This window comes from Rhodobacteraceae bacterium Araon29, assembly GCA_039640505.1.
Taxonomy (GTDB): domain Bacteria; phylum Pseudomonadota; class Alphaproteobacteria; order Rhodobacterales; family Rhodobacteraceae; genus CABZJG01.
Genome location: CP046865.1, coordinates 689,396 through 747,066 on the forward strand (window position 1 = coordinate 689,396; position 57,671 = coordinate 747,066).

General features: G+C 47.8%; 50 protein-coding genes, 2 tRNA genes and 3 pseudogenes (1 of these 55 cut by a window edge). 39 read left to right on the forward strand and 16 right to left on the reverse strand.

Annotated elements, in window-relative coordinates; translation table 11 throughout:
- Positions 1-43: 43 nt before the first annotated feature.
- The 10 genes from GN278_03210 to GN278_03255 all read left to right on the forward strand — a co-directional run bounded on the left by GN278_03210 (position 44) and on the right by GN278_03255 (position 10,318).
- Complete coding sequence (locus GN278_03210; protein ID XAT62518.1) at positions 44-1,432, forward strand: trypsin-like serine protease; 1,389 nt, start codon at positions 44-46, stop codon at positions 1,430-1,432.
- The gene (locus GN278_03215; protein ID XAT59919.1) at positions 1,429-2,739 is read left to right on the forward strand and encodes an AAA family ATPase; all 1,311 of its coding nucleotides are present in this window, start codon (positions 1,429-1,431) and stop codon (positions 2,737-2,739) included. The genes GN278_03210 and GN278_03215 overlap by 4 nt, the downstream gene beginning before the upstream one ends.
- Positions 2,740-2,803: 64 nt before the next feature.
- Positions 2,804-3,136 (forward strand): fluoride efflux transporter CrcB, encoded by a 333-nt coding sequence (gene crcB / locus GN278_03220; GenBank protein XAT62519.1) that lies wholly within the window; start codon positions 2,804-2,806, stop codon positions 3,134-3,136.
- Positions 3,133-4,176 carry an RluA family pseudouridine synthase gene (locus GN278_03225; GenBank protein XAT59920.1) on the forward strand — a complete coding sequence of 348 codons (1,044 nt, stop codon included), beginning with the start codon at positions 3,133-3,135 and terminating at the stop codon, positions 4,174-4,176. Before crcB ends, GN278_03225 begins: the two co-directional genes overlap by 4 nt.
- Positions 4,177-4,179: 3 nt before the next feature.
- A complete protein-coding gene (locus GN278_03230; protein ID XAT59921.1) occupies positions 4,180-4,848 on the forward strand; it encodes an HAD-IA family hydrolase in 669 nt (222 codons plus the stop codon).
- A 3-nt stretch (positions 4,849-4,851) separates the two neighbouring features.
- Positions 4,852-5,559 carry an ATPase gene (locus GN278_03235; GenBank protein ID XAT59922.1) on the forward strand — a complete coding sequence of 236 codons (708 nt, stop codon included), beginning with the start codon at positions 4,852-4,854 and terminating at the stop codon, positions 5,557-5,559.
- Positions 5,560-5,820: 261 nt separating this feature from the next.
- On the forward strand, positions 5,821-6,837 hold the full coding sequence (locus tag GN278_03240; GenBank protein ID XAT59923.1) for a transporter substrate-binding domain-containing protein: 1,017 nt from the start codon (positions 5,821-5,823) through the stop codon (positions 6,835-6,837).
- Between the two features lie 102 nt (positions 6,838-6,939).
- On the forward strand, positions 6,940-8,208 hold the full coding sequence (locus GN278_03245) for an ABC transporter permease subunit (protein XAT59924.1): 1,269 nt from the start codon (positions 6,940-6,942) through the stop codon (positions 8,206-8,208).
- A gap of 1 nt (position 8,209) precedes the next feature.
- On the forward strand, positions 8,210-9,514 hold the full coding sequence (locus GN278_03250) for an ABC transporter permease subunit (protein XAT59925.1): 1,305 nt from the start codon (positions 8,210-8,212) through the stop codon (positions 9,512-9,514).
- A 12-nt stretch (positions 9,515-9,526) separates the two neighbouring features.
- Positions 9,527-10,318 carry an ATP-binding cassette domain-containing protein gene (locus tag GN278_03255; GenBank protein XAT59926.1) on the forward strand — a complete coding sequence of 264 codons (792 nt, stop codon included), beginning with the start codon at positions 9,527-9,529 and terminating at the stop codon, positions 10,316-10,318.
- A gap of 108 nt (positions 10,319-10,426) precedes the next feature.
- Here GN278_03255 and amrB read toward each other — a convergent pair whose 3' ends face one another.
- Positions 10,427-11,800, reverse strand: coding sequence for an AmmeMemoRadiSam system protein B (amrB, locus tag GN278_03260; GenBank protein XAT59927.1), 1,374 nt, complete (start codon positions 11,798-11,800; stop codon positions 10,427-10,429).
- Positions 11,801-11,863: 63 nt separating this feature from the next.
- Here amrB and amrS point away from each other — a divergent pair, with 63 nt between their 5' ends.
- Complete coding sequence (amrS, locus tag GN278_03265; protein XAT59928.1) at positions 11,864-12,928, forward strand: AmmeMemoRadiSam system radical SAM enzyme; 1,065 nt, start codon at positions 11,864-11,866, stop codon at positions 12,926-12,928.
- A gap of 662 nt (positions 12,929-13,590) precedes the next feature.
- On the opposite strand, the gene GN278_03270 is transcribed toward amrS, so the two are convergent.
- From GN278_03270 to rpmH, 9 genes are all read right to left on the reverse strand, one after another.
- Positions 13,591-14,385 carry a sterol desaturase family protein gene (locus GN278_03270; protein ID XAT59929.1) on the reverse strand — a complete coding sequence of 265 codons (795 nt, stop codon included), beginning with the start codon at positions 14,383-14,385 and terminating at the stop codon, positions 13,591-13,593.
- A 52-nt stretch (positions 14,386-14,437) separates the two neighbouring features.
- Positions 14,438-15,286, reverse strand: a complete 849-nt coding sequence (argB, locus tag GN278_03275; GenBank protein XAT59930.1) for an acetylglutamate kinase — start codon at positions 15,284-15,286, stop codon at positions 14,438-14,440.
- Between the two features lie 84 nt (positions 15,287-15,370).
- Positions 15,371-16,021 carry a YihA family ribosome biogenesis GTP-binding protein gene (locus GN278_03280; protein XAT59931.1) on the reverse strand — a complete coding sequence of 217 codons (651 nt, stop codon included), beginning with the start codon at positions 16,019-16,021 and terminating at the stop codon, positions 15,371-15,373.
- A complete protein-coding gene (locus tag GN278_03285; GenBank protein XAT59932.1) occupies positions 16,021-16,764 on the reverse strand; it encodes an MOSC domain-containing protein in 744 nt (247 codons plus the stop codon). The genes GN278_03280 and GN278_03285 overlap by 1 nt, the downstream gene beginning before the upstream one ends.
- Complete coding sequence (yidC, locus tag GN278_03290) at positions 16,761-18,566, reverse strand: membrane protein insertase YidC (protein XAT59933.1); 1,806 nt, start codon at positions 18,564-18,566, stop codon at positions 16,761-16,763. The genes GN278_03285 and yidC overlap by 4 nt, the downstream gene beginning before the upstream one ends.
- Before the next feature lie 168 nt (positions 18,567-18,734).
- On the reverse strand, positions 18,735-19,565 hold the full coding sequence (gene ttcA, locus GN278_03295) for a tRNA 2-thiocytidine(32) synthetase TtcA (protein XAT59934.1): 831 nt from the start codon (positions 19,563-19,565) through the stop codon (positions 18,735-18,737).
- Between the two features lie 44 nt (positions 19,566-19,609).
- Positions 19,610-19,810, reverse strand: coding sequence for a membrane protein insertion efficiency factor YidD (gene yidD / locus GN278_03300; protein XAT62520.1), 201 nt, complete (start codon positions 19,808-19,810; stop codon positions 19,610-19,612).
- A gap of 16 nt (positions 19,811-19,826) precedes the next feature.
- Entirely contained in the window at positions 19,827-20,222 is a 396-nt protein-coding gene (rnpA, locus tag GN278_03305) for a ribonuclease P protein component (protein XAT62521.1), read from the reverse strand.
- Positions 20,223-20,292: 70 nt separating this feature from the next.
- The gene (gene rpmH, locus GN278_03310) at positions 20,293-20,427 is read right to left on the reverse strand and encodes a 50S ribosomal protein L34 (GenBank protein ID XAT59935.1); all 135 of its coding nucleotides are present in this window, start codon (positions 20,425-20,427) and stop codon (positions 20,293-20,295) included.
- Positions 20,428-20,688: 261 nt separating this feature from the next.
- Here rpmH and GN278_03315 point away from each other — a divergent pair, with 261 nt between their 5' ends.
- The 5 genes from GN278_03315 (at position 20,689) to GN278_03335 (ending at position 25,558) form a co-directional block, all read left to right on the forward strand.
- Positions 20,689-21,408 carry a TVP38/TMEM64 family protein gene (locus GN278_03315; GenBank protein ID XAT59936.1) on the forward strand — a complete coding sequence of 240 codons (720 nt, stop codon included), beginning with the start codon at positions 20,689-20,691 and terminating at the stop codon, positions 21,406-21,408.
- Entirely contained in the window at positions 21,408-22,829 is a 1,422-nt protein-coding gene (locus GN278_03320) for a dihydrolipoamide dehydrogenase (protein ID XAT59937.1), read from the forward strand. Before GN278_03315 ends, GN278_03320 begins: the two co-directional genes overlap by 1 nt.
- Positions 22,830-22,832: 3 nt before the next feature.
- Positions 22,833-24,203, forward strand: coding sequence for a sensor histidine kinase (locus tag GN278_03325; GenBank protein ID XAT59938.1), 1,371 nt, complete (start codon positions 22,833-22,835; stop codon positions 24,201-24,203).
- A 96-nt stretch (positions 24,204-24,299) separates the two neighbouring features.
- Positions 24,300-24,376: transfer RNA gene (locus tag GN278_03330), tRNA-Arg, on the forward strand.
- Positions 24,377-24,490: 114 nt separating this feature from the next.
- Complete coding sequence (locus GN278_03335; GenBank protein ID XAT62522.1) at positions 24,491-25,558, forward strand: tyrosine-type recombinase/integrase; 1,068 nt, start codon at positions 24,491-24,493, stop codon at positions 25,556-25,558.
- Here the strand turns inward: GN278_03335 and GN278_03340 are convergent.
- On the reverse strand, positions 25,533-26,333 hold the full coding sequence (locus tag GN278_03340) for a hypothetical protein (protein XAT59939.1): 801 nt from the start codon (positions 26,331-26,333) through the stop codon (positions 25,533-25,535). The genes GN278_03335 and GN278_03340 overlap by 26 nt on opposite strands.
- A gap of 132 nt (positions 26,334-26,465) precedes the next feature.
- Here GN278_03340 and GN278_03345 point away from each other — a divergent pair, with 132 nt between their 5' ends.
- The 3 genes from GN278_03345 (at position 26,466) to GN278_03355 (ending at position 29,082) form a co-directional block, all read left to right on the forward strand.
- Complete coding sequence (locus GN278_03345; GenBank protein ID XAT59940.1) at positions 26,466-26,696, forward strand: helix-turn-helix domain-containing protein; 231 nt, start codon at positions 26,466-26,468, stop codon at positions 26,694-26,696.
- 437 nt (positions 26,697-27,133) lie between these two features.
- Positions 27,134-27,751 (forward strand): hypothetical protein, encoded by a 618-nt coding sequence (locus GN278_03350; GenBank protein ID XAT59941.1) that lies wholly within the window; start codon positions 27,134-27,136, stop codon positions 27,749-27,751.
- Positions 27,751-29,082 carry an AAA family ATPase gene (locus tag GN278_03355; GenBank protein XAT59942.1) on the forward strand — a complete coding sequence of 444 codons (1,332 nt, stop codon included), beginning with the start codon at positions 27,751-27,753 and terminating at the stop codon, positions 29,080-29,082. The genes GN278_03350 and GN278_03355 overlap by 1 nt, the downstream gene beginning before the upstream one ends.
- A gap of 170 nt (positions 29,083-29,252) precedes the next feature.
- On the opposite strand, the gene GN278_03360 is transcribed toward GN278_03355, so the two are convergent.
- Positions 29,253-29,681: a hypothetical protein gene (locus GN278_03360; GenBank protein ID XAT59943.1), complete on the reverse strand. Its 429-nt coding sequence runs from the start codon at positions 29,679-29,681 to the stop codon at positions 29,253-29,255.
- A 350-nt stretch (positions 29,682-30,031) separates the two neighbouring features.
- On the opposite strand from GN278_03360, the gene brxF reads away from it, so the two are divergent.
- From brxF to GN278_03410, 10 genes and pseudogenes are all read left to right on the forward strand, one after another.
- A complete protein-coding gene (brxF, locus tag GN278_03365; protein XAT59944.1) occupies positions 30,032-30,493 on the forward strand; it encodes a BREX-3 system P-loop-containing protein BrxF in 462 nt (153 codons plus the stop codon).
- Positions 30,494-30,513: 20 nt separating this feature from the next.
- Positions 30,514-34,238 (forward strand): annotated as a pseudogene (locus GN278_03370) (ATP-binding protein).
- 158 nt (positions 34,239-34,396) lie between these two features.
- Positions 34,397-37,162, forward strand: a complete 2,766-nt coding sequence (locus GN278_03375; protein ID XAT59945.1) for a DNA methylase — start codon at positions 34,397-34,399, stop codon at positions 37,160-37,162.
- Positions 37,159-39,969 (forward strand): helicase, encoded by a 2,811-nt coding sequence (locus tag GN278_03380; GenBank protein ID XAT59946.1) that lies wholly within the window; start codon positions 37,159-37,161, stop codon positions 39,967-39,969. The genes GN278_03375 and GN278_03380 overlap by 4 nt, the downstream gene beginning before the upstream one ends.
- Positions 39,969-41,960 carry a BREX-3 system phosphatase PglZ gene (gene pglZ / locus GN278_03385; GenBank protein XAT62523.1) on the forward strand — a complete coding sequence of 664 codons (1,992 nt, stop codon included), beginning with the start codon at positions 39,969-39,971 and terminating at the stop codon, positions 41,958-41,960. Before GN278_03380 ends, pglZ begins: the two co-directional genes overlap by 1 nt.
- Before the next feature lies 1 nt (position 41,961).
- Positions 41,962-42,678, forward strand: a complete 717-nt coding sequence (locus tag GN278_03390) for a hypothetical protein (protein XAT59947.1) — start codon at positions 41,962-41,964, stop codon at positions 42,676-42,678.
- A gap of 487 nt (positions 42,679-43,165) precedes the next feature.
- A tRNA-Arg gene (locus GN278_03395) sits at positions 43,166-43,242 on the forward strand.
- A 91-nt stretch (positions 43,243-43,333) separates the two neighbouring features.
- Positions 43,334-44,008 (forward strand): hypothetical protein, encoded by a 675-nt coding sequence (locus GN278_03400; GenBank protein XAT59948.1) that lies wholly within the window; start codon positions 43,334-43,336, stop codon positions 44,006-44,008.
- Positions 43,980-44,255, forward strand: coding sequence for a transposase (locus GN278_03405; GenBank protein XAT59949.1), 276 nt, complete (start codon positions 43,980-43,982; stop codon positions 44,253-44,255). The genes GN278_03400 and GN278_03405 overlap by 29 nt, the downstream gene beginning before the upstream one ends.
- On the forward strand, positions 44,213-44,854 hold the full coding sequence (locus GN278_03410) for an IS3 family transposase (GenBank protein XAT62524.1): 642 nt from the start codon (positions 44,213-44,215) through the stop codon (positions 44,852-44,854). Before GN278_03405 ends, GN278_03410 begins: the two co-directional genes overlap by 43 nt.
- On the opposite strand, the pseudogene GN278_03415 reads toward GN278_03410, so the two are convergent.
- Positions 44,794-45,000: pseudogene (locus GN278_03415) on the reverse strand (IS6 family transposase). The gene GN278_03410 and the pseudogene GN278_03415 sit on opposite strands and share 61 nt — an antisense overlap.
- Before the next feature lie 42 nt (positions 45,001-45,042).
- Between GN278_03415 and GN278_03420 the strand changes: the two are divergent.
- The 5 genes and pseudogenes from GN278_03420 (at position 45,043) to GN278_03440 (ending at position 49,954) form a co-directional block, all read left to right on the forward strand.
- Positions 45,043-45,240: a DDE-type integrase/transposase/recombinase gene (locus GN278_03420; protein ID XAT59950.1), complete on the forward strand. Its 198-nt coding sequence runs from the start codon at positions 45,043-45,045 to the stop codon at positions 45,238-45,240.
- A gap of 18 nt (positions 45,241-45,258) precedes the next feature.
- Positions 45,259-45,420: pseudogene (locus GN278_03425) on the forward strand (IS3 family transposase).
- Positions 45,421-45,789: 369 nt separating this feature from the next.
- On the forward strand, positions 45,790-46,731 hold the full coding sequence (locus GN278_03430; GenBank protein XAT59951.1) for an SMP-30/gluconolactonase/LRE family protein: 942 nt from the start codon (positions 45,790-45,792) through the stop codon (positions 46,729-46,731).
- Positions 46,732-46,964: 233 nt separating this feature from the next.
- Positions 46,965-47,897, forward strand: coding sequence for a 3-keto-5-aminohexanoate cleavage protein (locus tag GN278_03435; protein ID XAT59952.1), 933 nt, complete (start codon positions 46,965-46,967; stop codon positions 47,895-47,897).
- A 98-nt stretch (positions 47,898-47,995) separates the two neighbouring features.
- On the forward strand, positions 47,996-49,954 hold the full coding sequence (locus GN278_03440; protein XAT62525.1) for a transketolase: 1,959 nt from the start codon (positions 47,996-47,998) through the stop codon (positions 49,952-49,954).
- A gap of 102 nt (positions 49,955-50,056) precedes the next feature.
- Here GN278_03440 and GN278_03445 read toward each other — a convergent pair whose 3' ends face one another.
- Positions 50,057-50,332, reverse strand: a complete 276-nt coding sequence (locus tag GN278_03445) for a transposase (protein XAT59953.1) — start codon at positions 50,330-50,332, stop codon at positions 50,057-50,059.
- 253 nt (positions 50,333-50,585) lie between these two features.
- Positions 50,586-51,653 carry a tartrate dehydrogenase gene (locus tag GN278_03450; protein ID XAT59954.1) on the reverse strand — a complete coding sequence of 356 codons (1,068 nt, stop codon included), beginning with the start codon at positions 51,651-51,653 and terminating at the stop codon, positions 50,586-50,588.
- A 264-nt stretch (positions 51,654-51,917) separates the two neighbouring features.
- Between GN278_03450 and GN278_03455 the strand changes: the two genes are divergently transcribed.
- The 5 genes from GN278_03455 to GN278_03475 all read left to right on the forward strand — a co-directional run bounded on the left by GN278_03455 (position 51,918) and on the right by GN278_03475 (position 57,371).
- A complete protein-coding gene (locus GN278_03455; GenBank protein XAT62526.1) occupies positions 51,918-52,736 on the forward strand; it encodes an MBL fold metallo-hydrolase in 819 nt (272 codons plus the stop codon).
- A gap of 24 nt (positions 52,737-52,760) precedes the next feature.
- The gene (locus tag GN278_03460; protein ID XAT59955.1) at positions 52,761-53,540 is read left to right on the forward strand and encodes an SDR family oxidoreductase; all 780 of its coding nucleotides are present in this window, start codon (positions 52,761-52,763) and stop codon (positions 53,538-53,540) included.
- Positions 53,541-53,655: 115 nt separating this feature from the next.
- The gene (locus tag GN278_03465) at positions 53,656-54,537 is read left to right on the forward strand and encodes a xanthine dehydrogenase family protein subunit M (GenBank protein ID XAT59956.1); all 882 of its coding nucleotides are present in this window, start codon (positions 53,656-53,658) and stop codon (positions 54,535-54,537) included.
- Between the two features lie 23 nt (positions 54,538-54,560).
- Positions 54,561-55,043 carry a 2Fe-2S iron-sulfur cluster binding domain-containing protein gene (locus tag GN278_03470; GenBank protein XAT62527.1) on the forward strand — a complete coding sequence of 161 codons (483 nt, stop codon included), beginning with the start codon at positions 54,561-54,563 and terminating at the stop codon, positions 55,041-55,043.
- 3 nt (positions 55,044-55,046) lie between these two features.
- Complete coding sequence (locus GN278_03475) at positions 55,047-57,371, forward strand: molybdopterin-dependent oxidoreductase (GenBank protein ID XAT59957.1); 2,325 nt, start codon at positions 55,047-55,049, stop codon at positions 57,369-57,371.
- 75 nt (positions 57,372-57,446) lie between these two features.
- Here GN278_03475 and GN278_03480 read toward each other — a convergent pair whose 3' ends face one another.
- Positions 57,447-57,671 carry the 3' portion of a GTP-binding protein gene (locus tag GN278_03480; protein XAT59958.1) on the reverse strand. It continues 843 nt past the right edge of the window, so 225 of the gene's 1,068 nt are visible here — the last part of the coding sequence; the start codon falls outside the window, past its right edge — the gene reads right to left on this strand; it ends in the stop codon at positions 57,447-57,449.

The following is a 57,671-nucleotide window of genomic DNA, read 5'->3' on the forward strand; positions in this document are numbered from 1 at the left end:
CCAAACCTCCATATCTGAAACAGTATAATAGGAGGTGGCGGTGATCCAGCGTTGTATTAGTTTAATTTTGATTGTGGTTTTGGGCGGGCCTTTTGCAGCAAATGCTGATACTCAAGTGCCGTCTTCAAAGTCTGAAATTACTTTAAGTTTTGCGCCACTGGTGAAAAAATCTGCGCCGGCGGTGGTAAATATCTATGCACAACGCGTAATCGAAGCCCGTATCAGTCCTTTTCAAAATGATCCCTTTTTTGGCAATTTTTTCAAAGATTTTGGGAACAGACGCCCACAGGTGCAAAACTCACTAGGATCAGGTGTTATTCTGAGTAAAGACGGCATTGTGGTTTCAAATTATCATGTTGTTGCCGGTGCTACCGACATTCGGGTTGTGTTAAACGATGGACAGGAGTTTTCTGCCAAACCGCTTTTGAGTGATGAGCAAAGCGATTTAGCGGTTCTTAGAATCGACACACCAGCACATCTTCCGTTTTTGAATTTAAGGGATAGTGAAACAGTCGAAGTTGGTGAGTTGGTGCTGGCGATTGGCAACCCGTTTGGAGTTGGCCAAACCGTCAGCAGTGGTATCGTTTCAGGCCTTGCACGTTCTGGGGCTGCTCAGGGCAGTGGTCGGGGTTACTTTATTCAAACCGATGCTCCGATAAACCCAGGCAATTCTGGCGGCGCATTGGTTGATACCTCAGGGCTGTTGATAGGGATAAATACCTCTATTTTAACGCGTTCAGGAGGATCAAACGGAATTGGATTTGCCATTCCAGCCAGCTTAGTGCGCCAGTTTGTGCTGCAAGCCAAGGCCGGATTTAGCGGGTTTCAAAGACCTTGGGCAGGTATGTCTGGGCAACCCTTAACTCCAGACCTCGCAAAGGGGCTGGGTCTTGATCTGGCGGCTGGCATGGTCATTATAGCCTTGCACGAGCTTAGCCCCTTTCGCGTTGCCGGTTTTAAAGTTGGGGATGTGGTGGCTGCAATTCAGGGTCAAGCTGTCACAACGCCGGCTGAAATGATGTATCGCTTATCGGTTGCAGGCATTGGGACGCATGCGGATGTCACACGAGTGAACTCCGAAGGGCGCACTGATATTTTGGTTGAGCTTGCCACTGCCCCTGAATATCCACCGAGGGAAATCATTGAATTTGATCGCCGTAGTTTCTTTCCGGGGCTCATTATCAGTTCGATTAATCCTGCTGTTCAGGCAGAATTGCAATTGCCGTGGGATAGCAAAGGGTTCATTGTTATTGAACCGGGTCCATTAGCGGTGCGCATTGGGTTGAAAACAGGTGACATCATCCGTGAAGTAAATGGACGAAAGGTACAAACGGGCAATGATATTGATGATTTTCTTGGGGAAAATAACCGCCGTGGAGAAATCTTAATTCAACGTGGATCCCGCCAAATTAAGTTAAGGTTTCGACTGTGAATGATCTATTCGAAACCTCTGATCAAGCCGATATTAAACTTCAGCCGCTAGCAGAGCGGTTGCGGCCAAAATTAGTTGATCAAGTTATTGGCCAGTCCCAAATTCTTGACGCTGATGCACCACTAGGCGCGATGTTGGGATCGGGCAAACTTGGTTCGATCATCTTCTGGGGCCCGCCAGGGGTTGGCAAAACGACTTTGGCGCGACTATTGGCAGATCAAACAAACCTGCATTTTGAACAGATTAGTGCTATATTTACGGGTGTTTCGGACCTGAAACGTTGTTTTGAAGCAGCTAAAATTCGGGCTAATAATGGGCGTGGGACCTTGTTGTTTGTGGACGAAATCCACAGGTTCAACAAAGCCCAGCAAGACGGATTTTTGCCCTATATGGAAGATGGTACTATTCTGTTGGTTGGTGCAACCACCGAAAATCCATCATTTGAATTAAACGCTGCGCTCTTGTCCAGAGCGCAAGTGATGGTGCTTTCACGGCTATCAGAGGCAGAGCTTGGTGATCTTCTGAAAAGGGCGGAAAAGGAATTGGGTGTCAGTCTTCCGATCAGTGATAAAGCGCGCCCGATGTTAATTTCCATGGCGGATGGTGATGGCAGAGCCTTGATCAATTTAGTCGAACAAATTGCTAGTTGGCAGTTAGACGGCGAATTAACTTTGGATGATCTACAAAAGCGGTTGACGCGAAGAGCATCCAAGTACGACAAATCTGGAGAAGAACACTATAATCTGATTTCGGCACTTCATAAATCTGTCAGGGGATCTGACCCTGATGCTGCAATTTATTGGCTTGCCCGCATGTTTGAGGGTGGCGAGGATCCACGCTATTTGGCGAGAAGAATTCTGCGAATGGCTGTAGAGGACATAGGGCTTGCAGACCTAGAGGCGCAAAATATTTGCATACAGGCTTGGGAAACATATGAGCGCCTTGGTAGCCCCGAGGGTGAGCTGGCGATCGCTCAGGCTGTTATATATTTGGCTTTGGCGCCTAAATCCAATGCTGGTTATGTTGCTTATAAAGCCGCTCGCTCATTGGCCAAGACATATGGATCAGAGCCGCCACCCTTGCATATTCGAAATGCCCCCACCGCGCTGATGAAACAGCAAGGATATGGGGAAGGGTATGCCTATGATCACGATGCAGAGGACGGGTTTTCGGGGCAGAATTATTTTCCGGATCAACTGGACCGTCCGTCTATTTACCAACCAGTTGAACGAGGGTTTGAACGTGAATTGCAAAAACGGGTTCAATATTTCAACAAGCTGCGTGAAAAGCGTAACCCAAAGCCCTAAGCCTTAGCTTGACAAATTCGCGGCAAAGATTGATGGACTGCCCATGAGTTATTTAATAGTTTCTATGGGCGGTGCTATTGGGGCTTTGCTACGTTTTGTAGTGGGGCAGCATGTGGCATTTCCTTTTGGCACTTTATCGGTCAATATTACTGGCTCATTTTTAATGGGATTGGGCTTTGTCTGTCTGGCGTCGCGGTTTGACGACCGTTTGACCTTATTGCTCATGACTGGTGTGCTCGGTGGTTTCACCACATTCTCGGCATTCTCGCTTGACGCTTTCCGCCTTTATGAGGCAGGGCGCGGTCTGTTTGCTTTGGGCTATGTCGGTGTAAGCGTTATTGGGTCTTTGGCCGCAGTTATGTTGGGAGTACAAATAATGCGGGTGGTAACGTCATGAGCGGAGTTGAGCATATTGTCGTTTCCCCAGAGGATGGGGGCCAAAGACTGGACCGCTGGCTCAAGCGTAGGTATGAGTTTGTTGGCCAAGCGCGCATCGAAAAAATGTGCCGCAAGGGTGAGCTGCGTATTGATCGCTCACGTTGTAAAGCCGCAAGTCGCATAGAAGTGGGTCAAGTGATACGTATACCCCCGATGCCTCAGGAAAGTGGCTCGGATCGGCCGATCGAACCGCGGGTAATTTCATCAGAGGATACCAAGCTCATACAGGCAGCAGTGATCTATAAAGATGATTATCTGATTGTTTTAAATAAACCGGCTGGTTTGCCAACGCAGGGCGGCAGTAAACAAAAGCGCCATGTGGATGGCATGTCCGAGGCATTGCGTTTTGGCAATGAGGAAAAGCCAAGATTGGTGCACCGGCTGGATAAGGATACCTCTGGGGTTTTAGTAATGGCGCGGACGCGCAAAGTTGCGCAAGCTCTTACCGAAGCCTTCCGCCATCGCGAAACGCGCAAAATTTACTGGGCGGCTGTGGCGGGTGCACCAAGCCCTAAAATGGGCACTATCAAATATGCCTTGAGAAAAGCACCCGGGCGAAGCAGTAGGGGAGAGGGTGAAAAGATGCAGTGCATTCATCCTCGAGATTTGGCGCAATTCGACGATGCAAAGCGGGCAACAACTGACTATGCCGTCGTAAATGAGCTGGCAAAACGGGCAGCATGGGTAGCTTTATCACCGATCACAGGCCGAACCCATCAATTGCGGGTGCATATGGCAGAAATTGGGCATCCCATTATTGGCGATGGAAAGTACGGTGGTTCAGGGCAAGAAAACCTTGGTGATGGCTGGGGTGCACAGTTAGGCGGAGACATAAGCCGCAAGCTCCATCTTCATGCCCGATTTATTTCTTTTCAACATCCTGCAACACGCAAGATTGTAAGTTTTACTGCCACGTTGCCCCGCCATATGTCAGAAACTTGGTCTACTTTTCAGTGGGTTTTGAATGACGTACCTAATGATCCATTTGAGGTAGTATAGTCATTGGACGCAGAACAATACCTAGTATTGTTTGATGTCGATGGCACTTTGGTTGATAGCCAATTGCAAATCATGGATGCAATGAAGGACGCATTTATGGCAATAGATCATCCAGTGCCAACACGTCAGGATATCCTATCCATTGTTGGGCTTTCCCTGCCAGATGCATTTTCTCAATTACTCACAAATAAACCGCAACACATCCAAGAACGGTGTGCCGAAATCTATAAGTTGGCCTTTGCAGAAGCGCGCGCCAAAGGAGCAAAGCCCCAATTTTATATGGGTGTTTATGAGGTATTAGCTGAATTGTATAGACACCCAAATTATATCCTTGGGATTGCAACTGGAAAATCGCGTCGGGGTTTGAATGCCTTGCTTGACAGCTACGAGATTGCGTCTTGGTTTGCCACGGCGCAAGTTGCGGATGACCATCCTTCTAAACCAAATCCATCAATGATAAAGACAGCTATGAGAGAGGCTAATGTTGACCGAAATTGCACTGTTATGATCGGGGATACGAGTTTTGACATAGACATGGCAAAATCAGCAGGAGTTTTTGCAATTGGCGTCGGTTGGGGGTATCACCCACACACCAAACTGGCCGCAGCAGATATGCTAGTCCATCAGGCGACTGATTTGTTGGGCGCAATAGAAAACCTATTGAGAGAGTGAAAAATGTCGGAATGGAAGCCAAAGCGGTTTTGGCAGGATGTTTCAATTTCAAAAGTTGGAAATGGTTATTCTGTTTTATTAGACGGCCGGGGGGTTAACACCCCGGCAAAAGCCCCCCTCATTTTGCCGACGCTACAATTGGCAAAGGCAATTGCCGCAGAATGGAGTGCCCAAGGTGAAGTTCTTGATCCCGCAGCTATGCCCTTCACCGGGGCTGCAAATGCGGCTTTGGATAAAGTGACAGATCAATTTCAAGAAGTCGCTGAGTTGGTTTCAGCCTACGCAGAGACAGATCTATTTTGCTATCGAGCAGAGGCACCGCGCGAGCTTGTCGAAAGGCAACAGAGGGCTTGGGATCCAATGTTGAACTGGTCAAGAGATGCTTTGAATGCGCCGCTGAATATAGCCCATGGGGTTATGTTTATCCACCAACCACTGCAATCGATCAAGGCGTTACGATGTTGCATAAATAAATTTAATCCGTTTGAGTTGACGGCTCTTTATGATTTGGTTGGTTTGTCAGGATCATTAGTGGCGGGACTTGCGGTGGTTGAAGGTCATGAAACCCCAGAGTCAGTTTGGGATATTTGTCAAGTTGATGAAATCTGGCAAAAAGAACAGTGGGGTCAGGACGAAATAGCGGAAGAGTTGACGCGAGGCAAACGCACGAAATTCTTGCAAGCTTTCAATTTCTACACATCTTTGGGTTGAATTTGGCCATTTTGCAATAAACTTGGTTTATTTTGTCTGGCTCAAACATGAATTTAAAGAATAGATTACTTGACGTTCTGTCATAATTTTGACCAAAGTGGAACACTGTGTGGAGGGAATTCTGTCTATTCAAATACAAATTGAAAGAAGTCCCCATAATCGGAGCACTGGAAGGAAGATGTTTTGAATTTCAGTGTCAATGAACCTATGGTTCAAACCAACAGCTTCAAATCAGAGGCTGAAAATCAGGAAGAGGGTAAAATGAAAAAATCTTTTGTTCTTGGCACGCTGGCCGTCGCAGGCCTGGCAGCCGGTGCAGCAGCGGCAGGTACGTTAGACGACGTAAAAGCGCGCGGCACATTGAACTGCGGCGTTTCAACCGGTTTGGTGGGCTTTGCAGCCCCAGATGCCAGCGGTGAATGGAGCGGTTTTGACGTAGGCGTTTGTCGCGCCGTAGCGGCCGCAGTTTTGGGCGATGCCCAAGCGGTTGAGTTTGTTCCAACCACTGGTAAAACACGCTTTACAGCTTTGGCTTCTGGCGAAATTGATATGCTGGCGCGGAACACGACTTGGACCTTTAGCCGTGATGTCGACCTAAAATTCGAATTTGTCGGCGTAAACTACTATGACGGTCAAGGCTTCATGGCTCCTGCGGATCTGGGCGTTTCATCAGCTGCAGACCTTGATGGTGCCACTGTTTGTATCCAAACTGGAACCACGACAGAGTTGAACTTGGCAGACTTCTTTCGTTCAAACAACATGAGCTACGAGCCAGTTCCAATCGAAACCAATGCAGAAGCACAGCAACAGTATCTGGCTGGCGCCTGTGATGTTTTCACAACTGACGCATCTGGTCTGGCTGCAACCCGTGCAACTTTTGAAAACCCAGGCGATCACGTTCTGATGCCTGAGATTATCTCAAAAGAGCCTCTTGGTCCTCTTGTGCGCCATGGCGATAACAATTGGGGTGATGTAGTCCGCTGGACACTTAACGCTCTGATTACTGCAGAAGAGCTTGGTGTGACATCTGCAAACCTTGAAGAGATGTCAGCTGGCACCAATAATCCTGAGATCAATCGCCTTTTGGGTACAGAAGGTACACTTGGCGCGATGCTTGGTCTTGATGGTGACTGGGCCAAACGGGCAATCATGGTTGGCGGCAACTATGGCGAGTTGTTTGAAGCCAACATTGGTGAAGCGACACCAATCGGTCTTGCACGAGGCTTGAACGCTCAGTGGACAGATGGTGGTTTAATCTACTCTCCACCTTTCCGTTAAGTTAAAATTATAGAGGGCGCGGTATTTACCGCGCCCTTTCTTCAAAACTAAAGCCTGCTTGCGGTGTGCAAAAAGATTGGCTGAACCACAGGGATCATATTTATGGCGACTTTAACCGACCCTGAGAAGGTGTCGTTTAAGCTTTCGATGCTTCTCTACGACACACGGTATCGATCTATGACCATTCAGGTCATTGCGATGATTGGCTTTGTAAGCATTGTCTTTTGGTTGATTTCAAATACAATCACCAATCTTAATAATTTAGGGCAACCAGTTGAGTTTGGTTTTCTTTTTGAACCGTCGAGTTATGACATCAACCAAAGGCTGGTTGAGTATAATTCGCGAGACTCGCATCTAAGGGCCTCTTTTGTGGGTGTTTTGAATACGCTGGTTGTAGCGTTTTTAGGGTGCATCACTGCAACAATCATCGGAGTTTTTGTAGGCATCGCTCGCCTGTCAAAAAACTGGCTCGTTGCTAGGATTATGACTTTTTACGTCGAAGCTTTTAGGAACGTCCCTGTTCTGCTGTGGATTGTTCTGGTTATGGCCGTCCTGATTGAAGGGTTACCTGCGCCGAAAGCCTTTCGGGGTGAAAATGCTACGGCTTCTTTAGAGTTGTTTGACAGCGTAGCCGTTACCAATCGAGGCGTATATGTCCCCGAACCGCTTTTTTCTAACGGCATTGGCGATGTGGCACTCTTTGGCCAATCCAGCTTGCGGTTTAGCGTGAGTCTTGATCTTTTCCTAATAATTGCAGTTCTTATCGCATCTTTTACTGTGTCGGCTTGGATAAAAAGACGGGCGAACAGGATACAAGATGCAACGGGCGATAGGCCGACCACTTGGTATCTAAGGTTTGGTGTCGTTATTTTGCCGATTGCATTTGTCTTTTGGATGCTTGGATTCCACTTGGGATACCCAGAACTAAAAGGATTTAATTTCAAAGGTGGAACCCACCTTCGCAACTCACTGATTGCTCTTTGGCTAGCGTTGTCGTTGTATACTGCCGCGTTTATCGCCGAGATCGTCAGAGGAGGCATCTTGGCAATCTCAAGGGGGCAAACTGAGGCGGCAGCTTCTTTGGGACTGCGCCCAAATCGGATTATGAATCTTGTGGTATTGCCACAAGCATTGCGCGTGATCATACCACCTTTAATATCAAACTACCTAAACCTGACCAAAAACTCGTCGCTAGCGATTGCGGTTGGTTATATGGATGTAACTGGAACACTAGGTGGCATTACGTTGAACCAGACGGGCCGAGCATTAGAGTGTATCCTTCTACTGATGTTGGTATATCTTGCGATCTCACTTTCTATTTCGGCTGTAATGAACTGGTATAACAATAGTGTTAAATTGGTGGAGCGGTGATATGAGTGATAAGGCTTTCGTCCGGCGTGAAATCATTGATGAGCAAACACCTCCATTAACGGCTTTTGGATTGGTAGGTTGGCTCCGAGAGAACCTGTTTTCAAACTGGCTTAATGCAATTTTGACATTTATTTCGCTCTATTTTATCTGGTACGTTCTGTCAGGCGTAGTGCCTTGGATATTCCTTTCAGTATGGAATGCCGGTTCTTTGTCAGAATGCCGAGAAATAGCAATCGAAACTTGGGGAGATAGCCATGGTCATGCCTGTTGGGCGGTGATCAACGATCGATGGATCCAGCTTTTGTTTGGGTTCTATCCTTCCGAGCTCTACTGGCGACCTATTTTAGCTTTTATTTTATTGTTGATTTCGCTTGCGCCGGTGCTTTTTACGGGTGCACCCAAAAAGATTTTCTATCTGACTGCGGTGTATCCCTTTTTGCTGCCTTGGTTAATGTGGGGTGGATCCGTGTGGGTATCTGTGTCGGCTCTTTTGGGGTTCGCCGTAGGATATGCCATTATTCGCTACACGTCTGAAATCGTGGGGCAGTTAGGCTCGGTTATACTGTCGATTATAGGTGCAGTAGTTTGGTGGCTGTACATTGGCCCCATACTTCTTTCACAGGGTATAGGAACGATCTTACCACTCGCTTTAGAACCAGTCATAAGCCGCGACTTTGGTGGATTTATGCTGGCTCTCCTAATCGGTGTTGTTGCGATTGGGTGCTCATTGCCAATCGGAATTGTGCTTGCTTTGGGACGGCAGTCTGACCTGTTGATCCTAAAAACAATTTCAGTTTGGTTCATTGAGTTTATTCGCGGGGTTCCTTTGATCACTCTGCTTTTTGTTGCCTCGACCTTGCTGAATATTTTCATGCCTCCTGGAACCAATTTTGACATCATTCTCAGGGTTATGATTATGGTAACGCTCTTTGCCTCTGCCTATATGGCTGAAGTCATTCGGGGGGGGCTGGCTGCCTTACCGCGAGGGCAGTTTGAAGGGGCTGACAGCCTCGGTTTGAACTACTGGCAAGCGCAGCGGCTTATTATTATGCCGCAAGCCCTTAAGATTTCTATCCCAGGAATCGTGAGCACCTTTATTGGCGTATTTAAAGATACCACTCTGGTTTCAATTATCGGATTGATGGACCCATTAGGGCTGTCTCAAGGTATTCGCGCCAACGCTGAATGGAATGGCATCTACTGGGAACTGTTCGCTTTTATTGCGTTCCTGTTCTTTATCGTGTGCTTTTTAATGTCTCGTTACTCAATGTATCTAGAGCGCAAGCTCCAAACAGACCACCGCTAAGGAGATCAAGAAATGTCTGATCTAGCAATTGATCGTGAAGTTGACCGCAGCCAGATGCAAGTGTCTGATGAAGAAGCGATCCAAATTACTGAAATGAACAAATGGTTTGGCACATTCCACGTGCTTCGCGATATTAACCTTACCGTTAACAAAGGTGAACGCATAGTAGTTTGTGGGCCATCAGGATCTGGAAAATCAACTTTAATCCGATGTATTAATGCACTAGAAGAGCATCAACGGGGCAGGATAATTGTTGATGGCACTGTTTTGTCTTCTGATTTGAAGAATGTTGATAAAATTCGCTCAGAAGTCGGTATGGTTTTCCAACACTTCAATCTTTTTCCTCACCTTACAATCCTGGAAAACTGTACGCTGGCTCCGATCTGGGTGCGGAAAACACCTAAAAAAGAAGCTGAAGAGACCGCAATGCACTTTCTGGAAAAAGTCAAAATTCCAGAGCAGGCTCTAAAATATCCTGGCCAACTTTCAGGAGGCCAGCAACAGCGCGTTGCGATCGCTCGCTCGCTCTGTATGCGCCCTCGCATCATGCTGTTTGATGAGCCAACATCAGCTCTTGATCCAGAAATGATTAAAGAGGTTCTCGATACCATGATCGAGTTAGCTCAGGATGGCATGACTATGTTATGTGTCACCCACGAGATGGGTTTTGCAAGACAAGTCGCAAACCGTGTGATTTTTATGGACCAAGGACAGATTGTTGAGCAAAATGAACCTGAAGAATTCTTTAATAATCCACAATCTGAAAGAACCAAGCTGTTCTTGAGCCAGATATTGGGTCACTAAATTACTTCCCTAAGCCATTGATATAAAACTTGGCTTAGGGAAACGCTCCAATTTCTGATGAATTTCTCTAAGCATTTAAACTACTCTCACCAGTAGGTGCATTTAGAGCTATCCGCTTTCTGAAAAACTTTCTGCAAAATAGTGAAATAATTCGATATCTGGTGACCAAAAATCTGGATCCAGACCTGCCTTTGCCTTTAAGCCTCTAAGGAACTTTTCCGGCGTCTCTAGGCTTTGCCAAACCATTGGTAAAAAGGTTCCTTGGTTTCTCCCAAAGCGTAAAATCATGCCGCTAACACTTGGTTGCAGTTGGTTTAAGGCTTCAATTTCATCTTTGACCTTGATTTTAGACGCATGGCTAAGGACAGAAATTTTAATCTCTAGGCATTTTAGTTCTGAAATTTTTTGAACAGGTTTGAATCTGTGATCGCCAGTTGCAGCTTTGATTGCATTCTTGGCGATGTCTTTTACGAGAGGTTGAACTGATTTAAGGGATCCAATGCAGCCGCGCAGTCTGCCTTGGTCTTGAAATGTGACGAAAGATGGCATGTGGGTTTGTAGCGGGGTATCAAAGGTATCTACTGCGATATCTGGTGGGTGTCCTTTTCTTAAAAAGCTAGAAGTCGCTTGGCGTGCGATATTTAGCATCTTGTCGCGATGCTTTTGGTTCAAAATATGGGCCCTTGGAGGATAGAAGGCCCATGCGCCATAACCGACCACACGTGAGCTATCTTTTGTAACTGTGGCGCTATCGTCACTGGAAAGCTGCAAGGGGCGCGCGCTACGGCCAAGCCCTGAAATCAAAAATCCACGGATAGCAGCATGTCCACAAGCCAAGTTCCCATTCAACTCGCTACTCTGTCCTGTTTCAATTAATTTAGCTACCTTTTGATGCAAACTGGAGGCAATTTCACGTGGATGAAAGTGGCTTAAATCGCTTGATAGAACAAAGAGTACTCTGCCTTCACATTGCTGATGAATGTAGTCGATCAAATGCGCCACTTTTTCCGTAGATGTATGTCCCAGTACGACTGGCAAGACTCTAGAGTGACGAAAAAAACGATTTATAAAAGGTATTTGTGTCTCGATCCCATGCTCAGCATGATGAGCATGATCAAACAAAGTGGCCATGCCATGCTTCACAATACTTGCTCGCATCTTAGCATCAATCAGTATAGTTTCATCGCCCCATTCGAAACCATCCTGACTGCACAGAGAAATTCCCTCAAAAGCAACTTTGTGAGCAGGAGATAAGATAACTATCAATGAGTGTTTGTGTCCATGACACGTTGAATATGCGTCGGCTGCTAGTTTTCCAGAAAATTGATAGCCGGCATGTGGTGCAATAATTGCGACAGGTCTAGACTTGTTCAGGCTATTTGAAATATTTGAACGTAAACAAACTCGTTTTATTTGGGCATTCAACTCGTTAGGTTCGCTCGGAAAAAAAGACCCAGCACATTTCAGGGAACGAAAATTCATTTAATAGCCTATAAGATAAATTAGTATAGAATAGAGTTACTTTAGCACAAAGATAATAGAAAAATGTCATTTACTGCAAAATATTGGTCTAAGTCCGAGGAAACAGAACAAATTATTTGTGAATTATGTCCGCGTTTTTGTCGACTCAGAGATGGTCAAAGAGGACTATGTTTCGTGCGAAAACGGTCTGGCAATCAACTTATTCTTGATACATATGGTCGATCGTCTGGATTTTGCATCGATCCGATTGAAAAAAAACCGCTCAATCACTTCTTTCCAGGTACATCGGTTCTTAGTTTTGGAACAGCCGGTTGCAATCTTGCCTGTAAATTTTGCCAGAACCATGACATTTCAAAAAGTCGTGATCAAGACGCGATGGCTCATAACGCGTCTCCTATACAAATCGCAGAAGCTGCCAGAAAACACAAATGTGGATCGGTTGCGTATACATACAACGATCCAGTAATATTTATTGAATATGCTATTGATGTGGCAATGGCTTGTCATGAACGACAAATCAATAATGTTGCTGTTACAGCAGGATATATTAATGAACCCGCCAGAGAGGATTTTTTTGCTGTCATGGATGCGGCAAATATAGACTTAAAGGGATTTTCCCAGAAGTTTTATCGAAAATTAACAGGATCGGAAATTGAACCTGTTCTTGACACAATTGCCTATGTCGCCCAAGAAACAGCGTGCTGGCTCGAGTTAACTACACTAATAATTCCGGGTGAAAATGACAGCCCTCAGGAACTAGAGAAACTAAGCCTTTGGGTGCTTGAAACCTGTGGTTCCGAAACCCCTTTGCACTTTACCGCATTTAAGCCGGATCACCGCATGCTGGACAAGCCAGCCACGCCAGCCAAGACCTTATTTGAAGCTCGAAAGATTGCTCTAAAAGCTGGGTTGAAACACGTTTATGTCGGGAATATTCATGATTACGAAGCCCAATCAAGCTATTGCAATGGATGTGGAGCACGCTTGATCGGGCGAAATTGGCATGTGCTAAGTGATTGGAAGTTAGATGATTTTGGAGGCTGTACCATTTGTGGAAATCAGTTTTCTGGCAGAATTAACGGCCCACCTGGAAATTGGGGCCGGAAGAGGATGCCGATACGCCTATAGACTGGTTTTGGTAGGGACTGACGATAAGAATGCGTCCATATGAAATGCAGACTGCTCAGGAATGCGAAAACGCTCTTTGCCGACAGGGCACTGTCGCCTTGCCGCGCAACCCATTTCAACGCATCGTTCGGTGTCTAGGGTTAATACATGGGATTGACATGCTTGCACGTCATAAAAAAGTCCGTCAAAGGCTGAAACTGGGCAGGCTACTGCGCAGGGAGCCTCACAGGTTTCACATGGAGCAGGGGAAGGCTCCGGCAGCTGAATTTCACTCTCAAGTGCTATGGCCCCTCGGAAAGATACAAAAAGACCGGTCTGATTATGAACCAAAAGGCGAATTGGCGATATATGTATTTCGCCTGTCCTCAGCGCCCATTGATAAAAAGGCGCATAGGGCGGACCTTGGAATGGAAATATTGGCTGCGCCTTTATTTTTCTCGCAAGAGCAATAATCACGCGCTCTGACCACCGATCCATTGGGTTTGATTGCCCATCTTGCATTTCTGAGCTGTTTTTGAAGCGATGCCAAAAATTAGGTTCATCAGGGCCTATCAAAAGTAAAGTTCTGCAATTCTCTGGAACTTGGTCATTTGGCTTAGGGTGAAACCCGCCCATTATTTTCAAAGAGACAGATTGAAAGTCAGTTATGATGTCATCAAACTTCACTTATCCCCAAATGGAAGCCATAGGGTCCACCTTAATCGGGTTGTGCGATTATCCTGCCACTCTAGTCCCACGTTCATTTTCTCATGACCGTCTTGTGGCGCCTCTTTATAGGTTCCAAAAATTCGGTCCCAAATTGATAACGCAAAGCCATAATTGCTATCGTGTTCGAGGCGATTTTTAGAATGGTGTATCCGGTGCATATCTGGCGTCACGATAAGTTTTCGCAAAACTGCATCTATAGGTTTTGGTATGTTTATATTGGCATGATTAAACATAGCTGTTCCATTCAATAATACTTCAAAGATAATAACCGCCAACGCTGCCGGCCCAATTAGATAAACCAAACCAATTTTTAGGAGCATAGAGAGAGCTATCTCAACCGGGTGAAAGCGAATAGCTGTCGTAACATCCATATCCACATCGGCGTGATGAACCCTGTGCAGGCGCCAAAGAAGTGGAACTTTGTGTGTAATCAAGTGCTGTACCCAAATAGATAAATCCAGAATAAATATGCAGATTGTGAATTCTATCCAAGCGGGCCAATTGAGTTGGTTGAAAAGCCCCAAACCCGCTTGAGAGGCATCTATGGCTGCTCCAACTGCCAAAAGTGGCAGGCCAAAAGACAGTGCACGCAGCATCAATGTGTTAATGGCAGTAAGCGCCCAATGGGTGGGCCAACGAGATAGGCGAGAATAAACGCGCTTGCGGCGTGGCCAATAATTTTCCAGCAAAGCAAACAACAAAAATAGAATTAGAAATGTTGACAGACGAATGTAGAGTTCATTTTCCATGATCTAAACTTAATCTTGCCAGTAAAAAGCTCAAGCATTGATGTGAGGTTTTCTATTTTTTTCGGATCAAAGATCCAACACCGTGTTCTGTGAAAAGTTCCAGCAAGCATGCATTGGGAGCACGGCCATCAAGAATGACTACTGCTCTAACGCCGTTTTCAATGGCTTTTAGCGCGGTTTCAGTTTTTGGGATCATCCCTCCGGCGATTACTCCATCTTTTATCAGGCTAATAATCTGATCAGAAGTCAACTCTGTTAAAATGTCACCCTCTAAATTTTTGACACCGTCCACGTCTGTCAACAATAGCAAACGGTCTGCCTTTAACGCTGCAGCAATCGCCCCGGCGGCTGTGTCTCCATTGACGTTGTACGTTTCACCTTTTTGACCTGCCCCCAAAGGAGCAATCACTGGAATAAGGTCATTATCAAACAACGTCTTTAAGACATCTGGATTGACCACTTGAGGGGTGCCAACAAGACCAAGATCAGGATTTGTTTGGTCACAAATCATTAGATTTGCATCTTTACCAGAAAGACCAACGGCCTGACCGCCCTGATTATTTATGGCCTGTACAATTTTCTTATTAACGCGACCAGAAAGAACCATTTCAACGACTTCCATCGTGGCTTTATCTGTGACCCTTTTGCCGTTCACAAACTCAGATTGAATACCTAGTTTTTCCAGCATTGTATTAATCATGGGACCGCCGCCGTGAACAATAACTGGATTAATTCCCACCTGCCGCATCAGTACGATATCGCGCGCAAATGTGTCTAAAGTTTCATCGCTGCCCATTGCATGCCCGCCCAATTTAATAACAACGATTGCATCATCATAGCGTTGCAAATATGGCAAGGCCTCTGACAAGGTACGGGCAGTTGCAATCCAGTCTCGGTTCATGGCTATCGCCTTTACATATTTCTTGATGATGACAATGGTTTTCTATGATTGTGGTCAAATGCGCAAGAGGGCCAATTCTCAGTGTTAAACAAGAGTAGCGATTGTGGCACGCAAGGTCTCAATACCCCACCCTTTTTCTGCTGAGGTGACAATAAGCTCAGGGAAAGCTGCGGGGTGTTTTGATAGGGCTTCGCGCACCTGCGTTAACGTGGCCTCGCGGGCTGGTTCTTTTATCTTGTCCGCTTTGGTCAATATGCATTGAAAGGTTACTGCAGAGCTGTCCAAAAGGCTTAGTATCTCTTGGTCAACAGATTTGATACCGTGCCGCATATCAATCAGTACAAAGGCACGCCGCAAGGATTGGCGACCAGCTAAATATTGTTTGAGTAACCGCTGCCATTTTTCGACCACAGGAAGAGGCGCATTTGCATACCCATATCCTGGCAGATCAACTAAATAAAGACTTTCAGCTGCAGTGAAAAAATTAATTTCCTGCGTTCTGCCAGGAGTATTCGAAGCGCGGGCTAAAGACTTTCTACCCGTTACAGCATTGATCAAAGTTGATTTTCCAACGTTTGATCGCCCAGCAAAACAAACTTCTAATCTATCGTCTGCGGGCAAACCAGACATAGAAACGACACCTTTTACAAAATCAGATTGCCGCGCAAATAAAAGACGTCCCTTTTCGCTGTTTTGCGCATTAGGGTGCTCTGCTAAGGGAAATTCTAGTTTCATCAAGCAAAGCTTACTGGATCACCGACATTAATTCTGCCGGATGAAACTGCAACAGCATAAACATTAAAATCACGATGGTCCCAAGTTTCTAAGGTACCCAAAGTATCAGCGTCGCGCTTTCCCGTTTCTGGGTTTGCAGTAGTTGCCATACAGCGAACAACGCGTTCGCGTACTTCAAAAACAGCACTGCCAATTTTTAATTGTTTGCCTAGCCATTCAAATTCTTCCCAGGGAGCCAACCCATCAACCCATATATTTCCCCGCCATCTAGCAAGCGACAAGTCACGTCCAAATTTTTGGCAAACGGCTCGATGTGATGCCAAATTACCGATACTGATCGATGGATAATCAGTATCAGTTAATCCGTTTTGCTTGGATCGCACCAAGCGGGCTGATTGCGCCCTTTCTGAGGGAACAAGAGGGCCTGCCCAATCTAGAAATTTTTGATGCTCAAGGTCGGGATTAAAAGATAGGTCCTGCAGATCGGGGTGCTTCAGGGTCATAATACCGGTGGCTTCATCAAAGCTGCTGCTAATAGCCATTAAAAGCGGAGCTTTAGATCCGCGACTGAAATTCTGGCATGGTGCCCATGTGGTGCCATCGGCATCTGAAGCCTCATGGGCAACTGCCCAAGCTCTATCCCACGGTAAAGTTGCACCAGCAGCCACTGCAATGCTCGATAACTCTTCTCGGCTATGTGACTTTATTGGATAGCGCCAGATTTGTGTAACGTGGGGCATCATTTTTTATCCGGTTTGGTTTTTTTCTGAAAGCTTGATCTGATATTCCCAAACACATCGGGTTTATAGCCTTGTGTTCGCATGATTAAATATTGCTGTGTGAAAGTGATCGTGTTGTTTGCGATCCAATAGAGGACAAGACCACTGGCGAAAGTCCCTAGCATAAACATGAATACCCACGGCATCCAAGCAAAGATCATTGCTTGAGTTGGATCAGTGGGGGCGGGGTTTAACTTTTGCTGAATCCACATCGATATCCCAAGCAAAATCGGCAGAATGCCTAAAGAAACAATTGCGAAAAGTGACGAGGGATCTGGTGGTGCAAAGGGAAGAAGACCAAAGAGGTTCAAAATCGAAGATGGATCTGGAGCACTAAGGTCTGTAATCCATCCAAGCCAAGGAGCATGACGCAATTCAAGCGTGACAAAAATAACTTTATAAAGAGAGAAAAAGATTGGTATCTGTAGTAAAATAGGCAAACAGCCAGAGGCTGGGTTAACCTTTTCCTTTTTGTAAAGAGCCATCATTTCTTGCTGCAGTTTCTGCCTATCATCTCCTGCTCGCTCCTTAATTTTTTCCATTTCTGGCTGTAGGTTCTTCATCTTCGCCATTGAAACAAAAGATTTGTAGGCCAATGGAAAGAGCAAAGTTTTAATCAGGAGGGTTAGGCCGATAATTGCCCATCCCATATTCCCGATTAGTACATTCAGCCAGTGTAGCACCACAAATATAGGCCTTGTTAGGAAAAAGAACCAACCCCAATCAATACTATCGGTGAACCTGTCAACTCCAGCTGATTGATACCCGCGGATAGCCTCCCATTCTTTTGCACCAGCAAAAAAACGCGTGCTGACCGAAGCGGTTTGACCAATAGCAACCGTTTGGCGCTGCAAAACAGTTTCAGTTTGGTATATGTCTGCAGCTTCGAAATATTTTGCAGTTGATCTAAACCCTGTGCCTGACTGTGGCACGAGGTTTGTCATCCAAAAATGGTCAGTGAAGCCGATCCAACCATTTTCGGCGACTTCTATCCGATCTGCATGTGTTCCTTCGCGTTCATCAATTTTATAGTCGCGAATATCGTCATAATTCTCTTCAGAAAGATTACCATCTGACATGCGAATGAGACCCTCGTGGAGGATGAAGAAATTCTTTAGATCTGAGGGCTCACCATGGCGGCGGATCAAACCGTAGGGGCGTAAGTCAATGCTATTGGTAGAATTGTTGACTACTTGTTGTTCGATTGTGAACATATAGTCACGATCGACCGAGATAAATCGCCGAAATTGGATACCGATATCATTGGTCCACGTGAGTGTAATTGGCGACTCTGGCCTCAGAGCGTTATTGCCTTGCAGGGTCCAAATCGTATCAGGAGTTGGCACTTGATCTGGTGAAGTTCCTGAAATCGCCGCCCAGCCAAAACTTGCATAATAGGCACCTCTTTGTCCGACGGGGCGCAGTAACGTGACATTGTTTGCGCCCTCATCAAGAGTATCGCGATAATCTAGCAGCGATAGGTCATCAATGCGCCCACCTTTAAGAGAAATTGATCCACTCAGTCGATCAGTTTCAATTGGGATACGGGGGGCTTCTTGGGCAGGTGACACAGCCTGTGGTGTTGCTGTTTGTTCAGCTTCTGAAACAGATGGCAATGATGGTGATTGGTTTTGTGTTGTCTGGACCTCAGGGGCGTTTGGATCCACGCTCACCGGTTCAGGTGGCGGGAACATGACAAACCAAACGATGATAACCACAAAGCTGAGCGCCGAAGCCAGAATAAGGTTTCTGTTTTGATCGTCCATAATCGATTGCCACCCTAGCAGATATTGTCTTTGCTGGGTTCAACAGAGTACGGTGGCAAAGGTCAAGAGGGGAACAGTGTTTTTATCACTTTTGCTTGATGTCTAGGTCCATTAAGCGTGTTTTTTTCTTGCACATGGCTCAACTTGCCCCGCGAGCATGATAAAAGTTTATTTGTCTTCCCTGACCAGACTGCAAAAATCAAATAGTTTTGGGTCTAACAAATGTGAGGGTCTGGCATTCATTAGAGCGCGAAACATAACTTGTCTTCGACCTGGGTTATTGGTTTCCCAATTATCCAGAATTTGCTTTACCTGTTGGCGTTGCAATCCGTCTTGTGAGCCACATAGATCGCAAGGAATAACAGGATACTGCATGGCTCTGCAAAATTTTTCACAGTCGACTTCTGCCACATGTGCAAGTGGACGATATACGAAAAGATCGCCTTCTTCGTTCAGTAATTTTGGTGGCATTGTCGCTAGACGGCCACCATGAAATAGGTTCAAGAAAAACGTCTCAAGGATATCATCCCGGTGATGCCCTAGAACCACAGCACTGCATCCTTCCTTGCGCGCTATTCGATATAAATTACCCCGCCGCAATCGGGAGCAAAGCGCGCAATATGTGCGCCCCTGTGGCACTTTATCAACGACGATAGAGTAGGTATCTTGATACTCAATTCGATGAGGGACACCCATTTTCTGAAAAAACTCAGGTAAGACAGTTGCTGGAAACCCGGGTTGACCCTGATCCAAATTGCAAGCCAATATATCAATCGGCAGCAGGCCGCGCCACTTCAATTCATATAAAGCAGCCAGAAGAGTGTAACTGTCTTTACCGCCTGAAAGGCAAACAAGCCAGCGAGTGTGCCGCTCGATCATTCCGTATTGTTCTATAGCTTCACGTACATTGCGTATTATCCGCTTCCGCAGCTTTTTAAATTCGGTCGTCGACGGCGCGCCTGTAAAAAGTGGGTGGATATCGGTGTTGTCATCAAGCATGTAAATGCTTTAGACTTTTCACTGTGCCCAATCAAGGTGTTGGTTTAATCAGGTACTTCGTCATTTCCCGATCCGCCCCAAGGATGACAGCGCGCAATTCGGCGCAAGCTAAGCCAAATGCCTTTTATCGCGCCATGGCGCTGTAATGCTTGTAGGGCATAAGCACTGCATGTGGGGTGATACCTGCAATTTCTGCCGACCAGAGGCGATAAGAACAATCGGTAAGCGCGGATGGGAAGTGATATTACAAAAGCAAGGGGGTCATATCTTGGTTGACGCGTGAATTGTCAAAAGAGCTTGCCTCAGGTCAGCCTTCAGTTCTGCAAAAGATACTCCAACCGTGGTTTGGACACGACCAATGAGCACGTAATCCCATCCGCTAAAGCCAGATATTGGGAGGATAGTGCGCGCCACTTCACGTAGCCGACGTTTGGCGCGGTTTCGTGTGACAGCGTTTCCAACTTTTTTTGAGCAGGTGAACCCAACGCGTATTTTTTTGCCGTTAATTGGGTGCTGCGGGAGGGCTTGGACGATTAGACCTTTGCAAAAAGCTCGGTGTCCTTTGCTGACTGCAATGAACTGATTACGAGAACTAAGTCTCGCCAAGACATTTTTCTGAGGATCAGCTGCAGGTTGGGATTCCTTCGTAAACAACATATGTCCCAGCCGGCCGGTCATAATATACCTGTCGATTTAATGAGTTTATATATCGGGGTAACCGAGATCCTCAGGCACTCAGTGATTTACGACCACGAGCACGCCGCGCATTCAAAATTTTGCGGCCAGCTTTAGTAGCCATGCGGGCGCGAAATCCATGCCGCCGTTTGCGGACTAAGTTGGAAGGTTGAAATGTGCGCTTCATAGCATCGTCTCCGTTAAATCGGGGTGGGCACAAAATGGATTCGCGCCAGTCACCTCTATTGAAGCACCGCCTATAAGGTTGTTAATTGCATAAGTCAAATCATTGAAGAAGGATTTTTAGCATGCAGTGACAATATTTATGAAAACTGTAAGTTGTGTTGATATTTCACTTTTTAAGGGACTTTGATCAATAAACTGTGAGCAATCTAGCATAATGCATTTTTCGGGGTCAATTTATGATCACAAAAACTGGGAAAGAAAAATGAAGTCTAAGGTTTTCGATCGTTTGAAGCAATTTGGACCCTTGTTAATTTTATTCGCAGGGGCCCTAGTCGGGGCTATTTTATTGCGTGACTTAGTGACCTTTGAAACTTTGCAGCAAAATCGTCAAATATTGGTTGAGTTCCGAGATGCGCACTTTGGATTGATGATCGTAGGTTTTTTGAGTTTTTATGTTTTAATCGTGTCATTCTCCCTTCCGGGTGCAAGTGTGACATCCATTACTGGTGGTTTTTTGTTTGGCCTGCCGGTTGGTACGGTCTTGAATGTCTCAGCTGCTTCGACCGGTGCAATAGTGATATTTGGGGCTGCAAGAGCAGGTTTAGGCAAACTGGTAACAAAAAAAATTGATCGGTTCGGTGGGCGCATGGCTGTTTTTAAAGAAAAGTTGCTTGAAAATGAAATTAGCGTGTTGCTTATGTTGCGATTGTTGCCAATCATACCGTTCTTTGCCGTAAATATAATGGCAGCTCTCATAGGGGTTAAGTTTAAAAATTTCGTTTTAACGACAGTTTTGGGTATCATCCCGGGTGCTTTAGTCTTCACTTGGATAGGGGTAGGTATTGGAGATGTTTTCGATCAGTCCGGAAAGCCTGACATCTCTCTCATCTGGTCCCCCCATGTTCTTGGGCCTCTTGTCGGTCTTGCACTTCTTGTTGGGGCGCCTGCCTTTATTCGTATCTTTAGGCCCAAGGAGTTTTAATGGAGCAGAATATTAAAACTGATATTCTCGTGATTGGAGCTGGTTCAGGTGGATTGTCTGTCGCAGCGGCAGCCGTTCAAATGGGGGCAGACGTAATCCTTTTAGAGGGGAACAGAATGGGTGGTGACTGCCTTAACTTCGGGTGTGTTCCTTCTAAAGCGTTACTATCAGCGGCAAAGGCTGCGCATGCCTTTCGGGGCGCAGACGCATTTGGCACGAAGTCCCAAACCCCTCAGGTGAATTACCAGGCGGTTCTTTCGCATGTCGCAGATATCATCTCAAAAATTGAACCCCACGATAGTCAGGAACGATTTGAAGCGCTGGGCGTAAAGGTAATTCGTGAATATGGTAGGTTCATTTCTGACCGAGAGGTTGACGCCGGGCCGTATAGAATTAAAGCCCGAAGAATAGTCATCGCAACAGGGTCTTCTGCTTTTGTACCTCCTATTGAGGGGTTACCAGAAGTTCCGTATTTGACCAATGAAACATTGTTTGAATTGCAAAATACGCCGAGCCATTTGATTATTATTGGTGGTGGGCCGATTGGTGTCGAGATGGCTCAGGCGCACCGGCGCCTTGGAATTAATGTGACCTTACTGGAAGCGGTTAAAATTTTACCACGTGATGATCCAGAGTTGGTTGGTGTGCTGGAAAATAAGCTGCGTGAAGAAGGCGTGGCAATCAGACAAGAAATCAAAGTGGCAAAAGTTTCAAAATCAGAAAATGGGGTTGAAGTTAAACTTTCTAATGGTGAAAAAATCGGGGGGTCACACCTTTTGGTAGCTGCCGGTCGGAGGGTTAATCTGGAAAAGCTCAACTTGTCAGCCGCGGGAATAAGGCGTTCCGAAAAGGGTATCCAAGTCAATGCCAACCTTAAAACTACCAACTCGCGAGTTTACGCCATTGGTGATGTAATTGGTGGGCTACAATTCACTCATGTAGCCGCGTACCATGCCGGGATAGTGCTTCGGTCTAGTCTTTTTGGTCTACCATCTGGTGTGAAAAATGGGCATATACCCTACGTTACTTTTACGGAACCTGAATTGGCCCAAGTTGGTTTCACAGAAGAACTGGCACGGGTTAAATACGGTAAGAAATTGGCGGTTAGCCGGTTTTCATATGATCAAAATGACCGCGCCACTGCAGAACGATCAACCGAAGGGATTATCAAAATCCTCATCTATCGCGGTAGAGTCGTGGGGGTTTCAATTGTTGGTCGCCAAGCTGGTGAACTTATTAATTTCTGGGCCTTTGTAATTGCGAACGGCGTAAAGTTATCGAACATTGCGCGGATGGTTTCAGCTTATCCTACCTTGGGAGAAATAAATAAAAGGGTTGTAGGCAATTACTATGCTCCTCGTCTTTTTGAAAGTGAAACGGTAAAACGACTGGTGCGTTTCGTGCAAAAATGGGTGCCGTAAATCATGTTTAACACATTGTCTGGCCGGTTTTTGGTGTTGACGATTGTGTTCGTTATGTTGGCTGAGATTTTCATTTTCATTCCCTCTATTTCCCGATTTCGCGTTGAATTTTTGTCAGCGCGCATTGAAAGAGCACAAATAGCCTCGCTCGCATTGCTAGCAGATGATATGCTTTCACTTGAGTTGGAAGAAGAGCTCCTTGAAAACGCAGCAGTTTTTAATGTTGTACTTCGCCGAAATGCAACGCGCGAATTAGTTTTATCTTCTGAATTGCCAAAACCAGTGCATGAGACGTTTGATTTAAGATCCGCAACCATATGGGACCTAATAAGTGATGCATTAAACAGGCTGGCTGACCCAGAGCTTAGAGTTATCAGAGTGATTGGGGAACCTAGGCTTATGGGTGGTTCATTGATCGAGGTTACTCTGCAAACACAAGATTTACGCATTGCTATGATTAATTATGGCCTGCGTGTATTTATTTTATCTGCTGTCATATCTGTATTTACGGCATTATTGCTTTTTTTGGCTGTACGCATCGTTATGGTAAGACCAATAAATCGGGTTATTGACCATATGAAGTCTTATGCTTTATCTCCAGAAGATGCGCGGCAAATCATCAAGCCCACTGCAAAAATTTCTGAATTAAAGGAAGCGGAAGTCGCTTTGCAAACAATGCAAAATCAACTGACTGGGGCTTTAAAGCAAAAGGATAGATTGGCACAACTTGGCGAAGCAGTTTCCAAATTAAGTCATGATCTAAGAAATATACTGAGCACTGTGCAATTGCTTTCTGACCGCATGGACAGTAGCCAAGATCCCTTTGTAAAAAGCCTCACTCCAAAGTTGATTGCCAGTGTTTCTAGAGCTGTAAATTTAACTGAAAGCACATTGCGCTATGGTAAAGTGCAGGAACCAGAGGTGCAAATTAGGCAAACTGCGTTGTACCAGATTGTAGAAGATGTTGTTGTCAACGAGCGTATTTGGGTGACAGGCAAAAAGACTATTATCGCGAATTTGGTCCCGGATAATATGAATATTAGTGTAGATCCAGATCAACTCTACAGAGCTTTGTCCAACCTTGTGCGAAATGCCCGGCAAGCTATAGATCTGCAAGGGATTGGAGGAACAGTCAATGTGACTGCATCAGAGGATGCGGATAAGTGGCTTATTTATGTGATTGATACAGGTTTAGGTTTGCCCAAAGACGCCAGAGCGCATTTGTTCGAACCCTTTAGGGGGTCTGTACGCAAAGGCGGTATTGGGCTGGGTTTATCAATTAGCCAAGAGTTAATTCGGGGCCACGGGGGTGAGATAAATCTTGTTTGGTCAAACCAAAATGGCACAAAATTCCAGATTAAATTGCCTAAATAGAGCGCAGTGCAAAGCGATGTTAAACAAATTAGTTTTTGGCGAAACTATTTTTGCCTCTTGCAAAGCCTGAACGAGTGGCTTAGATCGCCGCTATAGGCACCGGTAGCTCAGCTGGATAGAGTACTTGACTACGAATCAAGGGGTCGGGGGTTCGAATCCTCCCCGGTGCGCCACACTTTCAGACTAACTTACTGAAATTCCTTCGAGTTTAATCATCGAGGGAGACCGTCGTGTCACACATTTCGTACACAATTTGTCGTTCAGGCACCTATTACTACAACAGACGTGTGCCAAAACACGCAGTGAAAGATTATGGGTCATTCATCAGGCAAGCTCTGTCCAGATGTCCTATTGAAGCTGAAGCCTATGCAAAACGTCTGAGTGATGTACTTGAGGGGTCATGGAGTAATCATGCAGGTAGGATACAGCCAGTAGATATTCCTGCTTTATTGATCAGCTTTAAACCTCGTTCCTTTGTCCTGTCTGAAATAGCCGACGAGTACTTAACACTCAGGGACATAGATGAGAGGCCACCAAGGATAGCTTTGGCAGGATTTATAGCATTAGCGGGTGATCGAGATGTGAGTGAATACAGCAGAGAAGATGCCAAGCTGTATGTCCGCCACCTCGAAATGAAGGGCAATAAAACCGCTACGATCAGAAGAAGGATTAACAGCCTGTCAGCTATCCTCAGCTATGCCTATGCGGAACTGGACTTGGACAAACGAAACCCCTTCTCAGGGTTGATCATCAAGGCAGAGGGAGAGGATAGCCATAAGAGAGGTACCTTCACCACTGAGCAGCTCAAGCAGGGATACGACAAAGCGCTAGCCTCAGGCAGTCAGGTAAAGCTGCTTATGCCTCTACTTGGTGAAACAGGCTGTAGACTGGCTGAGATAGTTGGACTGAGACTAGACGACATAGATCTTGAAAATGACCTGATCCACATAATACCTAACTCAGCGAGAAGATTAAAAACAAGAAACAGTCAAAGGGTATTACCACTGGTTGGTTATGCAAAGCTGGCAGTGGAAGAAGCTCTCAAGCATTCAGACAACCAGCATCTATTCCCGAGGTATATCCGAGACGGAAAATGCTATGCCACCCATGCGTCCAATGCACTTAACAAATGGCTCAAGAATGACTTTGGTGGCCGTACTGCACATTGCCTCAGGCACACTTTCAGAGACCGCCTGAGAGCCGTAGAGTGCCCCATGGACATGATCGATCAGATAGGGGGTTGGAAATCCGTCAGCTCCATAGGAAATAGCTATGGTGAAGGATACCAACTGGAAAGACTGGAAGAATGGTTCAAAAGATTGCAGGGGGTTAAATGTCCTGCTCGAGAGCTTTAATCCTTTTTCTATGAGCTGCTTTCCGGCACTTATCAGAGCAATAATGTGAACTTTTCCTACGACCAAATCCAGTTCCAAAGGCAAACCACGATGGACAGATCGCACATTGTTTTAGTTGGGTTTGGTTTGTAACTGCTTGTGCAAATTGCACCCATAATGCTGCGGTCAGATTGATAGGGGAGATAGCAAAAAAAGGAGGCCCACCACCATGTCGCTTTCGAATATCTATTTTAACTTCACCGGAGAAAATTAACAAATCAGGGTCATCAAATCTTTCAAGAAATTTGAATCCCACAAGCTCTTCATGATTACCGCTTTGCTTAGCTTCGTTCCAAATTCTAATCGCTTCTGCCATTCTAGAAGCAGAACGTTGAATTTTTTCGAGGGGAACGGAAACCGGTGTATGACTAAACCCATCACACAAATCCAAACCCGGGATACCGTATTTATTTACAAATGCTAAAGCCGTTTGAGCACAGGTTGAGGCTGCACCATATTCCATAAAGGCAGCTGGATTATTTTTAAGAGGATTGCAAGCTTTAAGCGTTTCACTTTTTGCCAAAATATAAATGCCAAATTCAATACCATTGTATGTGTTATACCATTCATCAAGTATAGTTTGGACCCATCGCGGGGCGAATGCCTTTGACTTAAAATCGAAGGTTTCTATCGGTTTTTTGGGTTTGACTGTGATGTCCACATGTTGGGGTTTTAACTCCTCAAACGTGTACCCTTCTGGGCATTTTTGACACTCAAACCATAACAGATCGGTCATTATTTCAAATCCAGACGGTAAATAGACGACTTATCTATGTCACGATAAATTTTATTTTATAGTCTCGTCAAGTGATATATTAGTTTTTTAAATGATGGACAGTGCTGTCGCTTACAATTTGCGAGGATCAGAATGAACAGAAATATCAATACCGCTCAACCTGGCAGCATCAAAAAACTAACTTATACAGTCCCTGAAGCTGCTGAAGTACTTGGGATCGGACGCTCTGCAGCGTACCAAGGGATCCATTCCGGCGAAATACCATCGATCAAAATCGGCAGTCGAATAGTTATCCCAAAGGTCGCCTTACAGCAAAAGTTACAAGGTGCGGGGCAGACAAGTCCCAAAGTAAAGTGCACATGACACACCAGGGGTATAAACATGAAGGGCTCAAAGAAAAAAATTACGCAGCATACTCTACTCGGGAAACGTCCGAGAACTACGAAGGCGTTCTGTTTTATGTCAACCCAAAACTCCGTGTGGCCGTTTGCCCAGATCACGCGCAGTTTTTAATACAACGCTGTGTCGGCACAAGGCATGGTGTAGCCCGCTTTGAGGCGTTCAGCTATCCAACTGACATAATCGTTCTAAGGCGACTGCTCCATACGCGCTACGGCGTCCCTATGGGGCAGGTGATGCAATTAACCAGCGGAATGCCTAGGAAAGCGCGGAATATTACCACACAGCTCAAAAAGTATACCCAACGCGTGCTGGTCTCGGGAATAGGTGCTTCTTAATGTCAGAAACCCACCTTGGAACAAACGAGCGTTCAATCTGCAAAATGCATCGAGGAACCAAATATGACCTGTGATGCTCTAAGGGCTGACAAAGACACTATAGCACGCTTCATATCGGAGATCACTCGAGACTGGAGCAATCATTCAAACGAAGACGGCTTATTCGAGGTTCGCTGTTTGGGCAAAGAACGAACGCCTGTCATTAAAAGCTTTGAACTGAAGGAATGTGACGATGCGGTGGATCTCGCTGTTCAAATGAACAACATCGGGCTGAACATCTATATGACGATTAACCCTATTAAAAAAAGTTCGGTGTGCAAAGCAGCCAAGGATGGGGATATCCTGCGCGCGCATTACACATTTGTGGACGCAGATGACAAACCTGGCATCAACGGATTAGAAGCGCTTACCTCTAAAATTGAGCCTGACTTGGTCGTGATTACTGGCACTATCCCACACCAGCGTCGGCATGCATACTGGCGGTTTGACGAACCCTGCACAGATTTGACGCTCTGGAGCAATCGGCAACTGGATCTGGCAAAGAGGTACAAAACAGATCCGGCGGTGAGCAATCCCTCTCGCATAATGCGTGTTGCTGGCACAGTCAGCTACCCGGATTTAACAAAGCAAGCGAGAGGGTATGTGAATGAGCTTACAGAAATGAGGGTTAATACGAGCTGATGCCCTTATCGAGCATATATGAGTGGGATGAAATCGAACAGCCAATGGAGCCATCAAAAACAGATGTTGGTCCAATTCCAATCCCATTAAAACTCAATAGGAAAGCCGCTTCACAAGCAGCATTGAGCGGTAAGAACTGGCATAACAATATGCTCGTGATGGTTGGCAGTTGGGTGGCTAAGGGTCTTGATGATGAGGAAATACATACTCTTGGGGCAGCCCATACAGTAGAGGGCTATACGGCCGAAGAGACATCTTCAGAAGTGCAAAAGATGATTGATGGTGCGCGCTCAAAGGGATTTGATCAGAAGTCAAACAGTTTAAATCAGGCATTCATCCCGCCGCCAAGACAGATTTTATCCATGATTGGTGATATTGAAATCAAAGATCCAGATTATCTGATCAATGGTATAATCGAAACACCTGCCTTGATCGGCCTGATAGGCCCATCGGGGTCAGGCAAAACTTTTGTCGCGCTTGATATGGCAATGTCAATAGCCACCGGCATCCCTTACCATGAGATGCAGGTAACAGCAGGAACCGTAATTATGTCGGCCGGAGAAGGCCATACTGGCATTCCCCGTCGCGTACAGGCTTGGTGTAGCCATTACGGGCAGAACATCAAGCGTGTAAATCTGGCACTAACCAGACGGGCGATTAATTTATTCGATGAAGAATATCGAAATGCGTTTTGCAGAGAAATCGAAACCATCGCTCTGTCTAAAGGCGAGCCAAAGTTAATTATCATTGACACAGTTGCTCGGCATATGGGCGGTATGGATGAGAATAGTGCCAAAGACATGGGCGAGCTTATTCGTGCGGCTGACAAACTTAAAGATGACTATAACTGCTCTGTCATGCTGGTTCATCACACGGGTCATGCCAATCAGGATCGAGCGCGCGGCTCTACAGCTTTCAAAGGTGCGCTCGACACTGAAATCGTCGTCAATTCTCTTGGTGATCATGATATAACGGTGAAATGCCAAAAGCAGAAAGATGGCACGCCCTTCGATATGCGTCAGTTTGTCAAAGTCAGCATTGAGCCATCAATGGTTCTGCAACAAGTTGAAGTCAGTCGGAGGGCCAGCACCAAAGCAAATCCAAATGAGAAACTGGCTTTGGAAACATTGAAAGAGTGTTTGGCGGGTGACACTCCACTGGCAAAGGTTCCACTCGAAGACTGGCGAAAGGTTTTTTATGAACGACACACGGGTGACAAGCTTAAGAGCAAGGAAGCCGCGTTCCCCCGGGCGAGAGAACGTCTAGTTTTCAAAAACTTAGTAAACTGTAAGAGCGATTTTTATTCTTTGAACGACAGCGCGACATATTAACGACAGTAGCAAAGTGTCGTTCGATATTTTTACGACATCAGAACGACACTACACTACACACCCCTATAGGGGTGTAGTGTGTCGTTCGTCGTTGTGTTTGTTTTGAACTTCTGCAAGAAGAGCTTGTGCACTCTACGTTTTCCACTTTCCAATCTATAAAAAGATCATACTTACTCATGCGAGTTTGAATATCGCTCGTCTTCCCATCGCTCAATCATTCGGCTCAATTCATCTGGCGTCATCTCAGCAGAACTCTTATCCAATAAACTTGTGTCAGCATCTTTTCCAAGATCACCGGCTAATTCTAGCGCTGTTCGTGCGGCGGACACTTTGGCACTGGCAGGCGTTTCCGGATCTAGCATCACCTGCCGCAAAGTGTCACCTGACAAGTTGGCAAGTTCGCCTTGATAAAGCGTTTGTCGAGCCTGCCGCAATAACGGTGATATTGCCGGGTTCCGAGTCAATTCATAAGCTGCTTGCTTTGGAAAAGCATATCCCGCCATGCGTGCAGCTTCGGTGGGATTACGGCGCTCCACTACGTGGTATCTGACAAATTCTTTTTGCTGTTCAGTAACCGACCTTTTTCGAACCTGACCCATGCAACAAGACCTGTATTTATGTGTTTTTATCTAGTTCCAATGTATCAGGTTTTTAGCCAAGTTTAAATTGCGGACGGTTTGGTCGTAAATTTGGCCTGCAGCATTATAGGGATCGTGCAGATGCCAGCTAAGCAGCTCTTAACACTATGTCTAATCCATAAATTATAGATCCACACCGAGACTTCCAATGATTTTAGCTTTACAGCCCCATCAGCAAAGGACTGGCTGATATTGACACCAAAACTGCGCCACTTAAAACTACGCTGGCAAAAGCAGAATACATTGTTGTTTTACAAGTTATTGTATGCAAAGTTGATTTCAAAAGTGCTAGAAAAAAGATCATTTGCATTATGGAAGTTAGCTCAATTGAACGGGTTGTCGAAGATCTTGCCGTGATGAATAGCAAGCTTTTGTTGCTTATCGGTGCACCAGACTCAGGAAAAAGCAATTTGCTAGGAGAACTGGCCAAACGTCGGCAACTGAAAATCCTAAACGTTGGCGCCGCACTGGGGCAAGAACTGCTTACAATTGCAAGCCCAAGAAGAAATATTGATGCCATCGATTTGCTGAAAAGCTTGTCGGATGAGTTCTCGCAAAACGATCTACTTCTCATGGATAACCTTGAAATTTTGTTCGACCAAGAATTGAAACTTAGTCCTTTAGATATCCTTAAACGTCACTCCCAAGCGCGATGCGTTGTGGCTATTTGGCCGGGCGAACTTAAAGACAAAAGATTGACCTATGCCAAAATCGGGCACCCAGAATTTCGTGAATACAGCTGTGATGGCGTGGTCCCGTTCAGGCTAAATTAGAAGGAGAAAAAAAGATGGCAATGCGTTACGGAGACCTTATTCAATTTGATCCCATTGAGTCGGTCATTCAGCTTCTTGACGCAGATCGCCCTGATGAAGCTAAAAAATTAGTAACGACTTATGTTATCTCTGATGACATGGCCGATCGGATCGTCAATAGTATGATTCCTCAACTTTCGTTCGATGAGGCGGTCGACCACAAAGGTGTTTTAGTGGTCGGAAACTATGGTACTGGTAAGTCGCACTTGATGTCAGTTTTGTCACTTGTTGCCGAGGACGTAGCATTTCTGCCGATGATCCAGCACCCCAGAGTGGCCGAGGCTGCAAAGACAATTGCGGGCCGCTTCAAAGTACATCGGATTGAGATTTCCAGTCAGATGTCATTGCGCGACATCATTACCCAACAGCTTGAAGTGTTTCTGGAAAAGCACGGCGTGATCTACGCGTTCCCGCCTGCTGACAAAGTCATCAATAACAAGGCTGCGTTCGAGGAAATGATGTCGGTTTTTGCGGAGATTCACCCCGATCAAGGCATTCTCCTCGTCGTCGATGAGTTTCTCGAATACCTGCGATCACGCAAGGATCATGAACTCGTCCGCGACTTGTCTTTCCTCCGCGAGATCGGAGAGGTTGCCAAGCATCTTCGATTCCGTTTTGTGGCAGGCGTTCAGGAAGCGATCTTTGATAGCAGCCGCTTCCAACATGTGGCAGATAGCCTGCGAAGGGTGAAAGACCGTTTCACTCAGGTTTTGCTGGCACGACAAGATGTCAGCTTCGTTGTCGCCGAACGCCTATTGAAGAAGTCTGTGGACCAACAGGACAAGATCCGCGCTTACCTTAGACCTTTCTCGAAATTCTATGGTTCAATGAACGAGCGAATGGATGAGTATGTACGTTTGTTCCCAGTACACCCGGATTACATTGGTACGTTTGAGCGTCTGGTGTTTACCGAAAAGCGGGGCGCCCTGGTGACATTGCGTGATCAGATCCAGGCAATCCTCGACGGTGAAGTCCCTTCAGATAGGCCTGGTTTGATCAGCTTTGATAAGTTCTGGGATACTGTGGCCACAAATTCGGTCCTTCGCTCGGATCCGAATATCGGGCCAGTGCTCAAGGTTTCGGATGTACTTGCGGAGAGGGTCTCTAAGGGGTTCACTCGTCAAGCATATAAGCCGATGGCGCTTCGCATCATTGACGGTCTTTCAGTCCATCGCTTGACCACGGGGGGGATATCCATGTGCCTGTCGGACCGACGGCTGAGGAATTGCGCGACACGCTATGCCTGTTTCAGCCGGGTATTGAAGACATGGGTGGCGACCCGTCCGACGATCTGCTAACGGCGGTCCAAACCACGCTTCGCGAGACGCTCAAGACGGTAAATGGTCAGTTCATCTCCAAGGCGCCAGACACGGAGCAATACTATCTCGACCTGAAAAAGGACGTTGACTACGATGCTCAAATCGAGAAGCGAGCCGATACCCTTTCCGAAGATGCGCTCGATCGTGCTTTTTACGGTGCTATCCGCCAACTCATGGAGCGCACGGACGAGTCCAGCTACGTGACGGGGCACCAGATTTGGCAATACCAGATCGAATGGCAGGAGCGCCGTGTAGAACGCATTGGTTATCTGTTCTTTGGCGCGCCGAATGACAGGCCGACGGCTCAGCCAGAGCGGGATTTCTATTTGTACTTCATCCAGCCCTTCGATCCCCCACGCTTCCGCGACGAACAGAAGCCCGACGAGGTTTTCTTCCGCCTTAAAGCGCCAGACGAAACGATCAAACGATTGCTGAGCTTTTACGCTGCCGCACAAGAACTGGCATCTACTGCAAGTGGTGGCGCCAAAGGTGTGTATCTTGACCGTGCTCGCGATGCACTGCGCGAAATGAGCAAATGGCTGCAAGAAAAACAGCTGGAGGTATTCGATGTCACGTTCCAAGGCAAGTCCAAGACACTTCGGGATTGGACTAAGGGCATTTCTCTCAGGGACAAAGCGCGCTTGGGTCCGGATGAACGCATCAACTTCCGTGATGTCGTCAACGTAATCGCCGGGATCGCGTTGAGCAGTCGGTTCGCTGATTTTTCACCCGAATACCCAACATTCTCGGCACTGCTAACGGAATCCAACAGAAAGCAGCTCATTGGCAACGCGCTTCGTGCTCTGACCGGCAGTAACCGTACGAAAGACGCCGTGATCGTCTTGGATGGCCTCGAAATGCTTGATGGTAATCGTATTGATCCGGTTGGATCTCGATACGCGCAAGAGGTTCTCGCGCGTCTAAAGGCCAAAGGTCATGGGCAAGTGCTTAATCGAAGCGAGTTGCTCGTCGGCAATGCGGATATCGAATACTTCAGCCCTGACAAATACAGGCTCGAGAGTGATCTCCTGGTTACTGTGCTAGGTTCACTGGTCTATTCTGGTGACATTGTTATGGCTATTGCCGGTGACAAAATTGATTCCGGCAATATCGGGGTTCTCGCAGACCGTCCACTCGATGAGTTGAAGCAGTTCAAGCACGTTGAAGCGCCGAAGGAAATCAATGTTGCAGTGCTTCGATCGCTCTTCGAGATGCTAGAGTTGCCGCCTGGTCTCGCGCAGCAGGCCACGCAAGGTTTAGACGAGCCGGTTAAGGCGCTTCAGGAGGAGGTCAGCAAGCTCACAAAACGTTTGCTTGCAGTCTCCACCGACATGGCGAACCGATTGAGCTTCTGGGGTCAGCCTTTGCTGCGTGACGAAGAAATCCGCGACTGGAGATCGAAGCTCGACGAGCTTAAGGCATTCTCAGAAAGCCTGTCGCCCTACAATACGGTCGGAAAGCTCAAGAATCTGCGCATTGGCTCTGATGATATCGCAGCCCAGAAGAAGAACCTTGAGGTTCTAAACTCCACTGAGGGACTCATCAGCCTGATTGGCGAGCTCGGGAACACAGCAAGCTATCTTGGTCAGGCCGAGATGGTGCTGTCGTCTGACCACGCTTGGGTGAAGCAGGCTCAGGATGCGCGCAAGCAGGTCCTCGATGCATTGTCGAAGAGCCGAACTGGACAGAACGGATCCGAACACCGGCAGACACTCGCAAAGCTCAAAAAGGACTACGTGACTGCGTATGTCAGCATGCACAGCAAGGCGCGTCTCGGAGTGTCCGAAGACAAGACAAAGACTACACTGCGCAAAGACACTAGACTTCTTGCAATGCGGGCTTTGGCGAATATCTCGCTGATGCCGACAAGCCAGCTCACCACGTTTGAAGAGAAGCTCGACAAGTTGAAGAGCTGCGCCTCGCTGATCGACTCCGAACTGGCGGTCAGCCCGGTTTGCCCGCACTGCAACTTCCGCCCGGCAAATGAGCAGGGAGACATGCTACCCGCGGCCAATGTGCTCAAGCAGCTCGATGACGAGCTCGATCAGCTGCTGGACGGATGGGTGCAGACGCTTCTCGACAACCTCGAGGATCCGATCATCCAGTCGAACTTTGAATTGCTGAAGGAAGGCTTCCGCAAGATCGTCACCGGCTTTGTCGTCAGCAAGTCATTGCCCGATCCCGTCACGCCCGAGTTCATCAACGCGGTGCAAGAGGCACTTTCCGGCCTCGACAAGGTTGTCGTCTCGGGCGAAGATATTCGGCAAGCTCTGCTAAATGGTGGATCACCTGCAACACCCGAAGATCTGCGCAAGCGGTTCGATGCTTTCATGAACGACCGTTGCAAGGGCAAGGACACCACCAAGCTACGCTTTGTGGTAGAGTGATTTCGGCTATGACACGCGACGAACTGTTAGAAGAGCTCAACTCTGTAGAGTGGAACGACATAGTGTTCAAAACAGCAGAATGTGCTCACCGAAGCCGGTTTGAAACTTAACGAGCTGCGTCGAGACGACTAGCGTCAGCAGCAGAAAGACGACAACACATGAGTGAGACACTCAATCTAAGCACTGGCGCAGACAGTGGAGAGGTGGAATGCCTCGGTCAGAAATTTCGAAGTGATAAGGCACGCCGCGCGCATTTCCTGGCCCTATTGGCTGAGAAGCTGCAAGATACCACGTTTCGTGATCAAGAGGGCTTCCCGGTGGGAACCGATGAGGCAATCCTCGCCATGTCGGATCCGCCCTACTACACGGCGTGTCCTAATCCTTGGCTCGCAGAGTTCGTGGAGCACTACGGTGAACCATACGATCCGGCCGTTGAATATTCCCGCGAACCTATGGCTGTCGACGTTTCGATTGGGAAATCTGATGCAGTATACAAAGCCCATTCCTATCACACTAAAGTTCCACATCTAGCCATTGTGCCGTCCATTCTACACTTCACTGAACCTGGTGATATTGTACTGGATGGTTTTGGCGGATCGGGCATGACAGGCATTGCTGCTCAGTGGTGCGGCGTCGCTTCTGCAGCCTTCCGACTTGAGATTGAAAATGAATGGAAGAGTTTAGGCCAGACAGCCCCAAAATGGGGCCCTCGACGCGCCATCATCAATGAGCTTTCACCGGCAGCAACATCTATTGCCGCTGGACTGAATTTTCCATTCGATGCTCACCAATTCGCCGAGCGCGCGGAGAAAATTCTAAGCACGACCCAAGCAGAACTCGGCTGGATGTTCGAAACAACCCATACGGACGGCACCTCCAAAGGGCGAATAGACTTCACAGTGTGGAGCGAGATTTTTACGTGCTCAAATTGCGCCGGGGAGATTATTTTCTTTGATGAGGCCTTTGACCCCAAAACAAAGAAAGTTGGGAAGGAAATCACGTGCCCTCATTGCGCGGCAAAATCTACCAAAGAGAACATGGAGCTTGTCTTTGAGACTTTCATGGACGTTCCGTCGGGCAACATTGATGAAAGGCCAAAACGCGTACCAGTACTAATAAAATATTCCATTGGAAGGAAAACCTTTCAAAAACGCCCCGATGAGTTAGACCTAGAAGTAATCCGTAGAGCCGAAGCTCTGGATCTACCGGAGCACCTCCCAATACATACGCTTCCAGATTGCCAAATGACGCGTGTTGGTCGAATGAAAACAACAAAGACAAAGCACGTTCACCATATGTACTTTCCTCGAGAAGCGCACATTTTATCCGCGTTGTGGGGGCAAGCCAACAGCGAACCTGATGCACGAATTCGAAATGCTCTCAAATTTTGGCTAGACAGTCATTTCATAAATATGTCGATTCTTAATCGATATCGACCTGAAGTATCTTTTCCCTACAATCCACTTACTGGTGTATTCTACGTCCCGTCGCAAATCGCTGAAGCTGATCCTTTCAAGGCCTATAGCAATAAACTCAAAAGACTCATTACGGCATTTAGTCAAAAACATGGTGTGTCTGGGAGCAGTATTGTCTCAACGGGGAGTGCGACACAACTAGACCTCCCAGATAACAGCATTGACTACGTGTTCACAGACCCACCGTTCGGAGAAAATATATACTATGCCGACCTTAACCAGATAATAGAGTCATGGCATGGCGTGTTTACCAACGTGTCATCTGAAGCAATCATTGATCGTGTTCGTGAAAAAGGCCTCCACGAGTACCAAGCTCTGATCAGAAGTGCGTTTTCCGAGTACTTTAGGGTGTTGAAGCCTGGAAGATGGATGACAGTGGTGTTTTCCAACAGCCGCGCTTCTGTGTGGAACGCAATCCAACTCGCGCTTCAGCAGTCAGGATTCGTTGTCGCTGAAGTCTCAGCTTTGGATAAGAAACAGGGCAGTTTCAAGCAGGTAACTTCGGCAACTGCAGTCAAGCAAGACCTCGTTATTTCCGTGTACAAACCCAATGGAGGGTTGGAGAAGAGGCTTGGAGAACGTGGTGCAGCTCCGGACACAGCATGGGAATTCGTTCAAACTCATCTACGCCAGCTGCCAGTGACCAAGTCTAATAAAGGCATTCTCGAGGTTGTCGTCGAGCGTGATCCGCGCCGCATCTATGACCGCATGGTGTCTTGGTTTGTCCGCCACGACTATCCCGTACCTCTCTCGACCGAGGAGTTCCTAGAGGGGCTACGCAATCGCTTCCCCGAGCGCGACGGAATGGTCTTTCTGCCAGAGCAGGTGGCGGGCTATGATCGAAAGCGTGCCCAGGCGGCCCAAGCTCCACAGATTGAACTCTTTGTCTCGGACGAGCGCTCAGCCATCGACTGGCTGACAGACTTCCTGCGCAAGCGCCCTTCCACCTACCAGGACGTCCACCCTGAGTTTACGGTGCAGATGGGTGCTGGATGGCGGAAGCACGAAGAGAAGCCTGAACTTTCTGCGCTGCTCGAAGACAACTTCCTGCGCTACGAAGGCAAAGATGACGTGCCGAGCCAGATCCACAACTACTTGTCCACCAACTTCAAGGATATGCGGAACCGGGAGAAGTCGGATCCGCTGCTCAAATCCAAGGCGAAGGATCGCTGGTTTGTGCCTGACCCCAGCAAAGCGAAGGATCTTGAGCAGAAGCGCGAAAGGACGCTTCTGAAGGAGTTCGAAACCTACAAGTCAGCGACCAAACGTCAGCTGAAAGAGTCCCGCCTGGAAGTTCTTAGAACAGGCTTCAAAACGGCTTGGGCGGCGAAGGACTACAAGACGATAATCGGCATTGCCGAGAAGCTGCCAGATCAGACGCTGCAGGAAGATGAAAAGCTGCTGCTCTGGTACGATCAGGCGCTCACGCGCACGGAGGCTGATGCATGACGCAAGCCCCCCAAGACTATGACATTGGCGCGTGGTGCTGGCATGAACGACATGCCGCACCCTGCCGTGTCGTGGATCGGGAAGAAGTGTGGGGTGAGACGTCGTTTCGGGTTTGGTTGCCCAGCAAAGATGCCGTCGTTCGCGCGCAGTCGCGGGAGCTACGGCCGCTCGATGCCGTTCAAACTACAGTCGATCAGATCCTGCACACGGCCGCCGCGGCAAAGCTCCTGGATGCGATGGAAGACAATCTGCTTCTGGCGCCGATCCAGTCAAGCGTTGTCCCTCTGCCCCATCAGCTCTATGCTCTAAACCGCGCTATGAGCCGGGATCGGATCCGCTATCTGCTTGCGGATGAAGTGGGGCTAGGCAAGACGATTGAAGCCGGCCTTATCCTTCGCGAGCTCAAGTTGCGCGGGATGGCGAAAAGGATCCTTATCGTTGCACCCAAAGGGTTGGTCAGACAATGGCAGGCAGAGATGCGCCTTCACTTTTGTGAGAATTTCCAGTTCATTGAGCCGTCAGAACTTTCGGCATATCGACAATTCCGGGCTGATGACGAAAATCTCTGGCGATTGCATGATCAAGCAATTTGTTCGTTGGACTCAATTAAGCCGCTTGAAAAGCGGCGCGGATGGAGTGCAGAAAAGCTTAGCACTTATAACCGCGAACGCTTCGAAGACCTGATTTCGGCATCTTGGGATCTTGTGATAATTGACGAAGCTCACCGCATGGGAGGCAGCACAGATCAGGTTGCACGATACAAGTTAGGCGCAGCGCTTGCTGAAGCGGCCCCATACCTCTTACTTCTATCGGCAACGCCACACCAAGGAAAAACCGATCAGTTCCATCGCTTGATGCAGCTTCTCGACCGCGACTCCTTTCCGGATGAGAGCAGCATTTCCAGTAATCGTGTGCGCCCGTTTGTTGTGCGAACCGAAAAGAGGATTGCGATCGATGCAGAAGGGGAACCCCTGTTTAAGCCTCGTATGACACGCACGAAAGCGGTCGCCTGGTTGGACCGCCATACGGCTCAGCAGGGGCTGTACGAAGCAGTCACCGAATACGTTCGTCACGGTTACAATCAAGCCATGGCATCAAAGCAAAGACACATCGGCTTCCTGATGATCCTGATGCAGCGCTTGGTGACGTCCAGCACCGCAGCCATCCGGGCAACCTTGGAAAAGCGCCTACTCGCTCTGGATGACGACCAGCGACAGCTTCAGCTCTTTTCCGCTGAAGGCGTCGGGGACTGGCATGAGCTGACGGGTGATGATCAGATTGGTGTTGCCATGGCATTTGAAGCTTTGGGCGATGAACGAAAAGACGTTAAGGCACTTTTATTTATTGCGCGCGAAACTGAAGCACAGGGAACTGATGCCAAAGCCGAAGCACTCTTGGAGCAGATCTACAAGATACAACAGGAAGAAAATGATCCTCAGTTGAAAGTTCTGGTGTTCACAGAATTTGTTCCAACACAAGCTATGCTCGCGGAATTCCTTGAGAGTAGGGGCTTCTCAGTTGCAACACTGAATGGCAGCATGGATCTTGAAGCGCGTGGGCGAGCTCAGCGGAAATTTTCCTCAGATGTGCGTATACTGATCTCAACGGATGCTGGAGGTGAAGGCCTTAATCTTCAATTCTGTCATATCATTATAAACTTCGATATGCCGTGGAACCCTATGCGGGTTGAGCAACGGATCGGTCGAGTGGACCGTATCGGTCAGCCTCATGTTGTGCGCGCAATCAATTTTGTACTCGAAGATACTGTGGAGCATCGTGTTCGAGAGGTTCTTGAAACTAAGCTCGCAGTGATCGCCCAGGAATTTGGTGTCGATAAAGTTGCCGATGTAATGGATTCAGTCGAGGCGGAGCCACTGTTTGATGAGTTGTTTGTGCAAGGACTTCAGGATCCTACTTCGATTGAATTAGAATGCGAAACAGCCATTATAAAACTGCGATCCACTCTGGAAGAACATCAAAAAAACACTGATCTTCTAGCTGATGGGCATGATCTGGAGCCTGATGACGCTAGAAAGTGGCGTGATCATCCGGCGCAGTTTTGGCTTGAGCGAGCAATTACAACTGGGCTACCTGTGCGGGGGGGAGAAGCCAAGAAAGAAGGTGACACCTGGCGGATACGGTGGACTGACGGCACCGAATCATCTTCGGTGTGTTTCGATGCGCGAACAGCGGGCGATCGGCCGGAAGCTGAGTGGGTCACGCTGGAAGATCCAAGAGCGCAGGCTTTGATCGCTGATCTTCCGCGTTGCATCCCTGGTCAACCTGTACCCGCCGTTCGCATAACAGGCCTGCCTGACAGTGTGAAAGGCGTTTGGTCGCTATGGGAAGTCAGTCTGGCAGCTGACAATTTCAGCCGTCGTCGCTTCTTATCCATTTTCGTCAATGATGAAGGGCGCGCCTTCCAGCCGACCGCAAAGCGCATTTGGGATATGCTTCTGACGGAGCAGGTCGAGCCGATTGGTGCCAATCAGATTGAGGCACCGTACGACTGGTTTGAGAGATCGAAAGGGGCTGCGGTCACGCAAGGTGAGCGAGTGTTCTTTGATCTTGTGGCAGGGCACAAGGTTCGGATCGAGGAAGAACGTGAACGCGCACTCTACGCTTTCGAAGCTCGACACAAGGCGATTGGCAGAGTGGGGCTGCAGACTGTACGTGATTATCGATGGAAGCGTCTGCAGAAAGAGCATGAAGCTCGGATCGCACAGCTAGATTCTGCGGCATGTTACTCGCCAGCTCTCAATGCACTCACAGTTTTGAGAATTGGCGAAACGGTAGCTGGTGCATGATGAGTATTTGGGCTGATCATATCCTGCGGGAATTTCCCGTAGATCTTTCTCGCTTTTGGATCGCCTTGGATCCCGATGGAATTCTTTTGGATGAGACCATTTTGTTTGGGCTTCGCGAGCGCGATTTTGGGGTTCTTCCGTTCGAAGATTCTGTTTCGTTTAGGGCCGAGTACGAAGCGCGTTACCGATCCGCATGGGATAGGGGTGAGAAAGGTTCCGCGAAGGCACTTATTCTGCAGTGGCAGGGAGTGGACATCAACTCGCTTCCTTGGGACTACATCAGAGCAGCACGGCAAGTCAGCCTGAGCTTGGCTGATCTCTTACCCAACCTGAATTATGGTGTCGTCCGCAAGCTTGATTCTGAACACCACGAAGGGCTCTTCCAGGCCTACCAGAAGCACGCGTCGCAGCAGCTTGGAGAGCGAGCGACCAAGGATTTTATTCTCACGCACATCTTCAGTTTAAGCCCGTATCTGCTGAATCGGCCGGAGGATTTCTGGCGCGAAGCGCTGCGGCTTCATTATCGCGGTGTGGGCATTCCCAGTCTATTAGCAGACCATGTCGCAACTGTCCTTCGGGACACAACTCTTGGCAGTCTTCCGATTAGTGAACTACTCGCCTCAAAGTCTTTTATGGTGCGCGCCATACAGGATTCTTGGGCTCGTTTCGTCTCACTACATGGCGTTGAGACTGATGCCTGCGATGGGGGACAGGAGCCATTCGAATACCATGCATTCGATTTGCCATTTGATCACCCCGACGTAAGGGTGATCATCGACACCATGTTCCTTGAAGGAGCCATTCAACCCATTAAAGCAAGCGTTCGTCCTTCGCACCTTCCCGGTTGGATACAGGTTGGCCTGATCGATCATCCTCAGTCACTTGCCCATTTGGTGGCGGAGGGAGTGAAAAGGATAGAGGTGGGTCTACCGTCGGAGGGTGCGTCGCATAGAGATTGGGTAGAAACGGCGCGCCGCTTGGGAGAACTCATCTACCGCTTCAACGAACTGAAGGCGGTGGATGCAGATAGCCTGCAGAAGCAACTCCAGAGCTTGCAAAGAGAAGTCGATGCTCGCCTCAAGGATTGGGTGCTTCAGCATTTTGCAGACTTGCCCTCTCTACCAGTTGCAAAGGCGCCAGTGATGGTACATCATGTGCCGCGCTATCTCGCAATGCGTAGAGGCTTTGGCGAAGACCGAATTGCTCTTCTTGTTTTTGACGGCCTGGCATTGGACCAGTGGGCTCAGATCAGGGAGTACTTGTCGACCAAGCTTCCCGCTTTTTCTGCCGACGAGGGCGGCTGCTTTGCGTGGCTGCCGACGTTGACATCCATCTCTCGCCAGGCACTCTTTTCAGGCCTGAAACCCCGAGAGTTCCAAGGCTCGCTGGATACTACAGCGAAAGAACCTTCGCTTTGGATTAATTTCTGGCAAGAAAATGGGCTTACAAAGCGTGAAGTTGTATTTACAAAGGGCATAAAGTTGACTGAACAGCTAGGCGCGCTCGAAGATACACTCTCGAAACCAACAATAAAAGTGGCTGGAATTGTTGTCGATATGATTGATGAACTCGTTCATGGAGCAATACTCGGGAAACGTGGGATCACCGGGCAAATTCGCGAGTGGTGTGAGACTGGCTTCATCGAAACGCTATTTTGCATGCTCCGTAAGCATGGGTATCATATTTACCTGACGTCAGATCATGGCAACGTTGACTCAGATGGCATTGGACGTCTCAGCCAGGGTGTTATATCAGAAATGAAGGGGGAGCGGGTCAGGGCGTATCGTAACGAGAATCTAGCGCTATCTATTCCTAAAGAGATTGATACATTTCGGTTCGACAGCCCCGGACTTCCCACCGACTTCCTGCCAATTTTTGCAGGCAAACGTGGTGCATTTGTTCCCAAAGGAAAAAAAATTGTTGCTCACGGAGGCATGACGTTGGAAGAACTTATTGTGCCTTTTGTAAAGATAACAATGAAGAAAGAATAATATGCAACCCACAAAACCTAGGATAGGATTTGATCGCTTTATCCGGCTCGAATGGGCAACAAAAGCGCTCGAAGTCAGGAATGGTCTAGCTGAGATTGCTGAGCTTGAAGCCATTCTGGGTGAAGCACATTCAGGACTAGCTGCCAAAAAGAAGACAAGAACTATTTTAAACCGGCTTTGGCTTGAGCCACGTGATGATATCGAGTTATTCGCGCAACGAGCAGCGGAGTTTTTTAACTCGGAGCGTGAGATCCCACCAGTTGTTTTGACCTGGGGAATGGCTATTGTGACTTATCCTTTCTTCGCGAGAGTTATTGAGATCGTGGGTCGACTAACTTCGCTTCAAAGCGAATGCTCTTCAGCTGAAGTTCACAGAAGAATGGAAGAGGTTTATGGGGAGCGAGAAGGAACACGCCGTATGACCAATATGGTTTTACAGTCTTTAGCAGACTGGGGTATCATTGCGCGGCATAACAAAGGGAAGCAGATCGCTCTAAAAGAACCCATTTATCTGGAGGGATCACAGGTAATTTCCTGGATAGTTGAGGCCTGTGTCTATACATCAGGGCGATCACTTTCCATCGCGGCCATTGATTACAATCCATTGCTATTTCCATTTCGATTGGGCGGGTCACTTTCGTATATATTGTCAGGTAGCGACGCACTCGAGTTGCGTGTGGACAGTGCTGGCAACCAGATTGTCACAATTCGGGATTGATTCAACTTAATGGTTCGCGAAATAAGATTTCAATATTTTCGTATGCTTGATTTGTAAACCTTGTAATATTGGCCAATGTATATGGCCCATATTTTTGTTAAGTTTCTGGAACGGGCGGGTGCATGATCAGGTTTGTGTGAGATAGTGTGAATTAGGTTCAAGTCAGTTTTTTTAAATTCTAAAGATTGAGAAACGCAGAAAATTGATACAGCGATCCATTATTGAAAAACTTGGCCAGATTGTACCGCCCAGGGGGGGCATGCATTACTTTCATAATTGTCTTTACTTACTTCGTTAACCACTCAGCAAAGGTTTTTCCTTAGGGCAGTGACAGCATTATCTCTGTCGTCACACTCTTGGACACACCTTGTCACACATTTGGTCAAAATTAGCACCCATTACGAAAAGATCTTCGATTGACAGCTGGAACCAGCCATGTGTACTGAATAACAGGAATTGATGTAAGTGACTGTTCTGAAAGGTATGAGCACCGGTAGCTCAGCTGGATAGAGTACTTGACTACGAATCAAGGGGTCGGGGGTTCGAATCCTCCCCGGTGCGCCACTATCATCAGACTTAAGCAGTCTGCAGATAGATAACCTACTGATAACATTCTCATAAATAGCATTGCCTTAGTATTGGACTGGAGAGAGTGTTGACCAGATTACTGACCAAAAAAGTCCCTTATACGTTTAACCGTGCCGGGTATTACTACTTCTCAAGACGTGTTCCCGCTGACCTTTTGAGCCATTATTCCCATCCCCGTATTGTTCAGGGGCTTAAGACGAGGTCTGCACTAACTGCTAAATCAAGGGCTTTGGTGGCTGCGGCTAAGTTAGATGAATACTGGTCTCACCTTAGAATGACCGACCCTGATCTTATTGGGCGCAGTTTGTTAAAGTCGGGATATGGTTCATTTACCCGAAATACACAGCTTGATGTGTCTACTGCCACTGAGCAGTCGATTACGCTCTCTGAGGCCTTAGAAACATATGTCATGCAAAAGGGTGCTGGTAAGCCAAAGACCTTCAAAGCCGCCGCCCAAAGAGCCTGTAGTTATCTGGTGGATGCCTGTGGAGCCAAGACCTTGGCTGAGTACACCAGAGCAGATGCGCTGAGTTATAGGGATTACCTGATTGCCAAGGGTCTGGTTGGCTCAAGCGTGGGCAGAGTCATCAGTTCCATTAGAGCCGTCTTTAACTTTGCCATCTCTGAGTATGCGCTTGATCTTAAGAACCTGGACCTGTCGCGGAATTGTGTCGCTCCTTTAACCGCATATTATGCACTAAAGGAGAATACACATGGGAAACAAACCAACAGCAGAATTTAGACAGGAAGTTGTGCGCGTAGCATTAACAAGTGGGCTTAGCCGTAAGCAGGTCGCATCGGACTTTGGGATTGGTTTTTCGACACTGAGCCGCTGGATCAAAGAAGAACGCGATACAGTTTCTACGCCTGAGCCACAAATTGATTTGATTCACGAAAACGAACGGCTGCGAAAAGAAGTCCGCATGCTTCGTGAGGAGAGGGAAATATTAAAAAAGGCAACACAGTTCTTCGCGAAGCAAAAACCGTGAGGTTTAAGTTTATCGAAGAACACCGTGGCACGCTTCCAATCAATCGTCTGTGTCATATTATGAATGTCAGTGCACGTGGTTACCGCGCCTATCGCACACGACCAATCAACCAAAGTCAGAGAACGGATATGGTTTTATTGGCTCATATTCGGGATCAATTCGCCCTAAGTCACAATAGTTATGGGCGCGTCAGAATGACCGAAGAGCTGAAAGAGTTAGGTCTGCAGGTCGGCCACCGCCGTGTAGGAAGATTGATGCGCCAGAACGCCATATCCGTTATCAGAACCCGTAAACATAAGGTCACAACGGATAGTAATCACAAGTTTAATATTGCGCCAAATCTGCTGGATCGTGATTTTACTACCGATAAGCCTAATCAAAAATGGGTGGTTGATATTAGCTATATATGGACACGTGAAGGATGGCTATACTTGGCTGCTGTACTTGATTTACATTCAAGGCGCATCATCGGTTGGTCGGTCAGTAATCGGATGAAGAAGGATCTGGCAATACGTGCGTTAGACATGGCGGTTGCTTTGCGTATCTTCGCAGCAATCTTAGAACCAAACCTTGCGACCCAATCTCGGATCGTTTCGTAAGAAACTTTAATGTCTCGTGATACAAGCAGATCCTCAAAATCGCGTAAACTCAAAGCAAAGCGTTGATAGGCCCAAACTGCGTAACCAATTACAGAACGTGGAAAACGAAAGCCTTTCAGGCCAGAACAATCAGACACATTAAACATGGACAATCTCTATTCACGACATTCGCAAAAAATAACCTCACAATGCCGCCAAGACTGCTCAGTGATAACGGCTCCTACTACATCTTGGGTGATCTGGCTGAGTGGATGGAAAAGCAGAAGACGAAACACGTTCGTGGCACTCCATTCCATCCACAAATCCAAGGCAAAATCGAACGCTGGCAGCAGACCATGAAGAACCGAGTTTTATTGGAAGACTATTATCTGCCAGGTGATCTTTAGAGGCAGACCGCCACCTTTGTCGCTTACTATAACAACGAACGATACAACGAAAGCTTAAACAACGTCACACCTGCCGATGTCTATTTTGGCCGTCACAAAGCAATTCTGAGTGGAAGGAAAAAAATTAAAAAACAGACACTCCAAAACCGCCGCTTGAAACATCAAAAACAAGCTGATTAATTAAATCAAAATCGGACCAGAGCCTCCAAGCTTCAAACAGCTCTTGTATCCCAAATTATCTGACAACGGACACCATGTTGTTTGGTCTACTATTCATGAATGGCGCATTCTTAGTGGTCCCATGGGTTGCCGGCAGTCGCGTTTTTCGTTGGGCTGGACTTTAGTTAAAGCCTCCAGAACTAAGTAGCTATTGTGCTTTTGTAATAAATATTGTACTAATAAAAGAATAGTTATTTGATAAAAGGCCTGAACTTCTAACTTGGATATACTTATAGTTCAATAATTGTTTTTTTAATACAATATTATTTGGGTTAGATGGCTGGTCGTTGGCGCTTAGTCCAGAAATGAATTCCTTGGCCGGTAGCCCTAATGCGTATTAAAAACGAAAGGATCAAAGTGTCTATTCGCATTGAGTGCGTCCTTGAATGCAACAACCATGTGGGCACAAGCCCTTTATGGGATGTGGAAGGGGGCAAGCTCCCTTGGCTGGACTGCACCGGACCGCGGTTTAGCAAACAGGCAATTTTGCGGATGGACCTGGCAACGGGTGTGGTTGAGAATTGGGATTTTCCCAACGACATTGGCGCAATGGCATCGCGAAAGATCGGCGGCGCCATAGCCGCAATCAGCGACGGGTTTTATTTTTTTGACTTCGAGCGCGAAGAGTTAGAGTTGATCCAAGAGGTTGACGTCGATATTAAAAGAACCCGGCTGAACGATGGCAAAGTAGATCGTCTTGGTCGTTTTTTTGCGGGTGGGATGGACGAACGCGAAGAGTTGAAAAATTGCGTGCTTTGGCGTCTGGATTCGGATTTGAGCGTCACAAAAGTTGAGGACGGGATAATTTGTGCGAATGGTCCGTGCTGGAGCCTGGATGACAAAACATTCTATTTGGCCGACACGTTCCAGAACGAATTCTGGGCCTATGAATACGACATCACGGATGGCACTTTCGCAAACAAACGGATCTTTGCCACCACCCATGATGATGACGGCGTCGCAGATGAATCGACCATCGATGAAGAAGGTTATCTGTGGAATGCGCAGCTGATCAGCAGAGATCTGGTGCGTTACGCGCCCGACGGCTGTGTCGCGCGGAGGATCGGTATGCCCGTCCGAAATATCACCAGCGTGATGTTCGCGGGTAAGGACCTTGATGTAATCTATGTGACATCGATGGCGCGTGTGAAACACCCAGAAGTCCACGACATGTTTCACAAGAAAGAAAAGCCACAATTTCTAGCAGGCAGCCTGTTTGTGGTCGCCGTGCTAGGCATCCATGGCGTGCCAGAACCGCGATTTGCGGGATGACATTCGAATGAGCCGTTCCAAAACTATGATAGTAGCCGGCCCTTCCAAAAATTTTCCTGATAAAAATGGCCATGACGATGCACACACGGATGCCAACGCAAGTTTTGCAATGTTGAGGCATCAGTTTTTAACAGATAGCGAAGTTCTGGCCCTGTCGGGCTCTTGTTTGACGGCATTTATTTTGGACAACCTTCGCCAGCGACAGCGACTAAAAATCCAGAAAAAGGCATACAATGGCTAAACGCGGCAAGATCATTATCGCCTGCGCGATTACCGGTGCCATTCACACACCGACCATGTCTCCGTATCTGCCGATCAGCCTTGGTGAGATCGCGACTGATGCGATTGAGGTGGCCCATGCGGGCGTGGCAATTTTGCACTTACATGCCCACGGTCCTGAAAATGGTAGACCCGACCAAGCGTCAGAGGGGTTTTCTAGGTTCCTGCCAACCGTCAAGCTAGGAAAGAAGGCGGTGATCAATATTACGACTGGCGGCAGCCCGTTCATGAACGTCGAAGAGCGCGTACGACCAGCTGCGGAATTTAAACCAGAGGTAGCATCGCTAAACTTGGGTTTGATTAACTTCGGGCTGTACCAACTTCTCGACAAGTACAAGAATTTCAATTTTGACTGGGAACGTGAGTATCAGGAAAGTACGCGAGATCTGATATTTCTTAACTCGTTCAAAGATATAGAATTTATCTTGAAAATCTGCTACCATAACGGGACGCGGTTTCAATTTAAATGCTACGACACCGCGCCTCTTTACAATCTCGAGCACTTTGCAAATTGCGGTTTGGTCAAGCCGCCATTCTTTGTGCAATCAGTGTTTGATTTACTTGGCGGCATCGGAAGCCACTCCAAAGATGTCGCACATATAAAATGCACCGCTGACCGTTTATTTAGCAACGACCTACGTTGGTCCGTTCTGGGCGCAGGAACCGCTCAACTTCGAATCGCTGCTCAGGCAGTTGCGATAGGTGGTAACATCCGTGTTGGGCTTGAAGATAGTCTTTGGGCGAGCAAAGGAATTTTGGCAAAATCAAATGCCGAACAGGTTCGGCTCGCACGAAAGATAATCGAAGGTCTCGGCCTTGCGGTTGTGCCCCCTGATGAAGCGCGCGGAATTCTGGCTCTCAAAGGGCGCGATCTGGTGAATTTCTAATAAGAAATACTGCCGACAAATACCCATAACTTAATCTGGAAAGGAATGTGAAAATGACAAAGCAAGACAAAAACATCACCCCAATCAAGTCTCAGGACATGAACTTTGCCAAAGAAATGCTGGCGGAAATTTCTTACATTCGCGCGTTTGAGGAAAAGGCCATGTCCCTAACACAAACAATCCCGCCACGTGTGCTTGGCTCTATGCACTTTTGCGCCGGACAAGAGGCAGTCCCACTAGGTGCCGCCGCGGGTTTGCGCGATGATGACCAGATGATAGCGACCCACCGGGGCCATGGTTGGGCTATTGCCTCGGGGCTTGATCGCCGAAAAATCATGGCTGAGATCTGCCAAAGAGCCGATGGCCTCAATGGCGGACGCGGCGGGTCAGCCTATTTTTTGGCCCCAGACACTCGTTTTCTAGGAGAGAACTCGATTGTAGGCGCCGCCACAACCATTGCTTGCGGCGCGGCAATTTCCAATTTGGCGCATAAAAATGGCCGTGTCGCAACGGTTTCCATTGGTGATGGGGCAATGAACCAGGGTTCAGTTTCTGAGGCCTTTGCCTTTGCAGCCGCGCGTAAACTTCCGGTGATTTTTATCGTCGAGAACAACGGCTGGGCGGAACTTACTCCAACCGCAGAAGTGATCACAGTCGATCGGATCGCAAAAAGGGCTTCGGGTTATGGCATGCCTTCTGCAACCATCAGCGGATTTGATCCAATTGCAGTTCGCGACAGCATTGCGCAAGCGGCCGAACACGCCCGGGCTGGCAACGGCCCTAGCCTACTTGAATTCAAAGTACCGCGGCTTTGGGGGCACTACAACCGCGATATCGAACATTATAGACAAAAATCTGATCGACAAGCGGCTGAGGCGATTGACCCGGAAATGCTGATATCTAAGCGGCTGATAGCTGCCGGGTTCATGACGCAAGGAGAAGTCGACGACGTCATATCTAATAGTAAGAAAATTACGGACGAAATGACCGAGTCGATCCTGGAGGGACCCGCATCGATTGCAGCGTCGGCATTGGAACACGTGATTTCACTAGAGTACTCTCCCGAGCCAACAGTAACAGAAAAAATGGAAATGACGTATTTGGAAGCTGTTACGTTGGCAATGCGCACAGAGCTCGAAAACGATCCCATGACGCTGTTATACGGTGAGGATGTCGGCAAGCCAGGTGGCATATTTGGGGCGAGCCGAAATTTACAGCGCGAATTCGGTGATCAACGAGTGTTTGACACACCAATTGCTGAAAACGCGATACTTGGCTCAGCCGTTGGCGCGGCGATGACGGGCATGAAACCGATTGTAGAAATTATGTTTGCCGATTTTATTTATGTGGCGCTGGACCAATTGGTAAATCAGGCAGCAAACGTACGGTATATGACACGTGGTAAATCAAATTGCCCAATTGTGGTTAGAACCCAACAGGGCGCAACGCCGGGCGCGTGCCCGCAACATACACAATCGATCGAAGCGGTGCTGGCGCATATACCTGGCCTGAAAGTGGCTCTACCTGCGACAGCTGAGGATGCCTATGCATTGATACGTTCGGCCGTTGCAGATCCAGACCCCTGCATCATCATTGAATCGCGCGGGCTATACCCAGAGAAATCAGAAGTTGTAATAACCAACGGTGCCGAGCCGGTCGGAAAATCGCGGCTGCGGCGTGAGGGCAATGATGTTTCGATTATTACCTGGGGCGCGATGGTTCCAAAAGCTTTGGCTGCAGCGGAAATCCTGGCCAAGCAAGGCTCGGAAGCCCACGTCCTCGATTTGAGGTGGTTATGTCCGCTGGATGAAACTGCGCTTGTTGCGGCGGCGAATGCTTCGAAAGGCAAGGTTGTTATTGCCCACGAGGCGGTTCGTTCGGGTGGGTTCGCCGGTGAAATTGCGTTGAGACTACAAGAACTGTTGGTTGACAGCATAGCTGTCAGAATTCGTCGCGTAACAACGCCGGATGTGCGCATCCCGGCGACGCCGGAACTTCAGGATGCGGTTATTCCATCTGCCGATGATATCGTGGCGGCAGCGATTACCCTGATTTGAAGCGCATCATTTCACTCAAGTCGCTTGGTTTCATGACTATTGATTTAGACTCCAATCATGCGAAGGCGACGATCTTCTTCTAGGTATTGATAAAGGCAAACCTCACGCCTTTTGACCTGTGAAGAAGATCGTCGCCTTCTTTAACACTCTCCTCTCCTCGCGCAAAAGCCGGTTCTCTTTGCGAAGGTGGGCATTTTCCTTTTCCAAATCTTCAAGCGGGCCTGACATTAGATCATCATTCTGATACTTGTGTACCCATTTGTTCAGGGTCGAAACGCCAACTCCCAAATCCAACGCAATCTGAGGTTGCGTCAGCCAGCTGGTCGTTGCAATGCGAATCGTATCACGTCTGAACTCGTCACTGTATCTTGGTGCCATTTCTTGTCTCCTTCATTGCGAATATCGCTTAAAAGAGACCGGAACTAAATTGGGACAAGTCCAACGCCAACCATGGCTGCCAACGTGCCTGCATCTCGAACCCAAACTACAGCCAGACTATTTACCCAATTCTCCAGCGTCACATATGAACGGTCCAGAAATAAGTGTGTTGCATTTGTAGTTGTATCTCGGCCAACGCAATACTTGAACTGCGCAAGTATGGCGGATAGTGGCCATTCAGTGACCGCGGCCTTTAGATTGCTTCCAAAATAGCGGCCTCTGATTGCAACATCATGGCGGTCCCACCTAAGTCTACAGTTTTAGATTCTGCATTCTCGAATGAGACTTCGATTGCGGCAACAATTGTACTCGCCGCTTCGGTTTCGCCTAAATGCTCTAACATCATTGCCGCCGTCCAAACTGCAGCAACTGGGTTTGCTATGCCTTTGCCGGCAATGTCAGGGGCCGAGCCATGGACGGGTTCAAACATCGACGGATATATTCCTTCTGGGTTGATATTAGCCGAAGGAGCGATCCCAATTGATCCTGCAATTGCTGGCCCAAGATCTGACAGGATATCGCCAAACAAATTAGACCCCACCACAACGTCGAACCATTCAGGGTGTAGCACGAAATGAGCCGTCATGATGTCGATATGGTACTGAGCGGTTGCAATCTTGGGATAGTGTTGGCCCATTGCCGCAAAACGTTCATCCCAAAACGGCATCGTGTGGATGATGCCGTTTGATTTGGTGGCGGAGGACACATGTTTGCGCGGGCGTTGCGAGGCTAGTTTGAACGCATAATTCATGATCCGATCAACACCTCGCCGCGTGAATATTGATTGCTGAACTGCGGCCTCGTGTTCGGTTCCGGAATATAGGCGCCCGCCAATTTCAGAGTATTCGCCCTCGACGTTTTCACGCACAACGATGAAATCAATGTCTTTCGACGTGCGGCCCAACAATGGCGATTGAACACCGCGCAGCAGGCGAACCGGCCTTACATTGGCGTATTGCTCCAACTCACGGCGCAATGGGATCAGCAGGCCCCACAACGAGACGTGATCCGGAACGCCCGGAAATCCAACCGCGCCCAAATAGATCGCATCAAAACCTTTAACTTGTTCAATTCCATCGTTGGACATCATCAGTCCGGTTCTGTGATACCGTTCGCAGGACCAGTCAAATTCCGTCCATTCTATTTCAAACCCATGCTTAGCAGCCGCGGCTTCGGCAACCCTTTGCCCGACAGGCAATACTTCCTTGCCGATGCCGTCACCCGGAATTGATGCGATGCGATGTATACGGTTGCTGATCATATTAATCTCAATTCAGGTTAGGGTATTGTTGCGGGGTGCTGCGGTGGATACTCACTTTATTCCTTGAAATAATGATTGCTATGGTGGCAAAAACCAAATTAACGCTTGGTGCAATTATTGTCTTGATAACACAATATTTGTGTTATATAAACAATTAAAATGAACTTCAAGCATAAGTTCGGCATCCGCGACCCAGAAGTCGCCGTTCTCAGGGAGTAAACCGTGATAAAAGAGGTGGCCAAAGGCGTTTACGCTGAGACCGACATGCGAGGCTGCAATCCCGGGTTTGTGGTCACATCCGATGGTGTTGTGGTGATCGACACGCCGCAGTTACCAGCTTCTGCCGTCAGAATGCGCAAGGAAGCTGAAAAGCACGGGCAGATCAAATATTTGATCAACACAGAGCACCACGTAGATCACATTTTTGGAAATTACTTTTTTCAGGGTGCCGGTACGGTGATCTCTCACGCAGAAGTTCTAAAAGAGTTCATGGTCGTTTATCCACAAATCAACCCTTACGAATATGCCAGAGAAGCCGTGCCAACCGATGATCCGCAGGATGAGGCGTTGTTTCCGGATAAAGAAACCTACTTCGCCAATATGAATGCTCCAACTGTTACATTCAGGGGCGACACGACTTTGCATATGGGGGACACAACGCTGGAACTGATATGCACACCCGGCCACACGCAGGGTCAAATCGCCGTTCACATACCTGAAAGAAAAGTTTTGTTTTCGGCGGATACCATTTTTCATGGAGTCCAGACCTGGCATTATGCTTCAAACATAGAACAGTGGATTAGCTCACTCAAAAAACTGAAAACGCTTGATATGGATACTATCGTGCCCGGCCACGGGCCGGTGTGCGACAAAAGCCAAATCGATGTTCAGATTTCATTCTTGCATGAATGGCTTTTTGAGGTATCCGCCTGTGTCGCCAAGGGCATGAGCGAAGAAGAATGTCTTAAGCATATAAATTTGCGTGATCGTTTCCCGGTCGATATTGGCCAAGAATATATGTTGGACCACGTGATTAAAAATAACGTTTCTTCATTATACCGAAAATTCCTAGAAAATGCTTAAACCAAAGAAGGCGCTGAACATCTGATGTTGGACACGTTTGAAAATATCTTCAATCTGGAGGGCAAAGTCGCACTTGTGACGGGCGGAAGTGGTGATATCGGTAAAGCCATAGCAGGGGCATTGGCGGCCCACGGCGCAACGGTCGTGATCGGTGGGAGGAGCATTACTAAAAGTGAGGAAGTGGCCACCACGATCAGGGCAGACGGAGGCAAGGCCTTTGGAAGCGAAATTGACATCGTCGACATCGATCAGGTCAAACAATTCGTGCCAGACTTGGTGTCGCAACATAACGGTCTGGATATCCTGGTAAATTGCGTTGGCACTCAAATTGAAACCGCCGCCGAAGACTACGCCGAAGACGAGTGGGATCATATCTTTTCGGTCAATCTAAAGTCCGCATTCTTTCTTTCACAAGCTGTGGCGAAGGTTCAAATTCTGAAGGGCGGTGGCAAGCAGATACACTTAAGCTCGGTGCGAAGCCAAATAGGCATCAGTCGTGGTTACGTCGGATATTGTGCCAGTAAAGGTGGGCTGAATTTGATGATTAAACAGTTGGCGACCGAATGGGGCACACACAATATCTGCGTCAACGGAATCGCCCCGACGTTTACCCGGACCGAATTGGTGCGGCCATATCTTGATGATCCAGATTTCTACAACCCTTTGGTCGCAAGAATTCCGTTGGGTCGCATCGCTGAACCAATGGATCTTGTTGGTTTGGCAGTGTTCCTGTCTGCACGCGCTGGTGATTTTATAACTGGCCAAATCATTTTTGCCGATGGCGGTGTAACCGCAAGCCAGTAAAAACAATTCTGAAAATTCCGCCCCAAAACTATAGAAACTGGGTAATTTTTGTGGGGAGGCGTGATTTTTGATAATGCTTACTTTCTGGCAACCAAAGTCCAATGGAGCGAATTAGATGTCAACACGAGTATTGCCTGACTTTTCCCTTATTCCTTCTGAATCATTGAAGGCAGCGATCGAGCTTGTTGATCGGTTCCAAAATGGCGGGCAAATGATTGCCGGCGGGACTGATCTTTTGGTCGCAATGAAAAGTGGTTCTGCAAATCCAGATACGTTGATCCAAATTGGGGCACTCGAAGAACTGAATTTCGTCGAGTATAACGACGATACCGGGCTAAAAATAGGGCCGCTAACCACAATTCGTGACGTCGAGATCATTCCGATATTTGGCAAAGTTTTCCGACTGTTTGTCGAGGCGGCCAATGGGTTTGCCAATACCCAGCTGCTGAACATGGCGTCAATTGGCGGCAACATTTGTAACGCATCGCCTGCGGGCGATATGTTACCACCGTTGTTATGCATGAATGCCAACATTGATTTACAAAGCACGGCGGGTAAGAGAAATGTCAAATTGATCAATTTCTTCATCGGACCAGGCAAAACAGTGATGAAGAAAAACGAAATCTTGGTGAGCATAAACGCCCCGGCATTGCCGTTAAGTTATGGGTCAAACTTTGTTCGGATCCGCAGAACCGAAGAAGATTTGGTGAAAGTATCCGCCTCGGTAGTATTGAACGTGGTGGACGGAAAATTTAATGATGTAAGGGTCGCGCTGGGTGCGGTTGCACCAACGCCTATCAGAGTATCTGACGTCGAAGACTATCTTGATGGCCGCATTGTGGACGACGCCACTATTGAAAAGGCAGGTTTGATTGCCCGCGACGCGATAGTTCCGATCTCTGATTTACGTTCAACCGCAACTTATCGAAAACAGGTTACCGCATATGCAGTGGAAAGCGCGATCCGGTCATCTATAGAGAGGAGTATTTCGCAATGAACGCGCAGTCAGATGTCGTGGAAATGAACAATAAAAGGGCCATCGCGCTCACCGTAAACGGTGATCGCCATGAAATCTTGGTTGCCGCGAACCAGACAGCCCTCAGCTTGTTGCGAAATCAGCTTGGGTTGACGGGCACGAAATATGGCTGTGGAACCGGCGACTGCTGCGCTTGCAGCATAATTGTGAATTCAAAAGCTGTGCTTTCTTGCCTTACACTCGGTGCCGATCTTGATGGCTGCGACGTCACAACAATCGAAGGCCTAGCCACAGCCAACGAACTACATCCTGTTCAAGCGGCATTCGTGCAAAAAGGCGGCGCGCAATGTGGATTTTGTACGCCCGGAATGATCATCACGATCAAAGCCCTTTTGGATGAAAACCCCGACCCTTCTGAAGACGAAGTCAGACAGTACATACGGGGTAACCTATGCCGGTGCACCGGCTACACAAAAATCGTGGACGCGGCACTTGAAGCGGCTCGATCAATGCGAGAGGTGGAATAGACAATGCAAAAACGTATCAATAAGGACGATTTTGCCCGCAACATCGAGATCGATGAAACCACAACCCACAACTCAGTGGGAAAATCTGCACTAAGACCTGACGCCTGGGCGAAAGTTACCGGCCAGGAACGTTATATGGAGGATATCCAGTTTCCAAATGCGATTTGGGGTAAAATTCTTAGAAGTCCGCACCCGCACGCCAAAATTCTGAGCATTGATACCAGCGCGGCCGAGAAATTTCCCGGTGTAAAATCTGTAATTACTTTCAAGGACATAGTGCCCTTCAAAATTGGTTTCGCCGATCTGGCTGATCAATATGCCCTATGCGATGACCGGGCCCGATTTGTCGGCGATGAAGTTGCAGCAGTTGCGGCATTGGATGAAGAAACTGCGGAAAAAGCACTGGACTTGATCAGGGTCGAATACGAAATCTTGCCCATGTACACCGATGCCGTCAAAGCAATGGAACTGGGCGCGACCGTATTACATGAAGAAAAAGGCACCAATGTAGCCGCCGAAAGTCACTATGAATATGGCAATACCGACGAAGGGTTCGCGCAAGCCGACCACGTTTTTGAAGACACATTTGAAACACAGCGGCAATGCCATGTTTGCATGGAAGTGCACGGGTGTGTGGCCGATTGGGGCAAAGGCAACCAGCTTTCGGTTTGGACGTCGACACAGTCCCCTCATATCGTGAAACGCTATCTGGCCGAAGCGACCGGTTTGCCAATCAGCAAGGTCCGGGTCAATCGCGTTGGTGTAGGCGGTGCATTTGGAAGCCGAACTGACATCTTGCCTCATGACATCATCGCGTCGTACCTTTCCAAGAAAGCGGGCCGCCCGGTAAAATTACTATTTTCGCGTCAGGAAGAATTTTATGCGTCAGTCACGCGCCATCCAGCAAAAGTGACAATAAAGACCGGCGTCAAAAATGGAAAAATCACCACGCGTCATGTCACAGCAATTGTGAATGGTGGCGCTTACACAACCCAAACAGGTGCCGTAATGGGATCGCTGGGATGGAAAGCCGCGAACTTCTATCAGATTGATAATTACAAATATGATGGGTATGGCGTTCTTACAAACACAACCGTAAGTACTGCCTACCGCGGATATGGCGGGCCACAAGTTGGCTTTGCACTGGAATCTCAAATCGATATGATCGCCAAAAAACTGCGTCTGGACCCTTTAGAGTTTCGGATTAATAATGCTAACCAAACCGGGGATATCACTATCGCTGGCAGCCTTCTGTCATCGTGTGGCCTGACGGAATGTATTGAAAAAACTAGAGATTCTCTGAAATGGAGCGCGCCAAAATCCAATGATCAGGGGCGCGGAATAGCCATTGGTTTTGGTGAAACTGGTTGGCGCGGCGCTTATTATAACAACTCGGATGTGTCGGCAGCAACGATCAAGATGAACCAGGACGCCAGCGTGCATGTCATCGTTGGCGGTTCTGAAATTGGCGTTGGCTATGATGGCGTTATGGGCCAAATCGCGGCGCAAACCTTGGGCTTGCCCTATGAACAGGTCACCGTTCATTCGGGGGATACCGATTTGGCCGCCTATGACTGTGGAATGTATGCCAGCCGCGGTACTATAACGTCAGCTACCGCCATCGTGTTGGCGGCGGCTGAGCTGAAAAAGAAGTTGCAGGACGGTGCTGCGGAAATTCTTGGAATTCCGGCTGATCATTTGAACTTTGTAAACGGCACGGTAGTTTCCAAAGAAGATACGAACAACACCCTGCCGTTGCGGGAAATCGCCCGCTATATCTACGAAGATCAGGGCGGTGCACTATTTGGCACCGGTGTCTATGATCCGGGCACCCATCTGGCTGACGAAAACGGGTATTATCAACCACCGGGCGCGTCAATCACCTATCCGTTTTGCGCGGTATCAATAGACGTTGATGTGAATCGAAAAACAGGCCAGTTCAAAATCAACAAACTCGCAGCAGCTGTGGATTGTGGACGGGCCATAAATCCGGTGCTGGCGGAGGGGCAAATAGAAGGCGACGTGTTCCACGGACTTGGCATGGCATCGGTTGAACCGGGGCTGGAATACGATGCATCTGGTCAGCCGGTTTATACCCACCTTGTCGATTACAAGCTGCTGACCGCAGCAGATATGCCGCCCATCGATTCAATTTTGGTTGAGTCAATTGATCCTGTTGGACCGTTTGGCATCAAGGGTATCACTCAAATTGTAACATCGACCGTTGGCGCGTCACTCGCCAACGCTATATACGATGCCGTTGGTGTGAGAATTATGGAGCTTCCGATAACGCCGGAAAAGGTTTTGACAGCATTGAAAGACGGATAAACGAAGCCAGACTTCCTGAGAGACGTTAGCTCTAGGCCTTGGCGAAGTTGTAAGCGATCGGTCGTCGGATATCGACTAGTCAATGACTTTTTTGGCTACGGATTCTTGCAACGCCGTAGTCAAAATTCCTACAGCCGGTTCAAGACATAAATTGCCAATTGCCACCAGTGCGGTTTTGGGGGCATTGGGCCATTTTTCAAGCCTGGTTGGCGCGTGAAATATCCGTTGAACACCGTGGATCACTAACGGCCTTGGGTCATCTACGGTCCACACCACACCCTTTAACCGCAGCAGTTTGTC

Coding starts and splice junctions, on each gene's coding strand:
- crcB (XAT62519.1), top strand. CDS start 2,804: ATGGGCGGTGCTATTGGGGCTTTGCTACGTTTTGTAGTGGGGCAGCAT.
- GN278_03225 (XAT59920.1), top strand. CDS start 3,133: ATGAGCGGAGTTGAGCATATTGTCGTTTCCCCAGAGGATGGGGGCCAA.
- GN278_03235 (XAT59922.1), top strand. CDS start 4,852: ATGTCGGAATGGAAGCCAAAGCGGTTTTGGCAGGATGTTTCAATTTCA.
- GN278_03240 (XAT59923.1), top strand. CDS start 5,821: ATGAAAAAATCTTTTGTTCTTGGCACGCTGGCCGTCGCAGGCCTGGCA.
- GN278_03245 (XAT59924.1), top strand. CDS start 6,940: ATGGCGACTTTAACCGACCCTGAGAAGGTGTCGTTTAAGCTTTCGATG.
- GN278_03250 (XAT59925.1), top strand. CDS start 8,210: ATGAGTGATAAGGCTTTCGTCCGGCGTGAAATCATTGATGAGCAAACA.
- GN278_03255 (XAT59926.1), top strand. CDS start 9,527: ATGTCTGATCTAGCAATTGATCGTGAAGTTGACCGCAGCCAGATGCAA.
- amrB (XAT59927.1), bottom strand. CDS start 11,800: ATGAATTTTCGTTCCCTGAAATGTGCTGGGTCTTTTTTTCCGAGCGAA.
- amrS (XAT59928.1), top strand. CDS start 11,864: ATGTCATTTACTGCAAAATATTGGTCTAAGTCCGAGGAAACAGAACAA.
- GN278_03270 (XAT59929.1), bottom strand. CDS start 14,385: ATGGAAAATGAACTCTACATTCGTCTGTCAACATTTCTAATTCTATTT.
- argB (XAT59930.1), bottom strand. CDS start 15,286: ATGAACCGAGACTGGATTGCAACTGCCCGTACCTTGTCAGAGGCCTTG.
- GN278_03280 (XAT59931.1), bottom strand. CDS start 16,021: ATGAAACTAGAATTTCCCTTAGCAGAGCACCCTAATGCGCAAAACAGC.
- GN278_03285 (XAT59932.1), bottom strand. CDS start 16,764: ATGATGCCCCACGTTACACAAATCTGGCGCTATCCAATAAAGTCACAT.
- yidC (XAT59933.1), bottom strand. CDS start 18,566: ATGGACGATCAAAACAGAAACCTTATTCTGGCTTCGGCGCTCAGCTTT.
- ttcA (XAT59934.1), bottom strand. CDS start 19,565: ATGCTTGATGACAACACCGATATCCACCCACTTTTTACAGGCGCGCCG.
- rnpA (XAT62521.1), bottom strand. CDS start 20,222: ATGTTGTTTACGAAGGAATCCCAACCTGCAGCTGATCCTCAGAAAAAT.
- rpmH (XAT59935.1), bottom strand. CDS start 20,427: ATGAAGCGCACATTTCAACCTTCCAACTTAGTCCGCAAACGGCGGCAT.
- GN278_03315 (XAT59936.1), top strand. CDS start 20,689: ATGAAGTCTAAGGTTTTCGATCGTTTGAAGCAATTTGGACCCTTGTTA.
- GN278_03320 (XAT59937.1), top strand. CDS start 21,408: ATGGAGCAGAATATTAAAACTGATATTCTCGTGATTGGAGCTGGTTCA.
- GN278_03325 (XAT59938.1), top strand. CDS start 22,833: ATGTTTAACACATTGTCTGGCCGGTTTTTGGTGTTGACGATTGTGTTC.
- GN278_03340 (XAT59939.1), bottom strand. CDS start 26,333: ATGACCGATCTGTTATGGTTTGAGTGTCAAAAATGCCCAGAAGGGTAC.
- GN278_03345 (XAT59940.1), top strand. CDS start 26,466: ATGAACAGAAATATCAATACCGCTCAACCTGGCAGCATCAAAAAACTA.
- GN278_03350 (XAT59941.1), top strand. CDS start 27,134: ATGACCTGTGATGCTCTAAGGGCTGACAAAGACACTATAGCACGCTTC.
- GN278_03355 (XAT59942.1), top strand. CDS start 27,751: ATGCCCTTATCGAGCATATATGAGTGGGATGAAATCGAACAGCCAATG.
- GN278_03360 (XAT59943.1), bottom strand. CDS start 29,681: ATGGGTCAGGTTCGAAAAAGGTCGGTTACTGAACAGCAAAAAGAATTT.
- brxF (XAT59944.1), top strand. CDS start 30,032: ATGGAAGTTAGCTCAATTGAACGGGTTGTCGAAGATCTTGCCGTGATG.
- GN278_03375 (XAT59945.1), top strand. CDS start 34,397: ATGAGTGAGACACTCAATCTAAGCACTGGCGCAGACAGTGGAGAGGTG.
- GN278_03380 (XAT59946.1), top strand. CDS start 37,159: ATGACGCAAGCCCCCCAAGACTATGACATTGGCGCGTGGTGCTGGCAT.
- pglZ (XAT62523.1), top strand. CDS start 39,969: ATGAGTATTTGGGCTGATCATATCCTGCGGGAATTTCCCGTAGATCTT.
- GN278_03390 (XAT59947.1), top strand. CDS start 41,962: ATGCAACCCACAAAACCTAGGATAGGATTTGATCGCTTTATCCGGCTC.
- GN278_03405 (XAT59949.1), top strand. CDS start 43,980: ATGGGAAACAAACCAACAGCAGAATTTAGACAGGAAGTTGTGCGCGTA.
- GN278_03420 (XAT59950.1), top strand. CDS start 45,043: ATGCCGCCAAGACTGCTCAGTGATAACGGCTCCTACTACATCTTGGGT.
- GN278_03430 (XAT59951.1), top strand. CDS start 45,790: ATGCGTATTAAAAACGAAAGGATCAAAGTGTCTATTCGCATTGAGTGC.
- GN278_03435 (XAT59952.1), top strand. CDS start 46,965: ATGGCTAAACGCGGCAAGATCATTATCGCCTGCGCGATTACCGGTGCC.
- GN278_03440 (XAT62525.1), top strand. CDS start 47,996: ATGAACTTTGCCAAAGAAATGCTGGCGGAAATTTCTTACATTCGCGCG.
- GN278_03445 (XAT59953.1), bottom strand. CDS start 50,332: ATGGCACCAAGATACAGTGACGAGTTCAGACGTGATACGATTCGCATT.
- GN278_03450 (XAT59954.1), bottom strand. CDS start 51,653: ATGATCAGCAACCGTATACATCGCATCGCATCAATTCCGGGTGACGGC.
- GN278_03455 (XAT62526.1), top strand. CDS start 51,918: ATGCGAGGCTGCAATCCCGGGTTTGTGGTCACATCCGATGGTGTTGTG.
- GN278_03460 (XAT59955.1), top strand. CDS start 52,761: ATGTTGGACACGTTTGAAAATATCTTCAATCTGGAGGGCAAAGTCGCA.
- GN278_03465 (XAT59956.1), top strand. CDS start 53,656: ATGTCAACACGAGTATTGCCTGACTTTTCCCTTATTCCTTCTGAATCA.
- GN278_03470 (XAT62527.1), top strand. CDS start 54,561: ATGAACAATAAAAGGGCCATCGCGCTCACCGTAAACGGTGATCGCCAT.
- GN278_03475 (XAT59957.1), top strand. CDS start 55,047: ATGCAAAAACGTATCAATAAGGACGATTTTGCCCGCAACATCGAGATC.